This is a genomic window from Campylobacter sp. RM12637, from assembly GCF_020137645.1.
In the GTDB taxonomy this organism is placed as follows: Bacteria; Campylobacterota; Campylobacteria; order Campylobacterales; family Campylobacteraceae; genus Campylobacter_E.
Map to the genome: position 1 here is coordinate 115,343 of NZ_JACGAV010000002.1, position 46,318 is coordinate 161,660.

Consider the following 46,318-nt stretch of genomic DNA (forward strand, 5'->3'; position numbering starts at 1 on the left):
CTACTAACCCTACCCTCTGTATGCATAGTCCCCGAAGTTTGCATACTATCAGTATAGTTATCTCTTACTATATTTAAAATACAATTAAACCCCAAATAACTAGCTAGATTTTTTAATGACTTTTCCGCATCTTCATAATTAATTGTGGATTTAGCAGTTATTTCTATTTCACTCATATAAATTAAACCATATTGAGTAACGTCGTTATTATTAACTAATAAAACGCCTTTAAACAAATCATATTTGTTTTCATTTTGATTTTCATTTGTTGTTAAATCACTCATTTAATCTCCTTTCAAAAGAGTGATTATACCCCCCCCCAAGATAAATGAATGGTAAAAAATAATTTAGAAGTTTAGCACCATAAAAAGTGCTAAATTATTTGTGTCTATAAGTAATGCGTCCTTTATCAAGACTATAAGGAGTTAGCTCAACTCTTACTCTATCTCCTGGCATAATTTTAATATAGTGCATTCTCATTTTACCCGCAATGTGGCATAAAATTACGTGTTTGTTATCAAGCTCAACTTTAAAAGTTGCATTTGGTAAAGCTTCAATAACTTCGCCGTCAATTTCTATTACATCATCTTTAGCCATAATTTTCCTTTGTAAAAATGTAAAGGTCAATAATAACATAAAAACTATTAAAAAACTAAATTTATTATTAAATAAAATAATTTAAAATAAAAGTTTATTTCACACAAGGATAAAGTTATGAAAAGAAGAACATTTTTAACTTTGTCGTCTGCAGTTGCAGCAAACACTTTACTAAGTGCGAATGAAACACCTTTAGTAAATAATACTCAAGCAACAAAAGACGATAGTAAAGAATACATTGTAAGCTTAAAACATAATTTAAGCGAATTAGGCGAAGTTAGCAAAATATGGCTTCCATTACCAAAATCACGCTCATATCAATACCTTACAAGTGATATTGTAAATAGTGGAAATTACAATGAAATTTATTTAAGTGATTTTGAAACTAATAGTTTATATGCAAGTTTTTCTAATGTAAAAGCTGAATTAATAACACAATTTAGCATTAAAACTCACGATAGAATTACTGATTTTTCTAAAGTTAATTTTAATGAAAACGAGAAATTAGACGAAAGTATCGCACAATATTTAAAACCAAGCGAACATATTTTTACTAGTGGAATAGTAAAAGAATATGCACTAAAAATTACAAAAGGTATAAAAGGCGATTTAGAAAAAGCAAAAGCTATTTATGATTGGGTAGTACTTAATTTTACTCGTGATGAGAGTGTAATTGGGTGTGGAATTGGTGATGCTAAGGCTATTTTAGAAAGTAAAAAACTTTATGGCAAATGCACTGATATTAGCTCTGTTTTTGTAGCACTTTTAAGAAGTATTAATATTCCTGCTAGAGAGTGCTTTGGAATTCGTTTAGGTGCGAGTAGATTTTATGCTGCAATGGGTAGTAAAGAAAATATAACAAAAGCTCAACATTGTAGGGCGGAGTTTTATCTAAAAGGCTATGGGTGGATTCCTTGCGATCCTGCTGATGTAGCTAAAGTTAAATTATCTTTAAACCTAGATAATAATGATAGTGGTATACAAAAATTAAGAGAATTTCAATTCGGTAATTGGGAAATGTGTTGGTGCGAGTTTAATACCAAAAGAGATTTCGTGCTAATTCCACGCCCAGCTCAAGCACCGCTTAATAATTTTGGCTATGTATATGCTGAAGTTGATTCAAATACTATTGATTATTATTCACCTAATGAATTTGTATATGAATACACTTCAAAACAAATATGAAAAAATATTTAATATCAATGTTTATCTTAGCTATTAGCTCTAGCCTTTGTTGTGTTGGAGCTATTAGCTTTTTAATATTTGGAGTAAGTCTTGTTAATTTTGATTTTTTAGCACCTTTTAGAGTATATTTAGGGATTGCAACCTGTATTTTATATTGCATATTCGTCTATAAAAAACTAAATCAAAAAAATAAAATCAGATTATTTTTAATAGGACTTGCATTATTATTTATCGTATTTTATCCTGAAATTATAGGAGCAATGATTTGAAAAAAGTATTATTGTTAAGCTTATTTTTAAGTGTTTTAAATGCTTATGAATACACTTTAGAAATTCCTAAAATACATTGTCCATTATGCACGGCAATTGTTAGAAAGGCACTACTAAAAATTGATGGAGTAAATAAAGTAAATGTTAGTTTAGAAAATAAAACAGCGATAATTAAAAGCGATAAAGAACTTAACGAAAGCATAATAAATCAAGCGCTTTTTAATACAGGCTATCAAGGAATACTTAAATAAATCCTATTTTAAAAAGAATTTAAAATAGGATTAAAAATTAATTTTGATATGGAACTAATTTAATATCTGTCTTTAATAATTCGTTCATTCCACCATCAAGATTTATTATATTAGTAAAGCCGTTTTGCTCAAGCATTTTAGTTACCATTGCACTTCTTTTACCACTTCTACACATAATTGCTATTTTGCTATCTTTTGAATAATTTTTACTAATTTCATTCAAAAAATCAGGATTAATACTTCCATTTTCGTTTAGAAATGTTATCAATTTTGCTTTATTTACAACACCTGTTGCAGCGTATTCACTAGGCATTCTAACATCAATTACAGCATAATCACTATTAGTAAAATCAAATTCCTTGATATTTTGTGTGATTACCTCAGCATTTAAACAAACAAATAAACTTAAACCCAATAATATTTTTTTCATTTTTAAGCCTTTAAAGTATTAAATATCCTATCTCCAGCATCTCCAAGACCTGGGATAATATATCCTTTTTCATTCAGCCCTTTATCCAAACAAGCAGTAATTAATGCTACATCAGGATGAGCTTTTTTCATTCTATCTCTTGCTTCAGGAGTTGCAATGATACTTGCAAAAATTATTTTTTTGACACCAATTGATTTTAATCTATCAACAGCTGCAATAGCACTTCCGCCCGTTGCAAACATAGGGTCAATTATAATTGCAGTTTTATTTTGCATATCTTGTGGGTATTTTTCAAAGAAAAATTCAGGCTCAAGCGTTTCTTCATTGCGTTGAATACCTAAAAATCCCACACTAGCTTTACCCAATAAATCAAGTGCAATATCACTCATACCAAGAGCTGCTCTTAAAATAGGCACTATTACAATATCATCGCTAATAACTTCGCACTCACAAGGCATAAGTGGAGTTTGAATATTAACTTTTTCTGTGCTTAAAAATTCACAAGCTTCATAAATAACAAATCCACTAAGCTTTTTTATATGCTCACGAAAATCCCTACAAGATGTATTCTTATCTCTAATTTTCGCTAAATAAGTTGAAACTAGTGTATTTTTAATTACTTTCATTCAATAACCTTTCAAAATATGCTTTATCATCAAAATTTTTAACTAAAGCTATGCCTTCATCAACAGCAGCCTTAGCAACTGCAGTGCTAACATAAGCTTTTACCCTATCATCAAATGGTTTTGGAATTATTAAATCTTTTCCATATTTTAAGTCTTTACCATATAATTTTTTAGTTTTTTCGCTAACTTCAAGGCGTCCTAATTCACTTAAAGCCTTAACAGCTGCTATTTTCATACCCATAGAAATCTTTCTAGCTCTAACATCTAAAGCCCCACGGAAAATATATGGAAAGCCTAAAACATTGTTGATTTGATTGTCATAATCGCTTCTTCCTGTTGCAATAATTACATCAGGGCGAACTTTTTTCGCAAGTTCAGGTAAAATCTCTGGGTCAGGATTAGCTAAAGCAAATACTATTGGATTTTCTGCCATAGTTTTTAACATTTCTTCGCTTAAAGCTCCAGCTTTGCTAAGCCCTAAGAAAACATCAGCTCCTTTTAAAACATCAGCTAAAGTATCCTCATCACATTCTCTTACAAATTCTAATTTATGCTCATTTAAATCTGTTCTTTTAGTATTGCAAACACCTTTAGAATCTACTAAATAAATCTTTTTAACCCCTAAAGTCTTATATATCTTAGCACTTGCAATCCCTGCTGCTCCTGCTCCACAAACAACTACTTTTAAATCTTCTAATTTTTTGCCAATTATTTCGCAAGCATTAATTAACCCAGCCGCACTAATAATAGCTGTTCCGTGTTGGTCATCATGCATTACAGGAATACCTAAGTCTTGAAGTCTTGCTTCAATCTCAAAACATTTTGGAGCTGCTATATCTTCAAGATTAATACCGCCAAAACTAGGAGCAATAGCTTTTACTGCTGCTATTATTTCTTCGGTATCTTGAGTGCTTAATTCAATATCATAAGAATCAACATTTGCAAATTTTTTAAATAAGCAAGCCTTACCTTCCATAACAGGTTTTCCTGCAATTCCACCGATATTGCCAAGACCTAAAACAGCTGAACCATCACTAATAACTGCTACTAAATTACCTTTACTTGTGTATTTATAAGCTAAATCACTATCACGAGCAATCTCTTCGCAAGGATATGCAACTCCAGGAGAATATGCTAAACTTAAACTCTCATATTCTTTCATAGGTGTTTTAATAAAAGTGCCTAATTTACCGCCTAAATGATACTCTAATGCTCTTTCTTTTAAATTATTCATAAAATCTCCTTTAAAAAATTATTAAATCTTTTTTTAATCTCATCATTGCCTAAAAACTCCATAATAGCATAAATACTAGGACTAATTGTTGTTCCTGTTAAGCTTAATCTAATTAATTGCGCTATGTCTTTTAACTTAGCATTATTGCTATCTAAAAATTGTTTAACGGCTAATTCAAATTCTGCTTCAGTATTTGCACCTTTAAAATCATTTACAAACTTAGAAAATAAAGCTTTACTATTATCATTTACAAACTTAGCAACTCCACTTTCTTCATAAGAATTTGGCTCGTTTATAATAATTTTTGCACTATTTATCAAATCTATTAAAGTCTTAGCTCTTTCTCTTAACATTGTTAATAAGAATGAATAATTCTTAACACTTGAAAAATCAAATCCTAAATCTTTACAAGCATTTACTAATCTTTCATCGCTAACGCTTTTTATATAATGAGCATTAATCCATTCTAATTTTTGTGCGTTATATGTGCTTGCACCTTTGCTAACATTATCAAATGTAAAGCATTCTTTCATTTCTTGCATTGAAAATATTTCTTGGTCTTTGTTTGAAAATCCTAATCTTAATAAGAAATTAAGTAAAGCTTCAGGCAAGTATCCTAAAGCCTTATATTCCATAACATCGGTTGCTCCGTGTCTTTTGCTAAGTTTTTTGCCATCTTCTCCATTTATCATAGCTAGATGATAAAAATTAGGAACCTTAAAGCCTAAAGCTTCATAAATTATTATTTGTTTTGGAGTATTTGAAAGATGGTCATCTCCACGAACAACATCAGTTACGCCCATTAAAGCATCATCAACAACCACTACGAAATTATAAGTAGGAGTGCCATCAGCACGAGCTATTACAAAATCATCTAAAATATCAGCAGCGTTAAATCTAATTTCGCCCTTTACTCCATCATTTACGATTATTTCTCCATCAAGCGGTGCTTTAATCCTTACAACAGGCTTAATTCCTTCTGGTGGAGTGCCTTTAAAATCTCTGTATCTTCCATCATATTTAGGGCGTTCTTTTCTAGCTTCTTGCTCTGCTCTTAATGAGTTTAACTCATCTTCGCTCATATAACAATAATAAGCATTGCCACTATCAAGTAATTTTTGAATATATTCTTTATAAATATCTAATCTTTTACTTTGGTAAGTAATTTCCCCATCTACTTCTAAATCAACCCATTTAAAAGCTTCTAAAATAGCTTTGGTTGCTTCTTCGCTATTTCTTGCCATATCTGTATCTTCAATACGAAGAATAAATTTACCATTATTTCTTTTAGCGTAAAGATAAGAAAAAAGTGCTGTTCTTAATCCACCAATATGTAAAAACCCTGTCGGAGAGGGTGCAAATCTTGTAACTATCATTATTATTAGCCTTTTGTGAATTTTTTATAGTTATAATCATTTAAAATCACTTAAAGGTAAATAATGAGAAAAATTTTGCTTGCACTTGTATTTGGTGCATTTATGAACGCAAGTCCTATAACTTCAATCATAGCTAGTGTTAATAACGAGCCTATTACAAATATTGATATTATAGAAATTTCACAATATATGAATATAAGCCAAAACGACGCATTAAGATTGCTAATTCAAAATAAAATATGCACATCTTTAGCTAAAAAATTCAAATTAGCTGCAAATGAACTAGAAATCAATCAAGAATTATCAAAAATAGCTGCTGCTAATAATATTAGCTTATCTACTTTCATAGAACATAACCAAGATAAAATCAAAATGCTAACAGAAAATATAAAAGATGAAATTCTAAAAAAGAAATTATTTGATTTAATCGCTCAAAATTATATGAAAGATGTAAGCGATGATGAAGTAATTAGATTTTATAATTTAAATAAAGATAAGATGAATGGGGCAAGTTATGAAGTAGCAAAAGAACAAATTAAAAGCTATTTAATGAATAAAAATGCTCAAGAATCAGTTCGTAATTATATGGAAAAAGAAGAAGCAAAGGCATCAATTAAAATGTTTAGGTGAGTACTATGAAAACAAAATCAATTCTATCTAACTCGTTTAAGAATTTTATTATTACAACTTTTTTACTAATTGAAATTGCTGGTGGAATTTTTGGAACTTATAGATATATTAGCGAGGCAAAAAGAATTGAAGAGCATCATAGAATTCACAATATAGGAAATGATAGCTTAGTAATTAGGCTACAACAAAATAAAGACCATACTATTTTTCAATTTTTAGTATTTTCTTTCGCTGTATTAGTAGCTGCAGTTATTAGTAATGCAATTTATATAAAAAGATTAAAAAGAGTAAAATCAAATTTTAATGATTTTGCAGAACTTCTCGCAAATTCAGTCAAAAAACATAAGCCTTTAATGCTAAACGATACGCTAAATTACAGCGAATTTCAAAAAATAGCAAATTCTTTAAATGAAGTCTTAAATGATATATACTATCAAGAAAATTATAATTCTTTAACCAAATTACCTAAAAAACAAAAATTCTTATTAGATATACAAGAACTCTATGAAAAAAGTGATTGTCCTATAATAGTTAGCTATATATATCTTAAAGACTATCAAAATCTATTAAAAAGTAGAAGTTTTGATTTAGCTGATAAAATAATATTAGAATTAGCAAGTAGATTTTCAAGTTTTTCTACAACTATTTTAAATTCTAAAATAGCCAAAATAAGTGGCAATGGAGATTTTTTATTAGCATTTCCTTGTATTGATGAAATACAAACAACTTTTAATAATATGGCTATTAAGTTGCACGAATGCTTTAGTGAAAGTATTAATTTTGGAAGTGATGGAATTTATGAACAAAGTATAGGGGTTGGCTTTAGTGTATTAACAAATGAAAATTACAATCAAATAATAAACGATACTTACAAAGCAGCCTTACTTTCAAGCGTTCAAAAAGATACATTGTATTGCGATTATTCTGATGAAGTTAAAACACAAATAGATAATGAAGCAAAATTAGAAAATGATTTAAAAAGGGCTTTAGAAAAAGGTGAACTTGATGTATATTATCAAGCAAAAATTGGAGCAAATGATAATTTAGTAAAAGGCGCAGAAGCATTAATTCGCTGGAAACGAAATGATAAATTTGAAAATACAGAAAAATTTATAAGAATTGCAGAAAAAACTGATTTAATAATAAAACTTGAAAAATTTGTAATTGCAAAAGTATTTCAAGAAATACAAGTTTTAAAAAATAAAGGAATAAATATTCCAATAAGTATTAATATATCAGCAAAACACTTGCACCATAAAGATATGATAAATTATTTGCTAGCAAATGTTAAAAAATACGATATAAATCCAAGTTTAATAGATATAGAAATAACAGAAAGATATAGACTTAATAGCAGTAGTGAGACTATATTAGAAAAATTAAAAGCTATTGGATTTTTAATAAGTATTGATGATTTTGGGAAAGATTATAGTTCTCTTTCTTATATAAATCATTTACCTATTGATACAATTAAAATTGATAAAAGCTTTATAGATGGATTAAATAGTAAAGATTGTGATTTAATTAATGAAAACTCAAAAGCAATTATAATTGGTATTATAAAAATAGCAAAAACTATGAATAAAAGAGTAGTAGCAGAAGGCGTTGAAACACTAGAGCAAGTAAATATTTTAAAACAATTAGGTTGTGATGAATTACAAGGATTTTATTATCATAAAGGTGCTACACCGATTAATGAATTTATAAATATTTATAAAAACAAATTCTAATGAAACTTCATATAGATTTTGATAGCTATTTTGTAAATGCCCAACGACTATTAAATAAAGAACTCTGCAATACACCTTGCGTGATTTATGCTGGAAGCGATGAAGATTTTTTCAATCAAGATGCAAAATATATAGATAATAAAATCGCCTTTATGAGCTCAATTGAAGTTGCAAGAAGTGAAAATAAAGTAATTGATTATAGGCATTTTACTGCAATTGCCGTATCTTATGAAGCTAAAAAATATGGAGTAAAAGTAGGAGATAAATTAAATATAGCTTATCAAAAATGTCCGAATTTAAAAATAGCTAGAAGTAATATTAGATTTTATAAAGAACTAAGCTTTAAAGTAAGGCAATTTTTAGAAAGCAAAATACCCGTAATTGAACAATTTAGCATTGATGAGTTTTTTGGAGATTTAGAAGGGTTTAAAAAAGACGCAGAAGTGCTAGATTATGCAAAATATCTTCAAAAAGAACTATTAGATAAATTTGGCTTACCAGCTAGTATAGGCATTAATAATAGCAAATGGGGAGCTAAATTTTTAACCGATTTAGCAAAACCTTTTGGCATTAGAATGGAATATGATTTAAGCAATGCCATTAAAGGAATAGATATAAAAAATTTCGCAGGCATAGGAAGAGAAATACAAAAATATTTAAGAGCTTATGGGGTAAATACTTTAGATGAATTATTGCAAAAAGAATATTTGCTAGATAAATATGGTAAAAATGGCAAAAAAATCATAGCAAGAATTAAAGGCATTGATAATGAAAAAGTGGAAGAAACAAAAGATATTAAAAGCCACGCAATATCAAAAAGCTTTAAGCCAATTAATGATTATGATGAGTTAAGGCGAAGGGTTAAAATACTTGCTAGATATTTATGTGTTTGGATTTCAAAGCACAAATATCATCCTAAAAAAATAGAAATAAGTATTAAATACGGCAATAAATTAGAGCATATTGGAATTGAAATTATGCAACCATTTGATGAAAAAAATCTAATTGATAATGCCGTAAAAGGATTTGAAATTCTTATGAAAAATACGAAAAATGTAAGTGTTTATTACATAGGAATTGCTGCTAATAATCTTGATAAAACATATTGCGAAAATATTTTTCAAAACACCACAAAAAATCAAAAATTAAATGAAACCCTAAGTGCTATAAGAGATAAATTTGGCATTAGCTGTATAAAATATGGGGGATAAATATAAATTATTTATCTTTTAATAAATTAATTCTTTCTTTATAATCAGGCATAAATCCTAAAAGCGTGGCATAAAAAGCCTTTGAATGATTAGCGTGATAAAGGTGTGTTAATTCGTGCATAATCACTGCTTCTATTGCTAATATATCTTTTTTAATTAATTCGGTATTTAGATTTATATAAGATTTTTTCGTATTGCAAGAACCCCAACGAGTTTTCATTTTTCGTACTTTTAAAGCTTTTATATCTTTACCAACAATCACACAAAATCTTTTTAAAATTTCGCTAAAGATTTCTTTTGATTGAATTTTATAAAAATCATTAAGTAATTTTTCTTTATTTTCATCATTTTCAAGACATTTTAAAATGATTTTATCATTGTGAATTTCTACATTTTTTGAAATTCTTAAATCAAATTCTAAAATATATTTTCGTCCTAAAAACAATACAAAATTACCACTCAAAAGCTCTGCTTTTTTAGTAGTTTTAAGCTCGTTTAATCTTTGTTCTATCCAATCTTTTTTAAGTCTTAAAATCTCATCAATTTTTGCTCTACTTATAAAATAAGGCGATACTACTTCAACAAGCCCAATCTCACGAACTTTTATAATAATATTTTTCACCCGCTTTTTAGTGATTTTTATTTCCATAAACTTTCTCACATTAAAAACAAAACTAATTTTAATTTAAAATATCTTAGACAATCTGCGATATTCCAAATAAAATTAATCATATTTTGGTGTTTTTCTATATTCATAAAATTCCTTTGAAGTAAATGTGATTATTATGACAAAACAATAATAAAAATATTAAATTATTTTAAATAGTTGTAATTTATATGCTTTTATAACTACTCGTTTTTAAAAATATATCAAATAATAAAAAGTTCTTAAAAATAAGAACTTTTTAAAATTATTTTATATTATCTAACTTTTCACAAGCGTATTTAAATTCTAATTCGCAAGATTTTCTTAAATACTCAAGAGATTTATTTTCATAAAGTTGAGATACTTCATAGCAGCTTTTGTTATCATTATTATTGCAAGCGTATTTGTATAATTCTAAAGCTTTTTCTTCATCAATATCAGTGCTAACTCCATTTAAATACATATTTGCTAAAAAATAGCAAGATGAATAATCATTATTATTGCATTGTTTTTCGTATAAATTAAATGCTCTTTCATATAATTTTTCAAAATCATCACATTGAGTATATTTTACTTCACAAAAATTTGCAAAATCATAGCAAGCGTTTGCATTATCATCATCTTTGCAAGATTGTTTAACCAATTTTATTGCTAAATTTTTGTATTTTTTATTTAATTTTTTATTTTCCAATTTATCAGAATATTTATAAATATCACTTAAAGCCTTGCAAGATAAATAATCTTCATATTCTTCGCAAGAAACTTTATAATATAAAGCTGCGTTTGCTTCATCATTTTTATCAAACTGATAATAATTAGCATTTTTTAAACATTCTTCTAAACTCACACACTCAACGGCATAAATACAAACACTAAATAATAAAATTAATAATTTTTTCATACTAACTCCTTTTTAAGGTAGTAATTTTAGCGAAATATTTTTAAATAGTAATATTTATTTTTAAGCTATAGGAAATCTATAGCTTAAAAAGAATAAGTAAAATCACCTTCATTGGTTTTAATTTCTGCTTGTTTTAAATTCTCGCAAAAATGTATAGGTGAAAATGATTGTCCGTATTTTAATTTTTTAGGATTTGATTTTGATAAAACATAATGAAGTTTGCAATTTCCTTTATTTAGTTTAATCTCATATATTTCTAATTCATCTATTTTAGATGTGATTTTGAGTTTTTTAGAAGCTCCTATTCCTAGAATATTAACTTCAGGAGAATTAAAATCAGTTATCGATTCAACTTCCATAGGATCATCAATAAATAATCCTATAACAAACAATACAACAAATACTATCAACACACCTTTTAAAATTTTCTTAAACATTTCTTCTCCTTAATAATCTCTAATAGCTAAATCTTTTTTATTAAATGGTTCTAAATTCACAACATTGTCAAATTGCATTTCACTTTGCCTACCTAAAGAAACATAATCTGATACATAAAATATTCCTTGTAGTTTTTCGTGAAATAATTCTGGAATTTCATACTCATTTTTATACCCTTTAATACCACTAGGAATACATTTTTGCTCCACTTCACTATCTTTAAAATAAGCTCCTAAATTATCCCAACTATATTTTTTATCACTTTTAAATGGGATATTTACTGCTAAATTAGCACCATTTAAACCTTGTAAAATCAATGTTCCCCCGTGTGTTCTAACAGGAATTGTCCCTTCTGCTTCTAAAGTAGCCATACCACTAACTACCATACCTTGAGCTATGTTTTCTTCTTCATCAAGCTGCAAACCTTCTTTAGTTTGAATAGTTCCATAAAAAATTCTTGTTATGTCATATTCATCTTTATCTACATAATCATCATTATTAACTTTTGCCTTTTCATATTCAGCTGTTAAAAAATAATCCTTAGAATTTGAAATATCATTTTGATAAAAAATTGTAGGGTAATAACAATACTCTAAATCAAGATTAATAAGTTTTCCTTGATTATCCAATATTACTTTTTTAAACTTTTGAATATCAGCTTCACTTTTAATAAATATCTTTATTTCTTCCATATTTTTCTTTTCAAAATTAAGCAAACTAGGAAAAAACACCGCAATAATTCCAATGATAGTAGTTAAAAATCCACCTAAAGAGCCGATAATAACTTTTTTCTCAAATTTCATAAAAATCCTTTAAAGTAAAATTAAGAAAAAAGATTATACCCCCCCCCCATTCTTAAAATAATATTAAAAAAAATAAAAATTACTAGGGAAAATATTTAAATGTTAAAGAAAGAAATTCCTAGCTAATCTTAGCTAGGAAATAAATTATAATGCTTTTTTAGCTGCTGCTGCAACTTTAGCAAAAGCTGCTGCGTCATTCATAGCCATATCAGCTAGAACTTTTCTATCTAGTTCAATACCAGCTTTTTTAAGACCATTCATAAATCTTGAATAGCTTAAATCATTTAAGCGGCAAGCTGCATTAATTCTAATAATCCATAAACGACGGAAATCTCTTTTTTTGCGGCGTCTATCGCGGTAAGCATATACCAAGCTTCTTTCTAATTGTTCTTTAGCTTTTCTAAAGTGTTTTCTACGACCGCTATAAAAACCTTTAGCTAACTTTAATAATCTTTTATGTCTTCTGCGTCTTACTACGCCTGTTTTTACTCTTGCCATAATTTCTCCTTTTAATGGCGTTTGCTTAAAGCAAATCTTTCCCTAAACGGGGGTAACGAATGATTAAAAATCAAAAACTCTTATTTCATACAAAGCATTTTAAGAACACGGCTTTCATTTGTAGCATGAACAAATTTTGCTGTTCTTAAATCACGCATTCTTTTTGCAGGCTTTTTAGTTAAAATGTGGCTTCTATAAGCTGAACCACGCTTAATTTTATTTTTGCCTACTCTAAAGCGCTTAGAAGCACTTTTTACGCTCTTCATTTTTGGCATAAGCTTTCCTTTTTGTTGAATTTTCTAAAAAAGAAGAGCCAATTTTATCACAATAAAGTTTATATATAGCTTATTTTATTTGAAAGTAAAGAAAAAATTAGCAACAAAAAACTAATAATTATCATAAAAATAATTGAAGTATTAAAACTATTTGTAATATCTTTAAAATATCCAAAAATTATTGGCCCAATAGTAGCTATTAAATACCCTACACTTTGAGACATTGAACTTAAGTATATTGTAGTTTTTGTATCTTTTGATTTAATAGCAATCATTATCAATGCAACGCCAAAAATTCCACCAACAGGAATAGAAAATAATAAAGCTGAAATTATTAAAATATAAATATTTGAACTTAATAAACATATAAAAAAAGCAAGAATATTGCTAATACAAACTAAAGTTAAAAGCATTGCTTTATTTTCAATCTGAGCCATTTTATTAGGTATAAAATAAGCTGAAAACATAGAACAAAATTGAAATAATATAACAATATTAGTCGCATAATCTTTATTCATACTAATAGCTAATATACTAGGATACCAAGTAATTATCGTATAAAAAACACAACTTTGAAGCCCCATAAAAGCAGTGATTATCCAAGCGTTTTTGTTTTTAAAAATACTTAAAAAATCACTGAAATTTTGAGTTTTAGAATATCTATTAAGCCTATGATTTTTAATAAATGGCAGATAGCAAAAAAACGCAATAATAGCAAATATAATCCAACAAAATAAAGCTCCACTAAGTCCAATATAATCAATCAAATAATGCCCAAAAACTCCTATTAAGCTAGAAATACTTAAAAACATTCCATAAAGTGCCATAATTTTTCCAATATTTTTAAAGTGATTTTTAACAAAACTAGGCATTAAAACATTCAAAATCGCAATACCTAAACCTATTAAAATCGTCCCAAAAAATAAGAAAAAAGTATTAAAAAACGCCCTAGCAAATAGTCCAAACATTATTAAAATAATCGCATAAAGCATAGCTTTTGTATTTGGTAAAATCGGAGCGATTAAAGAAAAAATAAAAAAACAAAAAAGTGGCAAAGCACTTAAAATCCCAATTTGCGTAGAATTTAAATCATAATAACTCATAATATTATCAACTATAGGACCTATTGCAGTAATTGGTGCTCTAAGATTTAAAGATATAAAAATTACACATAAAATACTTATTAAAAAATAACTTTTTTTCATATTTTTCCTTTATTAAGACTTTAATATATCTAAAAAATTCAATTTATGCCTAAATATTAGGCATAAATATTTAGTCTAAATTATATTTTTGTAACAATTTTAAATAAGTTCCATCGTTTTTAAATTTGTTAATTACATTATTAAAATCATCTCTTAATTTAGTATTGCCTTTTTGAAAAGCTATGCAAGTTCCAGCTATTGGAGTTTTTGCGAATACTTCAAAATCATCATAATTTTTAGTATAACTCTTAGCAACAGCAGCTTCTAATACAAAACCATCAATTTTGCCATTTAAAGTAGATAATACAAGTGGAATGTATTCAGAATTTAAAAACGGAACTACGCCTTTAATATTAGATATTTCATCAGCTTGTAAAGTGCCTATTTGTGCGCCTAAAATAGCTCCTTTTTCAAGGTCTTTTAAAGAATTTAGCTTTTTATTACTTTTTAATTTGATATAGTGGTTTTCACTTTCTATTATTGGATTTGAAAACTCAACATTTTTAGCTCTTTTAGGTGTATAACTCATACCTGATGCAATAATATCAATCTTTTTTGATTTTAACGCTAGAATTAAACCATCAAAAGACATTGGAATAATCTCAATTTTTATATTTAACTCCTTAGCAATTTCTCTTACTAAATCAATCTCAAACCCCACAATTTCATCATTTTCCATATACTCAAATGGTGGGAAATCAGGCGATAAACCGACCTTATAAATCTCTTGTGCAAAAAGCCCTAAAGCTAGCAATGTAGCTATAAAAATTTGTTTCATAATAATCTCCTAAAAATTAATAAAAATAAAAAATGTAAAAAATAAAAAATAGAATAAAAGAAGTGATAAGTTTTAACGCAGATTTAATTTATTTATTTGTAATTTTTCCATTTGTCCTCCTTAAAAATATGACTTATAATAATCAAAAAAGTAAAATATGTTAATTATAATATGTGTAATTTTAAATTAAATATAAAAAATGTAACATTATGTAACATAAAGGAATAGATTATGAAAATAGGTTTTGTTAATGCTAAAGTTTTTACAGGTAAAAACGAAAATGATTTTATAAGTGAATTTAGTATAAAAAACTCTAAATTTTGTGAAATCAATAATGTAAATAGAAATGATTGCAATAAAATCATAGATTTAAAAAATGCCTGCGTTATTCCTGCATTAAGCGATACTCACACGCATCCAACATATGTATCACAAATAATAGATAGTCTAGCTTGCACTAAACCTTATGTGATAAATATTCCACAATTAATAGAATTTTTAAAAACTTCACCAAATTATGGTAAGGAAAATAAATGGATTAAAGGTTGGTGTTATGATGAATCAAAACTAGATGAAAAAAGAGCTCCTACTATAAAAGATTTAGATTTGATAAGCTCAACACAACCAGTTTTTATATTAAGAAGTTGCTGTCATTCTTGCGTTTGCAATTCTAAAGCACTAGAGCTAGCAAATATTACAAAAGACACAAAAGAGCCTAAAGGTGGAAAAATAGGCAGATTTGAAGATGGCACTCCTAATGGTATTATGTATGATTTAGGTGCATCTATGTTAATTCGCAATGCAATGGAAAAAGAAAGCTTAGAAGATGAAGCAAAAAAATTAGTAAAATTAGGCGAAATTTATGCAAGTTTAGGAATAGTAAATATTAGTGATATGATGTGTTATTCTAAACCTTTAAAAGCTTATGAATTATATAAATTAGCAAAAAATATGGGTTTAAAACAAAGAGTTAGTTTATATCAAGTTTATAAAGACGCTAAAGAATTTGGCTTATTTAAAAGCCTAGAAGATATTAAAACTAATGGAATTAAATTCTTTGTAGATGGCACTATTTCATCACAAACTGCATTTACTCATAAACCTTATAAAAATAGCGACAATTATGGGGATTTAGTATGTAATATTAATGAAATTAAAGAAGCCATTGATTTTGCCAAAAATAATAATTGCCAAATAAGTTTTCATCTAATGGGAGATAAAGCTATAGATATAGTAATTGATAATCTTACAAGCTATGAAAATTGGTTAAAAGATTATCCTAGCATTAGATTTGAGCATGCTTCTATGCTAAATTTAAAACATATTGAAAAAATAAAAAAGTTAAAAGTAAAAATTGCTATAAGCACACAACCAATATTTCAATACGCTGAATATACAAGCTATGAAGATGCTTTAGAAGATGATAGATTTAATTCAATTTGTGCTTTAAACACATTAAAAGAATTTTTAGATTTAAGCATTTCAAGTGATGCACCAGCTACAATTCATCACGAGCCTTTTAATTTATTTGTAAGTATTAATGCAGCTGTTGTAAGAACTAATCCTAACGGCAAAAACTATAATAAAAATGAAGAAATATCAGTTGAAGATGCGATTTTAATGCTAACTAAAAACTCACAAAATATCCTAATGCTAAAAAATTGCACAACTATTGAAGATGGTAAAAGCGCTGATTTTATTGTCTTAGATAATGATATTTTTAGTATTGATAAAACAAAAATAAAAGATATAAAAGTTCATCAAACTTGGCTAAAAGGCGAAAGAATTTACTAATCCTTTTTCAAGGATTAGTTTAAATTATATTTTTCTAATAATTTTAAATAAGTTCCATCTTGCTTAAATTTCTCAATAGTTTTATCAAAATCATCTCTTAATTTTGTATTACCCTTTTTAAAAGCTAGGCTCATTCCTTCAATACTAGAAGTAGCAAAAACTTCTAAATTTGGATACTTTTTCATATAACTTTTAGCGACTGGCTCTTCCATTACAAAACCATCAATTTTACCATTTAAAGTAGAATTAATAAGCACTATATATTCTTCGTTTAAATACGGCTTAACACCTTTTAAATTAGTTATTTCGTCAGCTTGAAGAGTGCCTATTTTTGCCCCAATTATTGCACCATTTGATAAATCATCTAAAGAATTTATTTTATCATTTCCTTTTAACTTCAAATAATAATTTTTGCTATCAAATATGCTTTTTGTAAATTCAGCATTTTTAGCTCTTTGTGAAGTATAACTCATACCTGCTGAAATAATATCAATTTTACCCACTTTTAAAGCCGCAATAAGCCCATCAAATGGCATTGTAACAGGCTCAACCTGAATACCCAACTCTTTTGCTACTGCTCTTACTAAATCAATCTCAAATCCTACAATTTCACCATTTTCTATATAATCAAATGGTGGATAATCATATCCTGTGCCAACCTTATAAATCTCTTGTGCAAAAAGCCCTAAAGCTAGCAATGTAGCTATAAAAATTTGTTTCATAATAATCTCCTAAAAAATTAATAAAAATAAAAAATGTAAAAAATAAAAAAATAGAATAAAAGAAGTGATAAGTTTTAACGCAGATTTGATTTATTTATTTGTAATTTTTCCATTTGTCCTCCTTAAAAAAATTGCTTTATAATAACTTTTTTTGCAATAAATTAAAATAAATTCTTCAAAAATATTTTAAAATTGTATAAATTAGTAACAAAAGGAGAAAAAATGAAACTAACAAACAGAGATTTTCTAACTTTAAAAGATTTTAGTAAAGATGAAATCCTAGCACTTATTAAATTTGCAAAAGAGCTAAAAGAAAAGAAAAAGCAAGGTATAACAGGCAATCATTTGCAAGGAAAAAACATAGCTTTAATATTTGAAAAACCATCAACTAGAACAAGATGTGCATTTGTAGTAGCTTGTAACGATGAAAAAGCTTATCCTGAATATTTAGGTGCTAACGATATACAATTAGGCAAAAAAGAAAGCATACAAGATACCGCTAGGGTATTAAGCAGAATGTTTGATGGAATTGAGTTTCGCGGCTTTAATCAAAGTGATTTAGAAACCTTAGCAAAATATAGTGATGTTCCTGTTTGGAATGGTTTGACAAACGAATTTCATCCAACTCAAATTCTAGCCGATATGCTAACTATTTACGAGCATTTTAACAAACTAGAAGGGCTTAATTTTGCATATATTGGAGATGGTAGAAACAATATGGCAAATTCTCTTATGATAGGCTGTGCTAAATTAGGATTAAATTATATAAATATTAGCCCTAAAGAACTTCATCCTGATAATGAATTAATAAATCTTTGCAAAAGTTTTGCGAATAACTCAAGTATAAAAATCAGCGATAATATTGAAGATATTAAGGGTGCTGATATTATATATACTGATGTTTGGTGCTCTATGGGAGAAGAAGAAAAAGCAAAAGATAGAATAAATATTTTAAAACCTTATCAAGTAAATGATGAATTGCTTTTAAAAACTGGAAAAAATACAATAATAATGCACTGCTTACCTGCAGTAAAAGGTAATGAAATTACAGAAAATGTATTTGAAAATAATGCTGATATAATTTTTAATCAAGCAGAAAATAGAATGCACACTATAAAAGCTGTTATGATTGCTACTATTTGTGATATAGATATATAATTTATTAAACAAATATAAAGCATTTGAGGTTATAATTACCCCTTTTTTAAAATTTAAATTAAAGGATATTTTTAATGTTTGAGTTGATTAGTGATTCTTTTAAGCAAGCGGTAAATAAATTAAAAACAATAGATGATGAAAAAGCGTTAAAAAACGCTATGGAAACTCTTAAAAAGTCTTTATTAAAGGCTGATGTTCATTTTAAGGTAACGAAAGAATTATTAGTTAATGTAGAAAATGAAGTAAAAGCAAAAGGAATCGGTCAAAAGCATTTTTTAGATGCAATTAAAAATAACCTTACAAACATACTAACGCCAGAAAATAAAATAAGCGAATTTAGATTTTCTCCAAGTGGTTTAACATCTGTAATGATGATAGGCTTACAAGGTGGTGGAAAGACAACTAGCACGATAAAATTAGCAAATTATTTAAAACTTAGAAAGAAAAAAGTTCTAGTAGCAGCGTGTGATTTACAAAGACTTGCTGCGGTAGAGCAATTAAGACAATTATGTGAAGCTAATGAAATTGATTTATTTTCAATGGATAGCAAAGACCCTTGCGAAGTAGCAAAAAATGCTCTTAACAAAGCTAAAGATGGCTTATATGATGTATTATTAGTGGATACTGCAGGTCGTTTAGCGATTGATGAGCCTTTAATGAATGAATTAGCTCGTGTAAAAGATATAATAAATCCTTATGAGAGTTTTTATGTAGCTGATGCTATGAGTGGTCAAGAAGGTGTAAAAACTGCAGAAACATTTAATGAAAAAATAGGCATTAGTGGTGTTATTTTAAGTAAATTTGATGCAGATACTAAAGGCGGGGTTGCTTTAGGTATAGCAAAATTATTAAATCTACCTTTAAAATTCGTAGGTATTGGCGAGAAGGTAGGAGATTTTGAGAGTTTTGTTCCAGAAAGAATTGTTGGTCGTATTATGGGAGAAGGCGATTTAGCAACTTTAATGGAAAAAACTTCAGCAGTTTTTGATGAAAAAGAAGCAAAAATCTTAAGCAAAAAAATCAAAAAAGGTGAATTTAATTTCAATGATTTTATAAACCAACTTGAAAGTGTAAAAAAATTAGGGAATTTAGGTTCATTAGTTGGAATGATACCAGGTCTTGGTGGCATTGCTAATAAAGTAAAAGATATAGATTTAGAAAGTTCTAAAGAAATGATACATATAAAGGCAATGATTAGCTCAATGACACCAAAAGAAAGAGAAACTCCAAGCCTATTAAACAATGCTAGAAAAGCAAGAATTGCAAAAGGTGCAGGTCTATCTCAAATGGAAGTTAATAGATTTTTAAAACAATTTGAAAATGCGTCAAAAATCGCTAAAAAACTTTCAAAAGGTGGTATGAAAGGGTTAGGTTCTATGCTAAATCAAGGAAATTTTCCAAAATAATTAAAAATTTTTAAAGCTTTAAACTTATTTAAAGCTTTTTTATAGACAATTTTTGTTTATAAAAAATCTTTAAATCAATCAAGGAGAAAATAATGACAGTTGTAAGACTAACAAGAATGGGTAGAAAAAAGCGTCCTTTTTATCGTATCGTAGTAACAGATAGCAGAAAAAGAAGAGATGGCGGTTGGATTGAGAGTATAGGATATTACAATCCTATGAGCGAGCCTGAAACAATCAAATTTGATGCTGAAAGACTAGCTTACTGGAAAAGCGTAGGCGCTAAATTAAGCGATCGTGTAGCAAGAATTACAAAATAATGGTAAAAGAATTTATTTTTACATATGCAAAAACAATAGCCGCAAATCCTGAGCGGCTAGAAATTTTTGTAGAAGAAAAAGAAAATAACCTAATAGATATTGTTATTATGGCTACTAAAATAGATGCCGGAAGACTTATTGGAAAATCAGGAAAAATCATAACCGCAATTAAAACAATAGCAGTTAATCACAAAAATACTCAAAAATTAAATTATAAAATCACGGTAAAAACTTTTGATGAATAATCTAGTTTATGTTGCTAAAATTGGTAAAACTCACGGATTACTTGGTTTTTTAAAATTTCATAATAAAAGTGATTTTTACGAACAATTTAAACCTAAAGCTGAATTTTTTGATAAAAATGGTAAAAAATTCATAATTAAATCTTTTGATTTTTCAAATTCTTTAGTGCAATTTGTAGGATATGAAGATGTAAATAAGGCTAAAGAACTTGTAAATATGGAGCTTTACTCTAATATTGAAAATACTAGAAAAAATATTAAGCTTAAAAAAGATGAATATTTTTATTTTGATATTATTGGGTTAAAAGTATATCAAGATGATGAGTTTTTAGGTAGCGTTGTTGATATTTTAGAAACAGGAGCTAATGATTTATTAGAGATAAAAACTAGCGATGAATTAGTAAATTTAGGCTTATCTAAGAGTTTTTATATACCTTTTCACAATAATTTTATAATTTCAGTAAGTGATATTATCAAGGTAAATAATTCTAAAAGTATTTTAGAAAATTCGTAATGAAATTTAATTTTATAAGTTTATTTCCAAATCTAATTGAAAACTATTTTAATGAAAGCATTTTAAAAATTGCAAGAGAAAAAGAGCTTATAAAACTACATTTTGACAATCCTAGAAATTATTCTACAAACAAACATAATAAAGTAGATGATACGAAAATCAGCGGCGGAGCAGGTATGCTTATGGCTTGCCAGCCTTTATTTGATTGTTTAGAAAATTATAAAAATTCTCATATTATATTTTTAAGCCCTACAGGAAAACCTTTTAAACAAATTGATGCTAAAAGACTTGCCTTAAAAAATGAAATTACTTTTGTATGTGGAAGATATGAAGGTATTGATGAAAGAGTGTATGAAAATTATGCTAATGAAGTTTTTAGCATAGGTGATTTTGTCCTAACGGGCGGAGAATTAGGAGCTCTTTGTATGTGCGATGCAATTGCTAGAAATATAAATGGAGTAATAAAACAAGAAAGCTTAGTAGAAGAAAGTTTTGAAAATTATTTATTAGAAGCTCCATCTTTTACTAAACCTTTTATATTTGAATATAAAAAAAATAATATTTTTAAGAAATTTTATTCAATTTCAAGTTTTGTTAAGGGTAATCACGCTAATATTAGCCTTTTAAAAAATCATCTATCGTTTTGCAAGACCAAATTCCACCGCCCGGATTTACTTGCTAAGCACAATAATTTAAGGAAAAACTATGAGAAATAAATATATTGAGCAGTTTGAAGCTAAACAAATTGAAGGAAAAAATATTCCTGATTTTAGAGCTGGCGATACATTAAAACTTGCTATTCATATTAAAGAAGGTGATAAGTCAAGGGTTCAAAATTTTGAAGGTATTTGTATAGCTCGTCGTGGTCAAGGCACAGGTGAAACTTTTATGGTTCGCAAAATTGGTGCAAATGGTGTTGGAGTAGAAAGAATATTCCCAATTTATTCTGATAGTCTAGAAAGTATTACGGTAGTTCGCCATGGTAAAGTAAGACGCTCAAGACTATTCTATCTACGCAGATTACGCGGTAAAGCTGCAAGAATTAAAGAACTTAAACGCTAATATTACGGAGATTTTTCTCCGTTTATAGAATTTCGTTTATAGAATGATTACAATACAAAAAGCTTCAGAAAAAGATTTAGATTTAATCTTAGAATTTATTAAAAAATTAGCTGATTATGAAAACTTATCAAGTAGCGTTGTGGCTACTAAAGAACTTTTAAAAGAAAACTTATTTATAAAACAAAAAGCTTATGTTTTAATAGCTTATTATGATTTAAAGCCTGTTGGATTTGCTTTGTATTTTAATAATTTCTCTACATTTTTAGGAAAATGTGGAATTTACTTAGAAGATTTATTCGTTGATGTTGAATACAGAAATAAAGGAATAGGAAAAGCACTTATAAAAGAACTAGCTAAAATAGCCAATCAAAATGATTATGAAAGAATTGATTGGGTTTGTCTTAAAGACAACTATCCAAGTCTTGAAGTTTATAAAAAAATAGGAGCTAACACAAAAGATGAATGGCTACTACATAGACTTGAAAAATCAGATATAAACAACCTTTTAAATAATAAATAAGTTATCTTAACTATGTATAAAAATCACTTAAAATATAAATAATAAGAAATTAAATCATACATTTAAAATTCTTAAATTAATACCTTAGCTAAATCAATAATTTAATAACTTTTAAAATCACTAATTATTGTTTATTTTTAGATTTTTAAACAATTCTAGCTAAATTACTTTTAGCATTATAAGCTTTTATTACCTATAAATATTTTAAGCGTTTAATAAAACTAAAAATACTCATAAATACATTTATTTTTCAAATTCCAAAACAATTAATAATCAAAACAACCATCTTTATAACCACCTTATAAAGCGTTATAACTAATTTACAATAAAATAAAAAAATAGTTAAATAAATTATTTCTTAGGGGTTATAAATGAGAAACGATTTTTTAAAAATCAATGGAATAATCGCATTTTTATTAGTTGGGTTTTTGAATGCTTTTGTTGATTTAGGACATAAAATCATTATTCAAAACACGGTTTATAAGATTTATGATGGCAGCACGCAATTATTTTTAACTGCAATTATTAATGCTTTAATTTTATTACCTTATATTTTTAGCTTTTCAATATCAGGATTTTTAGCTGATAAATATCCTAAAAATAAAGTTATGAAAATAACTGCTTTAGCAAATATATTTTTAGTATCAATCATTTGTTTTAGTTATTACAATGGTTATTTTTATCTAGCCTTTATAATGACGCTTATTATGGGTATTCAATCAGCCTTATATTCTCCTGCTAAATATGGTTATATTAAAGAGCTAGTTGGTATCAAACAACTTGCTATGGGAAATGGTGCTATAAATGCTGTTAGTATTGTGGCTATTTTGTGCGGAATGCTTGTATTTTCTTTAGGTTTTGAATTATTATTAAACGAGTTTAGCACGAGTAAGGATATATTAACTCAAGTAGCTCCACTAGGCTTATTACTAGTAGCTTTTAGTGTTTTAGAATTTATTTTAGCGTCTAAATTACCGCAGGTTAAAAGCGAAAATTCTAATTTAGCATTCAATAAAAACGATTATTTAAAAGGAGTTTTGCTTAAAAACAACCTTAGCTTAATATTTCAAAATAAAGTAATTTGGCTATGTATAATAGGAATTGCCTTCTTTTGGGCTATTTCTCAATTATATTTAGTATCTTTTCCTGTATTTGCTAAGTTTCATCTAAATGAATTAAACACCTTTTATGTGCAAGGCGTAATGGCAGCTAGTGCAATAGGCGTTATTATAGGCTCAATAATTGCAGGTAGATTTTCTAAAAACTACATTGAATTAGGGCTTATCCCGCTTGGTGCTTTAGGATTATTTTTAAGCTCATTATTAATAAGCTTTCTTAATAATTTATTTGCCTTTGCACTTGTATTTTTTATATTTGGCATATCTGGGGCAATATTCACAATCGCTCTTAATTCTTTAATACAATTTAATGCTAAAGAAAATGAATTAGGTATAGTCTTAGCAGGAAATAATTTTATTCAAAATATTTTTATGCTAAGTTTTGTAATACTTGCTACTTTTTTTGCTTATTTAGAAATTGATGTTTTATATTTGTTTTATTTCATTGTAGTTGTGAGCTTTTTAGGCTCTTTTTATGTATTAATAAAACTGCCTTTTTCTTTAGTAAGAATAATAGTAAGCCTTGCTTTTTATCAAAAATATAGATTATTAGTAGCAGGGTTTGAAAATATCCCACAAAATAAAGGAGTACTATTATTAGGCAATCATATTTCCTTTATTGACTGGGCTATCATACAAATGGCAATCCCTAAAAAAGTGCATTTTGTAATGGAGAGAAAATACTATCAAAAATGGTATATTAGAATGTTTATAAAGCATTTTGGAGTAATCCCTGTAAGCTCTGCTGCAAGTAAAGAAGCCTTAGAATTAATTGCAACTTATATCAAAAAAGGCGAAATTGTTTGTATTTTCCCTGAAGGAACTCTATCAAGACACGGACATTTAAATGAATTTAAAAGTGGTTTTGAATTAGCGTGCAAGGATTTAAGCGAAGATGATGGGATTATAATTCCTTTTTATATCCACGGGCTTTGGGGTAGTTCGTTTTCAAGAAGTGATGAAGAATACAATCTAAGAAATAAAAAAATCGGTAAAAGAGAAATAGCAATAGCATTCGGAACAGCCCTTAGCATACATTCAAGTAAAGAATTAGTAAAAGCTAAAGTGTTTGAACTATCATTCTTAGCTACAAAAACTCAAAGCGATAATCTAAAAACAATAGAAAAAGCCTTTATCATAAGTGCTAAAAAATACTCACAAAATATAGCGATAAACGACCCTTTAGCAGGAGATATAAGCTACAAAAAACTCCTAGCATTAAGCCTAGTGCTTAGTAAAAAAATCCCTAATGATGAAAATATAGGCATATTATTACCTGCTTCATTTGCTTCAACGCTTGTAAATCTAGCTAGTTTATTTGCTGGAAAAACCATAGTAAATCTAAACTACACCGCAGGAATAAAAGCAATCAATCAAGCAAAAGAAAGTGCAAATATAAAGCATATTTATACATCATCTAAATTCTTAGAAAAGCTAGAAAATAAAGGCTTTAAATTAGAATTAGAAAATGTAAATATCATTTATTTAGAAGATTTAATAAAAGCAATAAAAAAAGAAAAGCTAGATATTATCTTTAAACTCTTTTTAATAAGTATCTTACCTAGCTTTATATTACAAGCCTTATTTACTAAGAATTTAAGCAATGAAAAAACAGCTGCGATTTTATTTAGTAGTGGTAGCGAAGGAATGCCTAAAGGAGTTATGCTAAGCCATAAAAATATTTTAAGCAATATTGCTTCAATTTCTAGCATAATTTGTGCAAAAGATGATGATGTAATACTCTCATCTTTACCGCCATTTCACGCATTTGGACTAACCGTTACTACCTTTATGCCTTTAATAGAAGGGATAAAAAGTGCAACTTGTGCTGACCCTACCGATGCTTTAGGCGTTGCAAAAACTATAGTAAAAAATAATGTTAGCATTATGTGTGCAACTTCTACATTTTTAGGAATTTATGCAAGAAATAAAAAAATAGATGAAATTATGTTTGATAGCCTTAGAATTGTAGTTGCAGGTGCTGAAAAATTAAAACCCGAGATTAAATCAGCTTTTGAACTAAAGTTCAAAAAAAATATTTACGAAGGTTACGGAGCTACCGAGACAACGCCTGTTGCAAGTGTGAATTTACCTAATAAATTTGATAGCACATATTGGCAACTACATAGAGCAAATAAAGATAAAAGCGTAGGTATGCCGTTACCTGGCACTGCTATTAGAATAGTTGATCCACTAAGCTATGAAGAATTAAAAGCAAACGAAGATGGACTTATTTTAATAGGCGGACACCAAGTAATGCAAGGATATTTAAATAATCCTGAAAAAACTGCCGAAGTTATAAAAGAAATAGATGGCATTAGATGGTATAACACAGGGGACAAGGGACATTTAGATGAAGATGGATTTTTATACATTGTAGATAGATATTCAAGGTTTGCAAAAATTGGTGGAGAGATGATTTCTTTAGGACTTGTTGAAAGCGAAGTTGCTAAAGTGATTAATAATGATGAAGTAAAACTCTGCTCTACTTCTTTAGAAGATGATAAAAAAGGCGAGATGGTAGTTTTATTAATTGAATGTAGTGAAGAAAAATTTGATTATTTTGTAGATTTAATAAAACAAAGCGAAATACTAGCAATTTATAAACCTAGTAAATATATTTTGATAAAAGAAATTCCATTATTAGGCAGTGGAAAGGTAGATTATAAAGAAGCAAAAGCCCTAGCTAAAAGTATTTTAGAAAACAATTAATAAAATTTATACTAAAAGGAAGAGTAACTTAAACTCTAAACCTTTTAGTTTTGTAATACTAATTAAAGTTTTGCTAATTTTTGAATATTAAAGTATCAAATGAAATTCTTAATTATTTTAAATGCAAAATATTTTAAGTTTTATTTATGCGTTTTTAATATTAAATCAACATATTTAATTCATTTTCTAAGACAGATTTTGGAGTAAGCGATATAAATTTTTTAACCATTTTTCCATCTTTATCGTAAATAAACATAGCAGGCACACCCCAAACACCACCTACTACATTGCTTAAATACTCAACATCTAAACTCTCATAAATAGTAGCAAATGTAACACCTTTTAAGCTTTCTTTTGCCATATCATAATCTCTCATACCACCTAATACAGCAATAATTTTATAATCCTTACTAAGCTCATTTAAGATAGGAATTTGTTTAGCACATACACCGCAATCCTTTGTGTAAAAAAACAACATAAAAGGCTCATTTAATCCCTTTAACGCTTGTTCTTTCGCACTATAACTTAAATGTATTGGCTCTTTTGAATTTAAAGCTAACATTGCTTCATCTTTACAAGCACAAAGTAAAAATATGAAAATTGCTAGAAAAAATCTCATAAATATTCCTTAATCTTATTAGTTAAAAATTCCAAACTTCTATCACCTAATACTTTATCCACATAAACTCCATCTTTTAAAATAAATAAAGTCGGAACAGCAAAAATATCATACCTACTCCAGCTAATGTCTTCTTCATCTTTTAAAAAAATCATATTTGAATATTGGTGTTCTAATTCGTGTTTTTTAATAGTATTTAAATCATCAATAGAATTAATTGCATAGATACTAATATTATTTTCATTCGCAAATTCATTTAATCCAGCCATTACTTTAAGGCAAGCAGCACAACCATTTTGCCAAAATTCTATCAATTCTATACCTTGTCTTTTTAACTCTATTTTATTTAAAGCTGTAGTTTTTGCAAGAATATTAGGAGCTTGTTTATTTAATACTAACTTATTATCTTCACAAGATACAAAAAACAAAAGTATTAAAACTATTAGAATTTTATTCATTCACTATAAGTCCATCTTTAATAGTAATTATCTCATCTCCATTTTTAGCCAAGTCAGGATTGTGAGTAATTAATATAATTGTCTTGCCTTCGCTTCTTAATTTTTTGAATATATCTAAAACTATTTCTCCATTTTCTTCATCAAGATTGCCAGTAGGCTCATCAGCTAATAAAATATTTGGATTATTAATAAGACTTCTAGCTATGCAAAGGCGTTGTTGCTGACCACCACTTAATTCGCTAGGTAAATGCTCTAATCTATCTAACAATCCTACTTTATCTAAGATTTTCTTAGCATCATTTTCTTCAATACTTGAATGATAATATTGAGCTAACATAACATTTTCTAATACGCTTAAATAAGGTATTAAATGAAATTGTTGAAAAATAAGCCCTATTTTTTCTCTTCTTATTCTTTGTTTATCAGCTTCACTTAAATGAGTTACATTAATACCATCTAAAAAGTATTCGCCTTCACTTGCATTATCAAGCAATGATAAAATATTTAAAAGCGTAGTTTTTCCACTACCACTCTTACCTACAATACTAAGCCAACGACCTTGATTTAATTCAAAATTAAGACCTTTTAAAACATGGGCTTTATCAAATCTTTTATGTAAATTACTAACCTTAATAATACTCATTTATTCTCCTCTTAAATTACCTACTATATCTATTTGCAATGCTTTTTTTATCGGAAAATACGCAGCAAATGATGCAAAAAATAATGATATAAAAATTGAAAGCACAAAAGCACTTAATCTAAAATCTATACTAGCATTAAAAATAATATTGCCTAAAATCTGTGCTAAAAAATACCCACCAATAGTGCCTAATAAAGATGAAACAACAGCTAAAATAAATACTTCATAAGCAAATAATTTTGCTATATCTTTAAAACTAGCCCCAAGAGCTAAATGCAATGCTATTTCTTTTTTTCTTGAAAAAATAATTGAACTAAGAGTTGTATTAACACTTGTTGAGCTAATTATTAAAATAACAATAGAAATCAAAAACATAAGACCTTTTATTTTTTCTAAAATTGCTCCTTCTTTTAAACTAACACTTAAAATTGGTTTTAATTCTGCATTATTGCTTACTGCTATTTTGCTAAGCTCTGATAGGTTTTCAAAATCATCATCAACTATTAAAGATACATAAGAATATTTATCATTAATACCTGATAAATCTTTAGCGGAATTTAAATTGATAAAAGCCATAGCATCAATCTCATCTCCAGTAGAAAAAATCCCTTTTATAATATAAGTTTTCTCATAAGGAATACCATTTTTTACTATTGTTAAAGGTAGTTTTTGATTTATGTCTTTTTTTAGCGTATTTGCTAAGTCTATACCTAAATAAATACTATTATCTTTTGAATATTCGCTTTGACTTAGGCTACCTTTTTTAACTAATAAAAACTTATTGATTTTTTTAAATTCATCAAAATCAACCCCAGCTACTATTAATTGCCTTGTAGAAAAAACAGGGCTAAAGTATAAATAAGGAGAATAAGCTAATAATTTGTCTTTACTAATTTTTGATTTAATTAAATTAGCTTCTTTAATATCTAAATAATCATCACTTTTAGAACTAATTAGCATATTTGCCCCGTAACTTTTAAGCTCTTTGCTCATTTTATTGTCAATATCAAAATATATATTTAAAAAAGCATTAGTAACGCAAGTTCCTATAAAAATTGATATTAAAACTATTATTAATCTTTGTTTTGAAAAAACTATACTCTTTTTAACTTGTGTGAAAAAAAAGTTATTTACGCTCATATAACACCTCAACTATTTCAAGATTTACAAAATTCTTAGTAGCTATTAATGAGCCAAGTAAAGCCACCAAACTAGCAAAAAACATACAAATAAATATAATTATGAAGTTATATTCAATACTATGAGAAAAAATGCTATAAGATATAATATCACTTACAAAAAATCCAAACACAGCACCAAAAATACTAGCAATTAAACTAACAAACAAATAATCAATTGCAAAAACCAAATAAACTTGTAAATTACTAGCGCCTAATGCTTTAAACAAACCTATTTCTTTTTTTCTTCTATAAACATCGCTATTTATTAAAGATGCTTCTGCAATACTTGCAACAATTAAAGATATGATAAAAATAATTCCCATTAGACCTTGAATTTTTTTAACGATAGAGCTTTCAGCATCTGCTACTTTACTAACAGCTTTTGCACTTGCTCCTTTATAATTTTCTTCAATTTGATATGCAATAGAGCTTACAAAAGCCGTGCAATACCAATTATCAAATTCTACTTGATTTAAACTCTTTATATCATATCTTGCCCTATGAGCTATGTCATTTTCTGGAATTGTTAGAGCTGATACTTCTGCTCTTTCATAAGTATTTGGCTCATTTAAAATATCATTTAATCTATCTATATTAATTAAAATTTTATCTTCATAATCACCCAAATTACTCACAATGCCAACTACTTTTAACTCTACTTCTTTATCATTTATAAGCACTTTAAAAGTATCGTTAGCTTTAAGATTTAAAGAATTTGCTAATTTTTCACTTATATTTACTTCATTTTCTAGACTATTATCATTTACAAAATTTAAATCAGTCTTTAAAAAAGGTAAAAGAGATAAAAATCCAGTATCAAATACCACGGTTTTATTACCAAATTTATCTTGTTCTATGACTAATTCTTTATTAAAATATGTGCCTAAGATACTGATTTTTTTGCCTTGAAATTCTACTTGGCGTTGTTTAAATGGAGCTATTGCTGTTATATTATTTGACCAGAAAATATCTTTAATTTTTCTCAAATCATCAAGATTTAGGAATTTACTTTCGCTTTGTAATTTAAAGCTTTTATTACCAACTTCAATACTATAAGATGAGCCTTGTGGTAAAACACTAATATTTGCTCCATAATTTCTTAGCTCTTTTCCTAGCTGATTTCCAACTCCAAGAGTTATATTAAGCATACAAGCAAGGAGCAAACAAGCTAAAAAAATAGTCGCAAAACTTAATAATTTTTGAATAGGATTGCCTAAAATTGATTTTTTTACTATTCTTAAAAACATTTTTACTCCTAACTTCTTCTTTCAATCAAAAATAAAGCTTTATCACTTGAGCTTACAAATTTTGATGGGTCTTTTTTAAATTCTTGATAACTTTCATCAGAATTAAAATAATAGCTAATACCATTATAAATATAGGTTTTCTTAGCTTTTGTGTTTAGAAATTTTTCTTTATTTACTGGGTCTTGAACTTGCATTTCAACTACTTTACTAAAATAGTTTTCCCCACCTAATATATCTTTTACTTTCACAATTATCTTATCATTGATAACTTCAAATTTTAAAGGAATTGGATTGCAACCACCTTCTTTACCTACGCTAGGTAAAAATATCCTAACATTACAAGCTACACATAATAATTCATTATTTTTCATAACATAGCCATTATCCCCACAAATACTACAAGCATCAAATACTACTACAGGAGTTTGCTTACCTGCGTGGCGATTAATTATAAAAAATCTAATTTCCTTACCAGAGCTAGAAATATAAGCATAACGATATAATTTACCATCTTGAATATCTTTAGCATCAAATTCAAAATAATCTTTATTTTTAGGAGTAATGATTTTTGGCTCATCAACTTGAATAGGTTTAGAATCTACTAAATCATAAAATAACATAACTAAAGCAGCACTAATACTTAATATAAAATGAATAGTAAAATGAGAATTTATACTAAAAGTTTTTGCGATATTTTTTCTATATTCTATGTCAAAATCACAAGCTTTTTCTCTATATTTTGGTCTATTTTTTAAGCAAGTGCCAACATAAACAATGCCTAAAATCAAGCAAATATAATAATAAAACTCGGCATAATATCTACTCTTAGTAATATAACTAAGCAAAACAGAGCTATCACTAACTCCAATTCTAATTAGATAATACATAATCTCAGCAAAAGCAGTATTTAAAAACATAATTGCAAAAATTACATAAATACAAATTCTTGATTTTGAAAATGAATTTGAATTAGCAAAAAGAAAATTAATATAAAAAATAATACAAATAAAAATAGCTAATAAAATAAAGCCAAAATTTAAAATCCCTTGAGTATCTAATAAGCTTGATGAAAATATAGGATAAGCAACTGATAATAAAAAGTATTTTAAAGAAGCTGCTAAAGATATAAAAAAGCTTAATATATAAGCAAATAAAGAATTATTTTTAAAAATTACTAATTTAATTAAGCTAAAAAATAAAGTAACTAATAAAATTATATTAGCTGTTAATACTCCTATTCTATCTACTTTTTCATAGTGGAATATATAAAATAAAATATATCCAAAAATAAAACCAACTAAAGTAAAAATAATATTTAATTTTAATGATGAATTTTTAGCATAAAAAGCTGTAAAAAAACTAACTAAAAAGCACTCTAAAAATATATGCACAAAATATATACTCATTATTGTCCTTATTTTTGTATATTTTTTATAGAAAGCCTAAGCTTTCTATATTTTAAGTTTTATTTATCAGGTGTTCCTGTGTATTTAAATTTGTATTTAACATTAAATGTATCAAACCACTCGCCAACACCTGTTTCTTTATCTACGTGGCGACCAAAACCTTGTTTTTCAGGATTATCAATTACAAATTCTAATTCATAATTACCAATTCCTGTATCCATTTTAATATTTGCACCATAGTGAGGACCATCATCAGCTACCATTGGCATAAGTTTTCCAACTTTTGTTTTACCATTATCAAGGTTAGTTAATTTATAGCCAATTGTAAGATATGGCATCCAAAAACCTTCAGGAAAACCATTTGGATTTTCTTTAAGAGCGTGAATGTCAGCTTCTAAGTGAATATCAGCTAAAGACGCTGCTAAATCAATACCTCTTGGCTCCATTTCAATTGGTTGAAGATACACAGCTGCTATTTCCATTCCGTGTAATTTATAGCTTTCTGCACCATCAATTGTAGGAATTTCAACTTCTCCTGCAAACACTGAAGACGCTAAAAAAGCACCTGCTACTAAACTAAGCAATGATTTTTTCATTGTTTCTCCTTTGATTTGATTTGCATATAAACAACTCCTCCTATTAATAGGACGAGGATTATTGCCTGTAAAACTAAGCTCTCATAATAAGGATATAATCCTAACCAAGTAATGCTTTCAAATTGCATTGGTATGAGATGTGGAGTTAAGACCTTGCCCTCAACAAGTTCCATAATCCCTTTGCCTGTAAAAGCAAAACACATATAAAAAATAATAATTGAGGTTATTAAGAAAAATTGTTTTATAGGAATTCTAATTGCACCAGCTTTAAGTAAGAAATATAAAACTACTAATATAACAATACCAAGAGCTAAACCACCTAAAACAGCACTAAGTCCAGCACCAGAACCAGAATCAATCAATAATGCTTGATAAAACAATATTGTTTCAGCACCTTCTCTAAATACTGCTAAAAACACGGTCCACCATAATGTTTTAGCACTACCATTTGTAATAGCTAGTCTTGCTTGCTCTTTTAAATTACTTGCATATTTTTTATTTCTTGCATTACTAAGTAGCCAAAAGCCAACATAAAATAATAAAACAACAGCAATTAGCATTGTTACACCTTCTATTAGCTCTCTACTTTGTCCTGAATTTTTAATAAAATATGAAACTATAAAAGCAGTGATAAACGATAAAACAACACCACTACCAAGTGCTGAATAAGCTATATTTAATCTGTCTTTATTACCACTTTGAATAATATATGAAATTATTGCAACTACTATTATTAAAGCTTCTAAACCTTCTCTTAAAATAATAGTAAGTGATGATATAAATAAAAACCAAACACTTGTATCATTTATTTTATCTAACTGACTTTCAATTAATTTATTTAACTCATCAAAATTAGCAATTAACTCATCTTTAGAAGCCTTACTTTTAATTAGTGCTGTTCCTTTAGTAAATTTTGCTTCTATTTCAAGCTTTATATTTGAATTAACAGCACCAATTTTACTCTCCATTCCTTTTGCTTCAAAAATATCTAAATATATATTTTGAAGAGCATCAATACTTGCTTTTTCTCCCATTGTTTCATAGTCTTGAACTATTTTATTTAAAGCTATTTTAATATCAGTTGCAACTTGAGTATAATCTACATTCTTAGTCTCATCAACATATCCAACTAATTTTAATTTATCTAAATTACTAGCATCTATTTTAGTCATTACATCAAATATAGAATCTAATATCTCTTCACTTCTAGCTCTCATATCGCTTTCAGTTACTTTTCCTTCGCGAATATCACTGCCAAAACTTCTTAACTTGCTTCTCATATTAAGATTTTTTGTTGCATTTATTAGAATTTCAATATTTGTATTTATATATATTTCTTCTCTTGCAACGCCAATTGTATCAGCTGCTTTTGTAAATTCTCCTTGCTTATTGTATTGAATAGCTTCGTCAAATTTCTCACTTAATAAATCATATACATATTGTAATTTTGGATCAATCGCAGCTGCTGCTTGAAGGTCTTCTAAACTATCATAAACTTCTTTTTGCATAGTTGGTTTTGTGATTTCTCCACTTGCTTCTTTGCTAAGATGGGCTAATTCTGCTGCTTTTTGTTCTTCACATTTAGTTTTTGCACTATTTTCATCTGCTCCAAACATCATCTCACCTTCAATGCAAGTTTTTAATAAATTCTCTCTTGCATTCATTTCAGCTTTTGCTTTATCATAATTTGGATCAGACGCTACTGCAACTATTTTAAAGCCATTTTGTATAACTGGCGTTACTTCTTCTAAATCAAATATCAAACCATCTATTAAAGCTTCAATTTTGCCTATATTTTCTCCACGCCCATAATAACCACGAAGATTGGTAAATTTTCTCTCCATCAAATAGCCTTTTCTACCAATATTTCTTCCAATAGGACCTTCCATATTTTCAAAATGTTGAAAATAAGCTTCACTTGCAAGTTGTCTTGCAGTTTTTGCATCACCTTTTTTATAGGCTTCTAAACCTTTATTTAGCTTTTCTATAATTAAATCTTTTTCCTTGAAATAATCAACATCATCTCTAGCTATTAAAGATATACAAATAGCAAAAATAAGCAAAAATATTTTTTTCACAAGATAACCTTTATAATAATTTTACTCATTATTGTATGAGTTATAAATAAATAAAATCTAAATGATACTTATTATTTTTTTCATTATTATCAATTAGAATTAATGTTGATAAAAATAATTTATTCTTATTAACCATTTTTAATAATTCGCTCCTACAATTTCGCGACTTTTTTAAAAGGAGATAAAAATGAAAAAAGTATGTTTGTCATTAGTTGCCTTTATAGGCCTTAATTTATGTGCTGCTGAAATTCCTGCAGTTGATGTTTTAGATTGCAAAAGTGCTGAATGTATCAATGATGCAAAAGCTGAAAAAATACTAGAAAAAAGTGAGCAAAAGGTAGTAGAAGAAGTAAAAGCTAAAGAAGAAGTGGTAAAACAAGTTAGCGATAAAGTAGAAGAAAAAAAAGAAGTAGTTAAAGAAGAAGTAAAACAAACAAAAGAAGAAATTAAAAAGGCAAAAAAAGAAGCTAAGAAAAATAAAAAAAGTAAAGAAGCTAAAAAATCAAAACACAACAAAAAAGAAAAAGTAGAAAACAAAAAATAATTTATACTTACGATTTAGCTAATGCTAAATCGTAAAATATTTAATTAAAAAATCCCAAAATATATGATTTTAAATTCTCAAAACCACTTATAAAAATTACAATAATTACAATAGGAATAAAATATTTTATATAATAAAACCAAGCTTTATAAAGTGGATTTTTAAGTTCATAATTATTGCTAATTTCTCTTAAAGCTTCATCTTTACCTAAAACAAAAGCAACATAAATTACACAAAGTAAAGCTGTAATTACAAATAAAATATTTCCACTAATAAAATCAAATGTATCAAAAATATTTCTTCCATAAATTAAAACATTATCAAGCACTCCATAACTTAATAAAGCAGGAATATTTCCTAATATAAAAATTCCACCTAAAACTAAATTAATCGCTGTATTTTTTGAGATTTTAAATTTTTCTTCTAATACAGAAATAATTACTTGATAAATAGGCAAACTCGTAGTAAGTGCAGCTGTTAATAATAAAACAAAAAACACTATAGCAAAGAAATCCCCAAAATGCATATGAGAAAACACTATTGGTAAGGTTTTAAATACTAATGATGGACCAGCATCAGGACTTAATCCAAAAGAAAATAAAGAAGGAAATATCATAAATCCTGCTAAAACCGCTACAAGAGTATTTACAATACCTGTAATAATTGCTGTTTTTAATAAATCCTCGCCTTTATCAAGGTAACTTGATAATGTAATCATAACCCCAAATCCAAGCGATAAAGCAAAAAATACTTGTCCTATAACATATAAAAATATACTAGGTGTAATCTTGCTAAAATCAGGATATAAATAAAACTTAATCCCTTCAATTGCCCCATCTAAAGTAACATTTCTAATAACCATAGCAATAAGACATAAAAACAAAAGCGGCATTAGATACTTAACAGAACGCTCAATTCCATCAATAACTCCACGCCTTAAAATAATCCAATTAATAAATACAAAAATAAATGTATAAATTCCTATCATTAAAGGGTCATTTTCTATATTTTTTTGATAATGTAAGCTAGTTTGCTCTGCTGTAATTACTGAAGTTAAATCAAGCCCGCCTAAATTAAACATAGACATAATAATATTAACAATATAGCTAATTACCCAAGCACCTAAAACCATATAATAAGCCATAATTGCATAGCTTCCAAATAGCCCTAAATACCCAACAAATTGCCATTTTTTACTAAAACAATCAACGCTATTTTTATGCATTCTTCTACCTATTATATTTTCTACTAAGATAATAGGAACACCGACTAAAAACATAGCTATTATAAATAATAAAACATAAGCACCACCACCATTTTCTCCTACCATATAAGGAAATCTCCAAGTAGCTCCAAATCCAATAGTAGCACCTGCAACGGTTAAAATATATGTAAGTCTATTACTCCAAGTAAGTCGTTTCATAATGTATCCTTTTTTGAAAAAGGATACATTTTATACAAAAAATAATGATAATTTCAAGTTTTTTTTAAATAAATTTTACAAATAAAAATCCTAAAGCAACGCTTAAAGCAATCATTAAAACGCCTGGAATAAAGAAAGAATGGTTAAATACATACTTTCCTATCCTAGTAGTTTTTGTATCATCCATTCCAACCGCACCAAGTAATGTTGGGTAAGTTGGTAACACAAAGAGTGCTGAAACTGCTGCAAAAGAAGCGATGATTATTTTTGCGTTTTCTGGGTTTTCATTTAATGCAAGTGCAACAATTACTGATGGAACTATTGCTTTAGCAGTTGCTGCTTGAGAATATAAAAGCATACTAGCAAAGAAAAAGGCAAAAGCTAATAAGAATTGATATTGTTCTACTAAGCCTTTAGCAAATTCTTTTATTTCATTACTATGAGCGCTTACATAAGTATCTCCTAGCCACGCAACACCTAAAACACAAACGCAAGCATTCATACCGCTTTTAAATACACTTGTATCAATGATTTTTGAAGTATTGATTTTAGTGCTTAATACAATAAAAGTAGCAATGCTAAGCATTACACACATAATAGCACTATCTCTTGGAATAATTATCTCATCAGCTTTTAAGCCTGAAATATAAGTCGCATAACAAACAACAGCTAAAACGCCAATAACAAAAATCGCAACGCTAGTCTTAGCACCTTTAATAATCTCTTTTTGAGTGCTTTGTTTTTTTGCTATTTCACCTTTTTTAAGTAATTCTTGATAATACTCATCAGAACTTAAATCAAGATTTGAAAACTTAGTTACTAAAAAAGCACTAAGCATACAAGCTAAATAAGTGCTACCTATCCAAATGCTTAATAATGTTAAATAAGAATACCCAAAAGGCTCAAGCACACCACTAAGATAAACAACAGCTGCACTAACAGGACTTGCAGTAATTGCTATTTGACTTGATACAACTGCAAGGCTAAGTGGAGCTTTTGGCTTAATATTTTGCTCTTTTGCAACCTCAACAATTACTGGTATCATAGAAAACGCAGTATGCCCTGTCCCTGCTAAAATAGTTAAAAAATAAGTAATACTAGGAGCTAAATAATTGATTTTTTTAGGATTTTTCCTAAGTATTCTCTCAGCAATATGCACCAAATAATCAAGTCCACCTGCTAATTGCATAGCCGAAATTGCTGCAATTACTGACATAATGATTAAAATTACCGAAGTTGGAATTTCGCCTGGTTTTATACCACACAAAATACCTAATAAAATAACTCCAATCCCACCAGTATAGCCAATCGCAATTCCACCAAGTCTAACACCTAAAAATATAGCCGCTAAAACTATGGCTAAATCCAAAAATCCAACAACATTTGCAAAAAGCAAAAAGCAAATCGCTACAACAATCCAAACATATTTGTTTTTCATTTTAACTCCTTTAAAATGCCAATTTTACACATAATTATTTTAATGTTTTATAAAAATTAAAATATTTAAATTTTAAAGAATAATTAAAAAGAAAAATTAGGAATTTAAAATCAAATTCCTAATATAATTTAAAATAATTGCTTATGTTTTATAGCATTAGCCAATAAGCCAATAGTTGTGCCATTATGAGCAAATGCAGTAGCTGCTGGGCTTAATAAACCAAGTGTTGCAGCACCTAATATGAATGAATTAACCCATACCGTTGTGCTAAAGTTTTTATCAATTTTTTTCATAGTTTCATTAGCTATAACTTTTGCTTCTAAAATACAAGCAAAATCATCTCTTAGTAATCCAATATCAGCACTAGCTTTTGCTAAATCAGCACCTTTTTGCATAGAAATTCCAACATCAGCCTGAACTAACGATGGAGCGTCGTTTATACCATCGCCTATAAAGGCTACTTTTTTGCCTTGAGCTTTTAAACTAGCTAAAATATTTGCTTTATCTTGTGGTAAAAGCTCTGCATAAACCTTATCAATTCCAAGTTCTTTTGCAACTTCTAAAGCCCTACTTTCAATATCGCCTGTTAGCATTACTAATTCTTTTACGCCGTTTTGCTTAAGCTTTGCTAAGACTTCTTTAGCATTGCTTCTAATTTCATCTTTCATAGCAATTACGCCTAATAATTCTTTAGATTTTGCTACATATAAAAGAGTTAAGCCTTTATCTAAAAGCTCTTTAATATTTGCATTAGCCCTAGAAAAATCAACACCTTCATCATCTTCTAAAAAATGCCTTGAGCCAATTATTACTTCTTCATTATCAATGCTAGTTTTAACGCCGTGTGCTACTATAAACTCCACTTCTCCGTGATTAATATGAGAAAATCCACGCTCTTTAGCAGCCTTTACTATAGCTTCTGCAACAGGGTGAAAATAATGCTCTTCAGCACTTGCACTAAGATTTAGTAAGGTTTTTTCATCATATTTTGGACTAAATACATGAACGCTTTCAACTTTTAAATCCCCATAAGTTAATGTGCCTGTTTTATCAAATACAAAAGTATCAACCGAGCTTAAATTCTCTAAAGCAGTGCTACCTTTAAGCAATATCTGTCTTCTTCCTGCATAAGAAATAGCACTTTTAAATGCCACAGGAGTTGCTAGTTTTAAAGCACAAGAATAATCAGCCTGAAGCACACTAGCCATCGCTGCACTTCCTTTATATAAATATGCAAGTCCAGCAAGTCCTAAAGTAACAGGCACTAAACTATCTGCTAATTTATAAGCTTTTTGCCCTATTTTTGATTTTTCTTCTAAGCAATCTTTCATATAATGTAAAATCTTAGCCGTTGACGTATTTTCTCCAACGCTTTCAGCCCATATTTTAATACGACCTTCAACTACCACGGTTCCACTTAAAACCCTATCTCCACGACTTTTAGTAACTGCTTGGGCTTCTCCTGTCATAGAAACTTGATTAATACTAGCAATCCCATCAACAATATAACCATCAACCGCTATATTATCTCCTTGAGATACCACTACAATATCCCCTACTACCAAATCTTTCGCACTTTTTTTAACAAGCTCTTGATTAACCTCTACCCAAGCGTGAGTTATTTGTGGTTTTGCTAGTTCTTTTATCAAATCATCACTTTTTGCCACTACGCTTTCTTCAATATATTCGCCAATATTTAGCATTAAATTAGTGCTATTTGCTGCTTTATAATCTTTTCTATATAAAGAAACTCCTACCGCTGCTGCTTCTAATACTTTTGAAGTTAAACCATTTTCAATAAGTTCTAAAGTTCCTTCTTTTAATAAAGGCAATGCAGTTGCACTAGAAACAAAACCATCATAAATAGGGCTTGTTTTATAGCTATTTGCTAAAGCTAAAATAGATGAATAAATCATAGCCTTACTTGGAGTTTCTTTTGCTTTTTTTAATTGCTTAATTTCATAAGTGCTAAAAAAATCTAATATTTTTTGAGCTAAATTATTATCAATTTCTTTTGAACTTGTAAAAACTAAGCTTTTTGAAGCATTATTAACACTTACAAAAACACCAGAAAAATTAAGATTAAACTCACTTACTAATAAATGATTATCGCTTAGATTATTAAGCGTATTTAGCCTAATTCTAAGACGATTTTTAGAGTGATGAATAACCTTACAATTATTCTTGCATTGAAGCTTTTGCATCTTCTACTTGCTCTTTAAATTCTTCAATAGCAGCACTAGCAAAACTTTGAATTTTTGCAACACCTTTTGCTAAAGTATCTTTTGCATCTTTATTACTTAATAAATAAGTAACCGCAGCACCAATTAAAATTCCTTTTACTAAAGGAGAGCCAAAAAGCCCTGTTCCTTGAGTTGTTAGCGAACTTAAAAAGCCTGTATTTTGATTGTTGTTTGCAGTATTATTTAAATTATTGTTTGAAACATTATTTAAATATGGATTATAAGAATAATTTTGATTATTATATCCTTGATTAACATTGTAATTTTGATTATTGTTTAAATATGGATTATTATTATTTGTCATTTTATTTTCTCCTAAAAATTGATTAATTAAAATTCCACTAATTCCAGAAACTATTGCGTTTTTATAATCTTTCCTAGCTATATCATTGCTTGTTTTAATTGCAAAATAGCTAGTAACTCCTACCTTTAAACTTGCTTTTAAATCTTGAGTTGTAAAAAAATTATTAAGACTAGAGCTTAATAAATGATCACTCGGAACTCTACTTGATGTAAGCATAATTTTTACTTCTTAGAGCTTTTTTTAGCTACTTCTTTCTCGCATTTGCAACAAGGTTTAAGTTTTGAGATTTTTAAAATTGCATTTTCTGTCATTTTTCCTGCACTTTTTGCAAAATCTTGAGAATTAAACTCACTTATACTTTTTTTAATACTATCTTTTTTATTATAAATTGTTACTGCAGCTACACCTAATGCTGCACCTAATATGAATGGAATTGGCATGATAATCTTCCTTTATTTTAAAATATCTTTTAAAAAATTACTAACTAAAGAATCTACATTAAATTCATTAGTCGCAAGGCTTTTTCTTAAAGCCACCTGATACTCATTAACCGAACTAGCCCAAAGTCTAAAAATAAGGTCTTTTAGCTTTTCATCTTTGCAAACATTAGCCGCTATTTTATAAGCTTGAACGATTTCAAATTCTTTTGCTAAAAGTAGCAAATAAGCATCATTTAAACTACACTCAACCAATAAAGCATTATTATCACTAATTAATAATTGATTTAATTGCTTTTTTGCATTTAAAATATCTCTTAAAATACCATCATTAAAGCAATTAGCATAATACTCATATAATTTTATGCTAGTTAAATCTAGCTCAAAAGCTCTTCTTATATCGCTGTTTTCTAGTTCTTGCAAAAACTCTTGGTTTTCAAATCTTAGCTCAAGCAATGTTAAGCTCCTTTAAAGCTAGGTTAATCTCATCAATGTTTTTTGCATTGATTAAATTATCAAGGCTTTGTTTTGATATGATTTTATCATCATATAAAATAGTAACCTTGCCTAAGATTTTATTAACTTTAACTTCATTAATCCCTTTTAGATTAAAAACTTCATCAATGTTGTAGCTTTCTAAGTCTTTTAATTCTCTTATCTTGCTAGATATATCAAGTCTTAATCTACCACTTGTGTGATGAGTGATTGTAATGTATTCTAAAACTTCACTTAAAACCTTAGCTTTATTCATTAAAAATCCTTTCGTTTTCAAAAATGATTGTAGTCCCTAAAACTTAAAATAAAATAAAATATATAAGATAATGATAATCAAAAAGTGGCAAAAACTCAATATTTATGCTATTTTGCTAATCTTTTCTATATTAAATTACTAAGGAATTTTATGAAAAAATTATTTTTTATCTCATTTTTTACAACATTTTTGCTATCAAATAATCTAATAAATGGCAAAGTTGATATTAGCATTCAAAATCCAATAATTAGTAAAAGCGAAATCACTTACACAAAATATCCGATAAATAATAAAACCTTATTAATTTTAGCCCCAAATTATCGCGCAAGTGGTAAAACTTTAAATATTACTTTAGACAATCAAGAATATAGCCTTAAAGTGCTTGAAGGAGAATATAAAAAAGAGCAAATTAAACTTGCAAAGCCATCAATTATTAAGCCAAACAAAAAGCTTCAAGAAAGAATTGCTAAAGAATACGATGAAGCAGTGAAAATCTATGCAAAAAGCACCGAAAAAGTATATATTAATAAGCCTTTCATAATCCCTTTAGATAGCGTTATTACAAGCCCTTTTGGAAGTGCTAGGGTGTTTGAAAACACTCTTAAGAGTTATCATTCAGGCACTGATTTTAGAGCAGCAATTGGAGTTAGCATTCCAGCTAGTAATGATGGAGTAGTAGTTATTGCAAAAGATAGATATTATTCAGGTGGTAGCGTTGTGATTGATCATGGATACGGCGTTTATTCGCAATATTATCATTTAAGCAAGATTAATGTAAAAGTGGGTGATTTTGTAAAACAATCAGATATTATAGGACTTAGTGGAGATACGGGTAGGGTTAGTGGGCCTCATCTTCATTTTGGAATTGCTATAAAAGGCGTTAGTGTTGACCCACTTGATTTTGTAAATAAATTTAACGCAAAGGCTTTTAATTGATTTTTAGCAAATATTTTGATACTTGGAGTAAAGAGTATTATAAAAAAGGTGTAAAAGTTGGTAAAGATGGGGATTTTTATACAGCTGTTAGTGTTGGAGAGCTTTTTGGCTTTTTGTGTGCTAAAAGATTTATTTTTTTAGTTGATGAAAAGATTTTAAAACTACCTATTGATATAGTAGAAATCGGTGCAAATGAAGGGTATTTATTAAAAGATTTTTTAACATATTTAAAAGATAAACGCCCTGAAATTTATAAGCAAATTAATGTAAAAATCATAGAGCCACACGACAATCTAAGGGCTTTACAAAAAAAGAATTTGAATGTGGAATTTAAACATTATTATTTTGATGATTTTAGTAGTGATAATGCCTTTTTTATCGCAAATGAATTATTTGACGCTTTTGCTTGTGAGCTTTATGATAATCATAAATTTGGCTTCGTTGAAAATGGCAAAATAATCTTTAAAGAGCATAAAAATAGTTATGAATATTTACAAGATAAACTTGAAAAACGCTTGGAATTTTCTCCTATGATATATGATTTTTTAAGTGCTTTAGATAAGAAGTGTAAGGAATTTTATTTTTTAACATTTGATTATTTTTCTACATATTTAAATGATGAGTTTAGTTTAAGAATATTTAAAAATCATCAATTAATTGACCCATTTAACGCTAATTTAGAAGAATTATTTGCAAATTGTGATATTACTTGGAATGTAAATTATGATGAATTGTGCTTTTATTTTGATAAACTTAATCTAAAACATAGCTTTAAAAAACAATCAAGAGCTTTGATGGAATTTGGAGTAGATGAATTTAGCGATATTAAATACGCAAATGCCATTAAATATCTATTTTTTGGCTTTAGCGATAATTTTCATTGTTTAGAATTTAATAAAAACATTAAAGGAGATTAAAATGGATAAAACAAGTAAAGAATTAATAAAAGTTGATGCAAATACTATCAACGAATTAGAAAACGAGCTTTCAAGTTTGCTTAAAACTAGAAATCAAGAGTTAAAAGAACAAATTAAAAAATTAAGCGAAGAGCAAAATAAATTTGAATATCAATTAAATGATAAATTAAAGAAAATTGAAAAAGCCAAAAGCGAGATAAAACCCAAGTCTAACGCAGCATTAATTACTTTATTAAGTATATTAATAATACTTGTAGTAATTGATGTCGGGATTAGAATTTTTGCTAATTAATCTAGGAAATTCCTAGATTAAATATAATAATCCTTGCAATCTTTAAAATCGCAAAAAAGCACCGCATCAACGCCTATTAAAGCGGCTTTTTCAATATCGCTAGTATCTTTTATAAAAGATAAAATCTTGCTATCAAATAAATATTTTTCTGCTAAAAATACGCTGTCTTTTAAGATTTTAGCATTTGGGATAATGTATTCACAAAGTGCTGCATTTGATTGCAAAACTTCACTTAAAGTATCGCAAAATATAGCTCTTTTAATATTTGGCTTTGCTAATATTTCTTCGCTAAATTTTACACAACTTACATTATTTACACTAAATCCTAATTCAAATTCTAAAGCTGTAAATTGATTTTTTATATAATCTAATCCATAAATTAACATTATTTATCCTTAAGTGCATTTTCTAAAAACAATATTTCATTTATATAATTTTTTTGCAAATATTCTAAATTAATTGAGATTTGCTCTAATTCTTCTAAATTATAATCATTTAATTTTGCTAATAATTCATCGTAATCTAAGGCGAATTCAAAACCTTTTGCAAAATTAATTTTAGTATTATTATAAATTAGTTCTAAGTCTTTTAAAATTGATATTTGATTTGATATTTTCTCTAGCATATTAATTAAAATTCTTTTTTATTTCATCTAATTCATCTTGGGTATATCCAGCCATAATTCTAGCGTTTTCATTCATATTTTTAATAGGTCTTATTAGGTGTTTGTATTCTAAGAGTAAATCACAAAAATTCTCATTTGTCCCACCTGCGTTTTTATACCATCTATCGCCTTTATTTACATGGCTTATTTCATCGTGCAAGATGATTTTTAAAACTTCTAATAATTTTGATTTTATTTGGTGTTTTGTGCTGCTTATTTTTTTAACCACAAAAGGATTAGCATCAAGCCCACAAGCTTCTAAATGCCTATGCACGACCCCCATTCTAACCTTAAAACTAGAATTAGTAGCTCTCATAGCGTCAAATAAATTAGTATGCACCCCAAAATCTCCGTATTTATATCCTAGCTCATTTAAAGCGTCGTTTAATAGACTAAAGTGTAAGCATTCTTCTTTAGCTATTTCTAAAAAATCACTCGCAAACAAAAGCCCGCCGGTATGATAAAATCTATAAGCAGCATCTAATGCAAGGTCAATTGCTGAATATTCAATATGAGCTATTTGGTGTAAGGTCTTTGCTAAAGCATTATCAGAACTTAGTTCTTTTGGTCTTTTAATCCTTGTTGGGTGAATAATCTCAAGGCTTTTTGCATAACTTGGCTCTTCTAAAACTAAAGGCTCGTATTCATTATAAGCTAGGTTATTGCTTAAAAAATCATCGTAAAAATCATCAAATTTAGCTAATTTTTTAGCATAATCACTCTCGCTTAAAACATCAAATAAAGTATGCGAATAATCTTTCATATTAGTCCTTAAAGCTTATAAATGAGATTTTTTATTTTATAAAATCTTTGATAAAAACATAGTTTTACCAAAGATTATTAAAAAGAATTTAAATAAATACTATTTAAATTCTTTTATTGTCTATAAATCTTGATTTTATTTTACGAAATTAATAAATATTTTGATTTACCAATATTTTAACTAAGTCTAATTTAGCTAGATTTTGCGATGGAATTTTTAATATATCTAATAGATTTTAATTTCACATTTGTGTAAATAAAGTGAAATTATTTTTTAAGGAGATAGCCATGAAAAAGGGCTTTACAATGATTGAGTTGATTTTCGTAATCGTAATTTTAGGAATTTTAGCAGCAGTTGCAATTCCAAAACTAAATGCTACAAGAGATGATGCTGAACTTGCAAAAGCAGCTAGCAACTTCTCAACAGTTATTAGTGATATTTCATCATATTATACAGCTAAAGGTTCATTTGCAACAAAATTATCTGATATGACAAATGTAGGTTTAGATGGAGGAACTACAGCAGCTGCAGCAGGCGCAGGAGCTACTGGTGAACTTAAAATTAAAGATAAGAAGTGTATAAAATTTGAAGCAAAAGATAGCACGCTAAAAATAGGAAAAGGTACTGATTCAGCACAAACTATTTGTACAAATTTTTATGCTATTTCAAGTGTTAAAGCAATTACAGGAAATACAGATGTTCCAGATTTTACAAGTGCATATGAAATTAG

Annotated in this window: 54 protein-coding genes (1 of these 54 only partly in view); 21 read left to right on the forward strand and 33 right to left on the reverse strand. The window is 27.7% G+C overall.

The genetic code is table 11. The features are described 5' to 3' along the window. Positions 1–284, reverse strand: partial view of a hypothetical protein gene (locus tag AVBRAN12637_RS01820; RefSeq protein WP_336615224.1) — the start only. The gene continues 484 nt to the left of window position 1, outside the view; 284 of the gene's 768 nt are visible here — the first part of the coding sequence; it begins with the start codon at positions 282–284; its stop codon lies beyond the left edge, outside the window. A gap of 94 nt (positions 285–378) precedes the next feature. After that, positions 379–597 carry a translation initiation factor IF-1 gene (gene infA, locus AVBRAN12637_RS01825; protein ID WP_214117771.1) on the reverse strand — a complete coding sequence of 73 codons (219 nt, stop codon included), beginning with the start codon at positions 595–597 and terminating at the stop codon, positions 379–381. A gap of 117 nt (positions 598–714) precedes the next feature. On the opposite strand from infA, the gene AVBRAN12637_RS01830 reads away from it, so the two are divergent. The 3 genes from AVBRAN12637_RS01830 to AVBRAN12637_RS01840 are packed head-to-tail and all read left to right on the forward strand — an operon-like array spanning position 715 to position 2,302. After that, positions 715–1,782, forward strand: coding sequence for a transglutaminase-like domain-containing protein (locus AVBRAN12637_RS01830; RefSeq protein ID WP_239803080.1), 1,068 nt, complete (start codon positions 715–717; stop codon positions 1,780–1,782). Then, the gene (locus AVBRAN12637_RS01835; RefSeq protein WP_214117773.1) at positions 1,779–2,051 is read left to right on the forward strand and encodes a hypothetical protein; all 273 of its coding nucleotides are present in this window, start codon (positions 1,779–1,781) and stop codon (positions 2,049–2,051) included. Before AVBRAN12637_RS01830 ends, AVBRAN12637_RS01835 begins: the two co-directional genes overlap by 4 nt. Beyond that, on the forward strand, positions 2,048–2,302 hold the full coding sequence (locus tag AVBRAN12637_RS01840) for a heavy-metal-associated domain-containing protein (protein ID WP_239803081.1): 255 nt from the start codon (positions 2,048–2,050) through the stop codon (positions 2,300–2,302). Before AVBRAN12637_RS01835 ends, AVBRAN12637_RS01840 begins: the two co-directional genes overlap by 4 nt. Before the next feature lie 37 nt (positions 2,303–2,339). Here AVBRAN12637_RS01840 and AVBRAN12637_RS01845 read toward each other — a convergent pair whose 3' ends face one another. Genes AVBRAN12637_RS01845 through gltX form a run of 4 tightly spaced genes read right to left on the reverse strand, consistent with a single transcriptional unit; the run spans position 2,340 to position 5,989 of the window. Further along, complete coding sequence (locus tag AVBRAN12637_RS01845) at positions 2,340–2,732, reverse strand: rhodanese-like domain-containing protein (protein WP_214117775.1); 393 nt, start codon at positions 2,730–2,732, stop codon at positions 2,340–2,342. 2 nt (positions 2,733–2,734) lie between these two features. Then, the gene (upp, locus tag AVBRAN12637_RS01850; protein ID WP_214117776.1) at positions 2,735–3,358 is read right to left on the reverse strand and encodes a uracil phosphoribosyltransferase; all 624 of its coding nucleotides are present in this window, start codon (positions 3,356–3,358) and stop codon (positions 2,735–2,737) included. Next, positions 3,345–4,592, reverse strand: coding sequence for a malic enzyme-like NAD(P)-binding protein (locus tag AVBRAN12637_RS01855; RefSeq protein WP_214119549.1), 1,248 nt, complete (start codon positions 4,590–4,592; stop codon positions 3,345–3,347). Before AVBRAN12637_RS01855 ends, upp begins: the two co-directional genes overlap by 14 nt. Further along, on the reverse strand, positions 4,589–5,989 hold the full coding sequence (gene gltX, locus AVBRAN12637_RS01860) for a glutamate--tRNA ligase (RefSeq protein WP_239803736.1): 1,401 nt from the start codon (positions 5,987–5,989) through the stop codon (positions 4,589–4,591). The genes AVBRAN12637_RS01855 and gltX overlap by 4 nt, the downstream gene beginning before the upstream one ends. Positions 5,990–6,031: 42 nt before the next feature. Here gltX and AVBRAN12637_RS01865 point away from each other — a divergent pair, with 42 nt between their 5' ends. The 3 genes from AVBRAN12637_RS01865 to AVBRAN12637_RS01875 are packed head-to-tail and all read left to right on the forward strand — an operon-like array spanning position 6,032 to position 9,539. Beyond that, complete coding sequence (locus AVBRAN12637_RS01865; RefSeq protein WP_214117779.1) at positions 6,032–6,598, forward strand: hypothetical protein; 567 nt, start codon at positions 6,032–6,034, stop codon at positions 6,596–6,598. A gap of 5 nt (positions 6,599–6,603) precedes the next feature. Further along, positions 6,604–8,328: an EAL domain-containing protein gene (locus tag AVBRAN12637_RS01870; protein ID WP_214117780.1), complete on the forward strand. Its 1,725-nt coding sequence runs from the start codon at positions 6,604–6,606 to the stop codon at positions 8,326–8,328. Continuing rightward, positions 8,328–9,539 (forward strand): Y-family DNA polymerase, encoded by a 1,212-nt coding sequence (locus AVBRAN12637_RS01875; protein WP_336615225.1) that lies wholly within the window; start codon positions 8,328–8,330, stop codon positions 9,537–9,539. The genes AVBRAN12637_RS01870 and AVBRAN12637_RS01875 overlap by 1 nt, the downstream gene beginning before the upstream one ends. 7 nt (positions 9,540–9,546) lie before the next feature. On the opposite strand, the gene AVBRAN12637_RS01880 is transcribed toward AVBRAN12637_RS01875, so the two are convergent. From AVBRAN12637_RS01880 to AVBRAN12637_RS01915, 8 genes are all read right to left on the reverse strand, one after another. Further along, a complete protein-coding gene (locus AVBRAN12637_RS01880; RefSeq protein WP_336606745.1) occupies positions 9,547–10,161 on the reverse strand; it encodes a M48 family metallopeptidase in 615 nt (204 codons plus the stop codon). Positions 10,162–10,450: 289 nt separating this feature from the next. Beyond that, on the reverse strand, positions 10,451–11,086 hold the full coding sequence (locus tag AVBRAN12637_RS01885) for a tetratricopeptide repeat protein (protein WP_214117783.1): 636 nt from the start codon (positions 11,084–11,086) through the stop codon (positions 10,451–10,453). Between the two features lie 83 nt (positions 11,087–11,169). Beyond that, complete coding sequence (locus AVBRAN12637_RS01890) at positions 11,170–11,523, reverse strand: hypothetical protein (RefSeq protein ID WP_239803084.1); 354 nt, start codon at positions 11,521–11,523, stop codon at positions 11,170–11,172. A 9-nt stretch (positions 11,524–11,532) separates the two neighbouring features. Beyond that, positions 11,533–12,327 (reverse strand): hypothetical protein, encoded by a 795-nt coding sequence (locus tag AVBRAN12637_RS01895; protein ID WP_336606747.1) that lies wholly within the window; start codon positions 12,325–12,327, stop codon positions 11,533–11,535. A gap of 144 nt (positions 12,328–12,471) precedes the next feature. Further along, positions 12,472–12,825, reverse strand: a complete 354-nt coding sequence (gene rplT, locus AVBRAN12637_RS01900; protein ID WP_214117784.1) for a 50S ribosomal protein L20 — start codon at positions 12,823–12,825, stop codon at positions 12,472–12,474. A gap of 80 nt (positions 12,826–12,905) precedes the next feature. Next, positions 12,906–13,100, reverse strand: coding sequence for a 50S ribosomal protein L35 (gene rpmI, locus AVBRAN12637_RS01905; RefSeq protein WP_214117785.1), 195 nt, complete (start codon positions 13,098–13,100; stop codon positions 12,906–12,908). A 59-nt stretch (positions 13,101–13,159) separates the two neighbouring features. Next, positions 13,160–14,305, reverse strand: coding sequence for an MFS transporter (locus AVBRAN12637_RS01910; RefSeq protein WP_336606748.1), 1,146 nt, complete (start codon positions 14,303–14,305; stop codon positions 13,160–13,162). Positions 14,306–14,375: 70 nt separating this feature from the next. Further along, the gene (locus AVBRAN12637_RS01915) at positions 14,376–15,083 is read right to left on the reverse strand and encodes a transporter substrate-binding domain-containing protein (RefSeq protein WP_214117787.1); all 708 of its coding nucleotides are present in this window, start codon (positions 15,081–15,083) and stop codon (positions 14,376–14,378) included. 231 nt (positions 15,084–15,314) lie between these two features. Here AVBRAN12637_RS01915 and AVBRAN12637_RS01920 point away from each other — a divergent pair, with 231 nt between their 5' ends. After that, positions 15,315–16,877 carry an amidohydrolase gene (locus tag AVBRAN12637_RS01920; RefSeq protein ID WP_336615226.1) on the forward strand — a complete coding sequence of 521 codons (1,563 nt, stop codon included), beginning with the start codon at positions 15,315–15,317 and terminating at the stop codon, positions 16,875–16,877. A 14-nt stretch (positions 16,878–16,891) separates the two neighbouring features. Here AVBRAN12637_RS01920 and AVBRAN12637_RS01925 read toward each other — a convergent pair whose 3' ends face one another. After that, positions 16,892–17,599, reverse strand: a complete 708-nt coding sequence (locus AVBRAN12637_RS01925) for a substrate-binding periplasmic protein (protein ID WP_239803086.1) — start codon at positions 17,597–17,599, stop codon at positions 16,892–16,894. A 222-nt stretch (positions 17,600–17,821) separates the two neighbouring features. Between AVBRAN12637_RS01925 and argF the strand changes: the two genes are divergently transcribed. From argF to AVBRAN12637_RS01970, 9 genes are all read left to right on the forward strand, one after another. Then, a complete protein-coding gene (argF, locus tag AVBRAN12637_RS01930; protein WP_214117790.1) occupies positions 17,822–18,757 on the forward strand; it encodes an ornithine carbamoyltransferase in 936 nt (311 codons plus the stop codon). A 74-nt stretch (positions 18,758–18,831) separates the two neighbouring features. Beyond that, positions 18,832–20,163, forward strand: a complete 1,332-nt coding sequence (locus AVBRAN12637_RS01935) for a signal recognition particle protein (RefSeq protein ID WP_214117791.1) — start codon at positions 18,832–18,834, stop codon at positions 20,161–20,163. A 92-nt stretch (positions 20,164–20,255) separates the two neighbouring features. Next, positions 20,256–20,480, forward strand: coding sequence for a 30S ribosomal protein S16 (gene rpsP, locus AVBRAN12637_RS01940; protein ID WP_214117792.1), 225 nt, complete (start codon positions 20,256–20,258; stop codon positions 20,478–20,480). Continuing rightward, positions 20,480–20,725 carry a KH domain-containing protein gene (locus AVBRAN12637_RS01945; protein ID WP_214117793.1) on the forward strand — a complete coding sequence of 82 codons (246 nt, stop codon included), beginning with the start codon at positions 20,480–20,482 and terminating at the stop codon, positions 20,723–20,725. Before rpsP ends, AVBRAN12637_RS01945 begins: the two co-directional genes overlap by 1 nt. Then, positions 20,718–21,236, forward strand: a complete 519-nt coding sequence (rimM, locus tag AVBRAN12637_RS01950; RefSeq protein ID WP_267523288.1) for a ribosome maturation factor RimM — start codon at positions 20,718–20,720, stop codon at positions 21,234–21,236. The genes AVBRAN12637_RS01945 and rimM overlap by 8 nt, the downstream gene beginning before the upstream one ends. Further along, complete coding sequence (gene trmD / locus AVBRAN12637_RS01955) at positions 21,236–21,952, forward strand: tRNA (guanosine(37)-N1)-methyltransferase TrmD (protein ID WP_214117795.1); 717 nt, start codon at positions 21,236–21,238, stop codon at positions 21,950–21,952. Before rimM ends, trmD begins: the two co-directional genes overlap by 1 nt. After that, positions 21,942–22,298 carry a 50S ribosomal protein L19 gene (gene rplS, locus AVBRAN12637_RS01960; protein WP_214117796.1) on the forward strand — a complete coding sequence of 119 codons (357 nt, stop codon included), beginning with the start codon at positions 21,942–21,944 and terminating at the stop codon, positions 22,296–22,298. The genes trmD and rplS overlap by 11 nt, the downstream gene beginning before the upstream one ends. A 43-nt stretch (positions 22,299–22,341) precedes the next feature. Next, entirely contained in the window at positions 22,342–22,818 is a 477-nt protein-coding gene (locus AVBRAN12637_RS01965; protein ID WP_214117797.1) for a GNAT family N-acetyltransferase, read from the forward strand. A 371-nt stretch (positions 22,819–23,189) separates the two neighbouring features. Continuing rightward, complete coding sequence (locus tag AVBRAN12637_RS01970) at positions 23,190–26,648, forward strand: acyl-[ACP]--phospholipid O-acyltransferase (protein ID WP_336615227.1); 3,459 nt, start codon at positions 23,190–23,192, stop codon at positions 26,646–26,648. 160 nt (positions 26,649–26,808) lie between these two features. On the opposite strand, the gene AVBRAN12637_RS01975 is transcribed toward AVBRAN12637_RS01970, so the two are convergent. Genes AVBRAN12637_RS01975 through AVBRAN12637_RS02010 form a run of 8 tightly spaced genes read right to left on the reverse strand, consistent with a single transcriptional unit; the run spans position 26,809 to position 34,876 of the window. Then, positions 26,809–27,267, reverse strand: coding sequence for a TlpA family protein disulfide reductase (locus tag AVBRAN12637_RS01975; protein WP_214119525.1), 459 nt, complete (start codon positions 27,265–27,267; stop codon positions 26,809–26,811). Continuing rightward, a complete protein-coding gene (locus AVBRAN12637_RS01980) occupies positions 27,264–27,725 on the reverse strand; it encodes a TlpA family protein disulfide reductase (RefSeq protein ID WP_214119523.1) in 462 nt (153 codons plus the stop codon). Before AVBRAN12637_RS01980 ends, AVBRAN12637_RS01975 begins: the two co-directional genes overlap by 4 nt. Next, positions 27,718–28,368 (reverse strand): ABC transporter ATP-binding protein, encoded by a 651-nt coding sequence (locus AVBRAN12637_RS01985; RefSeq protein WP_214117801.1) that lies wholly within the window; start codon positions 28,366–28,368, stop codon positions 27,718–27,720. The genes AVBRAN12637_RS01980 and AVBRAN12637_RS01985 overlap by 8 nt, the downstream gene beginning before the upstream one ends. Further along, on the reverse strand, positions 28,369–29,508 hold the full coding sequence (locus AVBRAN12637_RS01990) for an ABC transporter permease (protein WP_214117802.1): 1,140 nt from the start codon (positions 29,506–29,508) through the stop codon (positions 28,369–28,371). Next, the gene (locus AVBRAN12637_RS01995) at positions 29,495–30,796 is read right to left on the reverse strand and encodes an ABC transporter permease (protein ID WP_214117803.1); all 1,302 of its coding nucleotides are present in this window, start codon (positions 30,794–30,796) and stop codon (positions 29,495–29,497) included. The genes AVBRAN12637_RS01990 and AVBRAN12637_RS01995 overlap by 14 nt, the downstream gene beginning before the upstream one ends. A gap of 8 nt (positions 30,797–30,804) precedes the next feature. Further along, entirely contained in the window at positions 30,805–32,202 is a 1,398-nt protein-coding gene (locus tag AVBRAN12637_RS02000) for a Fe-S-containing protein (RefSeq protein WP_336615228.1), read from the reverse strand. Positions 32,203–32,261: 59 nt separating this feature from the next. After that, complete coding sequence (locus AVBRAN12637_RS02005; RefSeq protein WP_214117805.1) at positions 32,262–32,798, reverse strand: iron transporter; 537 nt, start codon at positions 32,796–32,798, stop codon at positions 32,262–32,264. Next, positions 32,795–34,876, reverse strand: coding sequence for an FTR1 family iron permease (locus tag AVBRAN12637_RS02010; protein ID WP_336615229.1), 2,082 nt, complete (start codon positions 34,874–34,876; stop codon positions 32,795–32,797). Before AVBRAN12637_RS02010 ends, AVBRAN12637_RS02005 begins: the two co-directional genes overlap by 4 nt. Positions 34,877–35,063: 187 nt before the next feature. On the opposite strand from AVBRAN12637_RS02010, the gene AVBRAN12637_RS02015 reads away from it, so the two are divergent. Further along, entirely contained in the window at positions 35,064–35,420 is a 357-nt protein-coding gene (locus AVBRAN12637_RS02015; RefSeq protein WP_239803093.1) for a hypothetical protein, read from the forward strand. Between the two features lie 40 nt (positions 35,421–35,460). Here AVBRAN12637_RS02015 and AVBRAN12637_RS02020 read toward each other — a convergent pair whose 3' ends face one another. The 7 genes from AVBRAN12637_RS02020 to AVBRAN12637_RS02050 form a co-directional block, all read right to left on the reverse strand. Continuing rightward, the gene (locus AVBRAN12637_RS02020) at positions 35,461–36,843 is read right to left on the reverse strand and encodes a sodium-dependent transporter (RefSeq protein WP_214142724.1); all 1,383 of its coding nucleotides are present in this window, start codon (positions 36,841–36,843) and stop codon (positions 35,461–35,463) included. 64 nt (positions 36,844–36,907) lie between these two features. Continuing rightward, positions 36,908–38,281, reverse strand: coding sequence for an anaerobic C4-dicarboxylate transporter (locus AVBRAN12637_RS02025; protein WP_336615230.1), 1,374 nt, complete (start codon positions 38,279–38,281; stop codon positions 36,908–36,910). Between the two features lie 128 nt (positions 38,282–38,409). Continuing rightward, positions 38,410–40,485 (reverse strand): heavy metal translocating P-type ATPase, encoded by a 2,076-nt coding sequence (locus AVBRAN12637_RS02030; protein ID WP_214117810.1) that lies wholly within the window; start codon positions 40,483–40,485, stop codon positions 38,410–38,412. Next, a complete protein-coding gene (locus AVBRAN12637_RS02035) occupies positions 40,460–41,044 on the reverse strand; it encodes a YtxH domain-containing protein (RefSeq protein WP_214119511.1) in 585 nt (194 codons plus the stop codon). The genes AVBRAN12637_RS02030 and AVBRAN12637_RS02035 overlap by 26 nt, the downstream gene beginning before the upstream one ends. Positions 41,045–41,049: 5 nt before the next feature. Next, positions 41,050–41,268: a hypothetical protein gene (locus AVBRAN12637_RS02040; RefSeq protein WP_214117812.1), complete on the reverse strand. Its 219-nt coding sequence runs from the start codon at positions 41,266–41,268 to the stop codon at positions 41,050–41,052. Positions 41,269–41,280: 12 nt separating this feature from the next. After that, a complete protein-coding gene (locus AVBRAN12637_RS02045; protein WP_214119510.1) occupies positions 41,281–41,721 on the reverse strand; it encodes a hypothetical protein in 441 nt (146 codons plus the stop codon). Beyond that, on the reverse strand, positions 41,714–42,016 hold the full coding sequence (locus tag AVBRAN12637_RS02050; protein ID WP_336612648.1) for an HMA2 domain-containing protein: 303 nt from the start codon (positions 42,014–42,016) through the stop codon (positions 41,714–41,716). Before AVBRAN12637_RS02050 ends, AVBRAN12637_RS02045 begins: the two co-directional genes overlap by 8 nt. 150 nt (positions 42,017–42,166) lie before the next feature. Here AVBRAN12637_RS02050 and AVBRAN12637_RS02055 point away from each other — a divergent pair, with 150 nt between their 5' ends. The 3 genes from AVBRAN12637_RS02055 to AVBRAN12637_RS02065 are packed head-to-tail and all read left to right on the forward strand — an operon-like array spanning position 42,167 to position 44,161. Continuing rightward, positions 42,167–42,952, forward strand: a complete 786-nt coding sequence (locus AVBRAN12637_RS02055) for a M23 family metallopeptidase (protein ID WP_336615231.1) — start codon at positions 42,167–42,169, stop codon at positions 42,950–42,952. Further along, complete coding sequence (locus tag AVBRAN12637_RS02060) at positions 42,949–43,869, forward strand: SAM-dependent methyltransferase (protein ID WP_214117816.1); 921 nt, start codon at positions 42,949–42,951, stop codon at positions 43,867–43,869. Before AVBRAN12637_RS02055 ends, AVBRAN12637_RS02060 begins: the two co-directional genes overlap by 4 nt. 1 nt (position 43,870) lies before the next feature. Continuing rightward, complete coding sequence (locus AVBRAN12637_RS02065) at positions 43,871–44,161, forward strand: hypothetical protein (protein ID WP_214117817.1); 291 nt, start codon at positions 43,871–43,873, stop codon at positions 44,159–44,161. A gap of 17 nt (positions 44,162–44,178) precedes the next feature. Here the strand turns inward: AVBRAN12637_RS02065 and AVBRAN12637_RS02070 are convergent, their stop codons facing one another. The 3 genes from AVBRAN12637_RS02070 to AVBRAN12637_RS02080 are packed head-to-tail and all read right to left on the reverse strand — an operon-like array spanning position 44,179 to position 45,588. Next, the gene (locus AVBRAN12637_RS02070; RefSeq protein ID WP_336615232.1) at positions 44,179–44,547 is read right to left on the reverse strand and encodes a hypothetical protein; all 369 of its coding nucleotides are present in this window, start codon (positions 44,545–44,547) and stop codon (positions 44,179–44,181) included. Further along, positions 44,547–44,786, reverse strand: coding sequence for a hypothetical protein (locus AVBRAN12637_RS02075; RefSeq protein ID WP_214117819.1), 240 nt, complete (start codon positions 44,784–44,786; stop codon positions 44,547–44,549). Before AVBRAN12637_RS02075 ends, AVBRAN12637_RS02070 begins: the two co-directional genes overlap by 1 nt. 1 nt (position 44,787) lies before the next feature. Then, positions 44,788–45,588 (reverse strand): ferritin-like domain-containing protein, encoded by an 801-nt coding sequence (locus AVBRAN12637_RS02080; protein WP_214117820.1) that lies wholly within the window; start codon positions 45,586–45,588, stop codon positions 44,788–44,790. A 287-nt stretch (positions 45,589–45,875) separates the two neighbouring features. Between AVBRAN12637_RS02080 and AVBRAN12637_RS02085 the strand changes: the two genes are divergently transcribed. Further along, positions 45,876–46,318, forward strand: a 443-nt coding sequence (locus AVBRAN12637_RS02085; RefSeq protein ID WP_336615233.1) for a type II secretion system protein, incomplete at its 3' end; no start/stop codon positions are given.

Bases quoted from the DNA above. Each gene is read 5' to 3' on its own strand.
- infA (WP_214117771.1), bottom strand. From the start codon at position 597: ATGGCTAAAGATGATGTAATAGAAATTGACGGCGAAGTTATTGAAGCT.
- AVBRAN12637_RS01830 (WP_239803080.1), top strand. From the start codon at position 715: ATGAAAAGAAGAACATTTTTAACTTTGTCGTCTGCAGTTGCAGCAAAC.
- AVBRAN12637_RS01835 (WP_214117773.1), top strand. From the start codon at position 1,779: ATGAAAAAATATTTAATATCAATGTTTATCTTAGCTATTAGCTCTAGC.
- AVBRAN12637_RS01845 (WP_214117775.1), bottom strand. From the start codon at position 2,732: ATGAAAAAAATATTATTGGGTTTAAGTTTATTTGTTTGTTTAAATGCT.
- upp (WP_214117776.1), bottom strand. From the start codon at position 3,358: ATGAAAGTAATTAAAAATACACTAGTTTCAACTTATTTAGCGAAAATT.
- AVBRAN12637_RS01855 (WP_214119549.1), bottom strand. From the start codon at position 4,592: ATGAATAATTTAAAAGAAAGAGCATTAGAGTATCATTTAGGCGGTAAA.
- AVBRAN12637_RS01865 (WP_214117779.1), top strand. From the start codon at position 6,032: ATGAGAAAAATTTTGCTTGCACTTGTATTTGGTGCATTTATGAACGCA.
- AVBRAN12637_RS01870 (WP_214117780.1), top strand. From the start codon at position 6,604: ATGAAAACAAAATCAATTCTATCTAACTCGTTTAAGAATTTTATTATT.
- AVBRAN12637_RS01875 (WP_336615225.1), top strand. From the start codon at position 8,328: ATGAAACTTCATATAGATTTTGATAGCTATTTTGTAAATGCCCAACGA.
- AVBRAN12637_RS01885 (WP_214117783.1), bottom strand. From the start codon at position 11,086: ATGAAAAAATTATTAATTTTATTATTTAGTGTTTGTATTTATGCCGTT.
- AVBRAN12637_RS01890 (WP_239803084.1), bottom strand. From the start codon at position 11,523: ATGTTTAAGAAAATTTTAAAAGGTGTGTTGATAGTATTTGTTGTATTG.
- AVBRAN12637_RS01895 (WP_336606747.1), bottom strand. From the start codon at position 12,327: ATGAAATTTGAGAAAAAAGTTATTATCGGCTCTTTAGGTGGATTTTTA.
- rplT (WP_214117784.1), bottom strand. From the start codon at position 12,825: ATGGCAAGAGTAAAAACAGGCGTAGTAAGACGCAGAAGACATAAAAGA.
- rpmI (WP_214117785.1), bottom strand. From the start codon at position 13,100: ATGCCAAAAATGAAGAGCGTAAAAAGTGCTTCTAAGCGCTTTAGAGTA.
- AVBRAN12637_RS01910 (WP_336606748.1), bottom strand. From the start codon at position 14,305: ATGAAAAAAAGTTATTTTTTAATAAGTATTTTATGTGTAATTTTTATA.
- AVBRAN12637_RS01915 (WP_214117787.1), bottom strand. From the start codon at position 15,083: ATGAAACAAATTTTTATAGCTACATTGCTAGCTTTAGGGCTTTTTGCA.
- AVBRAN12637_RS01920 (WP_336615226.1), top strand. From the start codon at position 15,315: ATGAAAATAGGTTTTGTTAATGCTAAAGTTTTTACAGGTAAAAACGAA.
- AVBRAN12637_RS01925 (WP_239803086.1), bottom strand. From the start codon at position 17,599: ATGAAACAAATTTTTATAGCTACATTGCTAGCTTTAGGGCTTTTTGCA.
- argF (WP_214117790.1), top strand. From the start codon at position 17,822: ATGAAACTAACAAACAGAGATTTTCTAACTTTAAAAGATTTTAGTAAA.
- AVBRAN12637_RS01935 (WP_214117791.1), top strand. From the start codon at position 18,832: ATGTTTGAGTTGATTAGTGATTCTTTTAAGCAAGCGGTAAATAAATTA.
- rpsP (WP_214117792.1), top strand. From the start codon at position 20,256: ATGACAGTTGTAAGACTAACAAGAATGGGTAGAAAAAAGCGTCCTTTT.
- AVBRAN12637_RS01945 (WP_214117793.1), top strand. From the start codon at position 20,480: ATGGTAAAAGAATTTATTTTTACATATGCAAAAACAATAGCCGCAAAT.
- rimM (WP_267523288.1), top strand. From the start codon at position 20,718: ATGAATAATCTAGTTTATGTTGCTAAAATTGGTAAAACTCACGGATTA.
- trmD (WP_214117795.1), top strand. From the start codon at position 21,236: ATGAAATTTAATTTTATAAGTTTATTTCCAAATCTAATTGAAAACTAT.
- rplS (WP_214117796.1), top strand. From the start codon at position 21,942: ATGAGAAATAAATATATTGAGCAGTTTGAAGCTAAACAAATTGAAGGA.
- AVBRAN12637_RS01965 (WP_214117797.1), top strand. From the start codon at position 22,342: ATGATTACAATACAAAAAGCTTCAGAAAAAGATTTAGATTTAATCTTA.
- AVBRAN12637_RS01970 (WP_336615227.1), top strand. From the start codon at position 23,190: ATGAGAAACGATTTTTTAAAAATCAATGGAATAATCGCATTTTTATTA.
- AVBRAN12637_RS01975 (WP_214119525.1), bottom strand. From the start codon at position 27,267: ATGAGATTTTTTCTAGCAATTTTCATATTTTTACTTTGTGCTTGTAAA.
- AVBRAN12637_RS01980 (WP_214119523.1), bottom strand. From the start codon at position 27,725: ATGAATAAAATTCTAATAGTTTTAATACTTTTGTTTTTTGTATCTTGT.
- AVBRAN12637_RS01985 (WP_214117801.1), bottom strand. From the start codon at position 28,368: ATGAGTATTATTAAGGTTAGTAATTTACATAAAAGATTTGATAAAGCC.
- AVBRAN12637_RS01990 (WP_214117802.1), bottom strand. From the start codon at position 29,508: ATGAGCGTAAATAACTTTTTTTTCACACAAGTTAAAAAGAGTATAGTT.
- AVBRAN12637_RS01995 (WP_214117803.1), bottom strand. From the start codon at position 30,796: ATGTTTTTAAGAATAGTAAAAAAATCAATTTTAGGCAATCCTATTCAA.
- AVBRAN12637_RS02000 (WP_336615228.1), bottom strand. From the start codon at position 32,202: ATGAGTATATATTTTGTGCATATATTTTTAGAGTGCTTTTTAGTTAGT.
- AVBRAN12637_RS02005 (WP_214117805.1), bottom strand. From the start codon at position 32,798: ATGAAAAAATCATTGCTTAGTTTAGTAGCAGGTGCTTTTTTAGCGTCT.
- AVBRAN12637_RS02015 (WP_239803093.1), top strand. From the start codon at position 35,064: ATGAAAAAAGTATGTTTGTCATTAGTTGCCTTTATAGGCCTTAATTTA.
- AVBRAN12637_RS02020 (WP_214142724.1), bottom strand. From the start codon at position 36,843: ATGAAACGACTTACTTGGAGTAATAGACTTACATATATTTTAACCGTT.
- AVBRAN12637_RS02025 (WP_336615230.1), bottom strand. From the start codon at position 38,281: ATGAAAAACAAATATGTTTGGATTGTTGTAGCGATTTGCTTTTTGCTT.
- AVBRAN12637_RS02030 (WP_214117810.1), bottom strand. From the start codon at position 40,485: ATGCAAAAGCTTCAATGCAAGAATAATTGTAAGGTTATTCATCACTCT.
- AVBRAN12637_RS02035 (WP_214119511.1), bottom strand. From the start codon at position 41,044: ATGCTTACATCAAGTAGAGTTCCGAGTGATCATTTATTAAGCTCTAGT.
- AVBRAN12637_RS02040 (WP_214117812.1), bottom strand. From the start codon at position 41,268: ATGCCAATTCCATTCATATTAGGTGCAGCATTAGGTGTAGCTGCAGTA.
- AVBRAN12637_RS02050 (WP_336612648.1), bottom strand. From the start codon at position 42,016: ATGAATAAAGCTAAGGTTTTAAGTGAAGTTTTAGAATACATTACAATC.
- AVBRAN12637_RS02055 (WP_336615231.1), top strand. From the start codon at position 42,167: ATGAAAAAATTATTTTTTATCTCATTTTTTACAACATTTTTGCTATCA.
- AVBRAN12637_RS02065 (WP_214117817.1), top strand. From the start codon at position 43,871: ATGGATAAAACAAGTAAAGAATTAATAAAAGTTGATGCAAATACTATC.
- AVBRAN12637_RS02070 (WP_336615232.1), bottom strand. From the start codon at position 44,547: ATGTTAATTTATGGATTAGATTATATAAAAAATCAATTTACAGCTTTA.
- AVBRAN12637_RS02075 (WP_214117819.1), bottom strand. From the start codon at position 44,786: ATGCTAGAGAAAATATCAAATCAAATATCAATTTTAAAAGACTTAGAA.
- AVBRAN12637_RS02080 (WP_214117820.1), bottom strand. From the start codon at position 45,588: ATGAAAGATTATTCGCATACTTTATTTGATGTTTTAAGCGAGAGTGAT.